Source organism: Rhodopseudomonas parapalustris, assembly GCF_053772255.1.
The window spans coordinates 56,774-114,444 of record NZ_JAMKBZ010000007.1 but is presented as its reverse complement, the minus strand read 5'-3'; the positions used below and the strand labels follow the sequence as shown (position 1 = coordinate 114,444).

Below are 57,671 nucleotides of genomic sequence, written 5' to 3'. Positions count from 1 at the left end.
AAGGGATGGACGACGCGCATCCTCGCTGCTGTGACGCTGACGGCGATCTACTGCTTCAGCCTCGTCGGCACCTCGGCCCTGTTCCTCACTGCCAGCACCAGCAAGGCTGAAGCCCAGCGCGGCCGCGGTCGCGGCCGTGGGCGCGGCTATTACGGCCGCGGACGTGGCCGTGGCTACTATCGTGGGCGTGGGCGCGGCTACTATCGCGGCTATGGTGGTTGCGTGTTCAACCCGGTGTATGGCCGGGTGATCTGCTACTGAGATCGTTACCGTCGGGCGGCTGCGCCTGACATCATTTGCGAAAGGTGCATCGGGCGACCGGTGCACCTTTTTTATTTTAGGGGCCTCTCATCTGGCGTGTTTCATTCACGGCTGAGGCCCAATGCTCGAAGCTCTTGGGCGTCGAGGCTCTGGATCGACCTGCTACCGGAGGCTGGAGCGAGCCACCTTCGGCGGGTTCATATTTCGGTGTTCCATCGCGATCGGGCGGCCGCCGTGTTTGCTCCGGTCATCGATCCGCTGCAAGATGACGCCAACTCGTATCGGAGGTCACGACCCTATGGCTCCAACCAAGTTGGCTCCCACGAAGTTCGGCGTCGGCCAAAGTGTGCTGCGCAAGGAGGACGATCCCCTGATTCGCGGCAAGGGCCGCTACACCGACGACTACGCGCCGCAATCATCGGTGCATGCCCTGGTGCTGCGGTCCCCGCATGCGCATGCCACTTTCGAGTTGGACGCGACCGCGGCGCGCGCGTTGCCCGGCGTGCTGTTGATCCTCACCGCGGACGATGTGGCCGATCTCGGCGGACTGCCATGCTTGTTCAATCTGCCGGACAAGCCGTTCAAGGCGCCGGACTATCCGATCCTGGCGCGCCACGAGGTGCGCCATGTCGGCGATGCGGTGGCGTTCGTGGTCGCCGATACGGTGGCTCATGCACGCGACGCGCTGGAGGCGATCGAGGTGGAGTGGACGCCCTTGCCGGCGGCTGTCGGGGCAGCCACTGCGGTGAAGCCCGGAGCGCCGCAGGTGTGGCCGGACCATGCCGGCAATGTGCTGTTCGACGCCGGGATCGGGGACAAGAAAGCGACCGAGGCCGCGTTCGCCAAGGCGCATGCCATCGCCGAGATCAGCATCGTCAACCCGCGCATCGTCACCAACTACATGGAAACGCGCGCGGCGGTCTGCGAATACGACGCCAAGCGCGATCACTTGACGCTGACGATCGGCAGCCAGGGTAGCCATCGGCTGCGCGACATCCTGTGCCAGACCGTGCTGAAGATCCCGGTCGAAAAGATGCGTGTGATCTGTCCCGATGTGGGCGGCGGATTCGGCACCAAGCTGTTTCCGTATCGCGAATACGCGCTGCTCGCGGTCGCCGCCAAGAAGTTGCGCAAGACGGTGAAGTGGACCGCCGACCGCGGCGATCACTTCGTCGGCGACTCGCAGGGCCGCGACAACGTCACCACCGCGCGGATGGCGCTGGCCGAGGACGGCAGGTTTCTCGGCATGGACGTCGATCTGATCGCCGGTCTCGGTGGCTATCTGTCGACGTTCGGGCCGTATGTCCCCTATGGCGGCGTCGGCATGCTGCCGGGCCTGTACGACATCCAGGCGTTCCACTGCCGCATCCGAACCGTGTTCACGCACACCGTGCCGGTCGATGCCTATCGTGGCGCCGGACGTCCCGAAGCGGCCTATGTGGTCGAGCGCCTGGTCGATGCCTGCGCGCGGAAATTGTCGATGTCGCCGGATGCGATCCGGCGCAAGAACTTCATCCCGCCGCGCAAGCTGCCCTACACGACTGCGACCGGCAAAGTGTACGACTCCGGCGACTTCGCCGCACATCTGAAGCGCGCGATGGAGATCGGCGACTGGAAGGACTTCAGCAAGCGCGCCAAGGCCGCCAAGAAGGACGGGCTGGTGCGCGGCATTGGGCTCGCGTCCTATGTCGAGGTCTGCGGCACCATGGGCGAGGAAACCGCCAAGGTGGTGCTGGATCCGGATGGCGACATCACGGTGCTGATCGGCTCGCAATCGAGCGGGCAGGGACATCAGACCGCTTACGCGCAGATTGTCGCCGAGCAGTTCGGCGTGCCGCAGGAGCGGGTGCGGGTGGTGCAGGGCGACACCGACCGGATCGCGACCGGGCTCGGCACAGGCGGCTCGGCCTCCATCCCGTCCGGCGGCGTCAGCGTGCAGCGCGCCACCCATCGGCTCGGCGAGCAGCTCCGCGACATCGCCGCCGATGCGCTGGAGACCAGCGCCGCCGACCTCGAGATCAGCGACGGCACCATCCGCATCGCCGGCACCGACCGCTCGATCTCGTTCGCCGATCTGGCCAAACGGTCCGGCGTCGATCCGGCCAAGCTCAATGCCAGTGCCACCTTCTCCAGCGCCGACGGCACCTTCCCCAACGGCACGCATCTGGTCGAGATCGAACTCGATCCGGCAACCGGCAAGATCAGGATCGTCAACTACGTCATCGTTGACGATTTCGGCGTGACTCTGAACCCGCTGCTGCTCGCCGGCCAGGTCCACGGCGGCACCATTCAGGGCATCGGCCAGGCGCTGATGGAGCAGGCGGTCTACAACGCCGAGGACGGCCAGCTCGTCACCGGCTCGTTCATGGACTACGCGTTGCCGCGCGCGGCCGATGGCGCGCCGATCACGTTCGAGACTCACAACGTGCCGTGCGCCACCAATCCGATGGGCGTCAAAGGCGCAGGCGAGGCGGGGGCGATCGGGTCGTGTCCTGCGGTGATGAACGCCATCATCGATGCGCTGTGGCGGGAATACCGGATCGACCACATCGATATGCCGGCGACTCCGGAGCGGGTGTGGATGGCGATCCGCGAACACGAACGCCGGCAACGGCTGTGAGCCGGTCGCCCTTCGGGGCGAGGTGACGAAACGAGGCGACACGAGGCGGCGTCAAGCCGCCCGGGGAAGGCGCCGCGGAACCGGCGGCGCATGACCGAGTTCAAACACCCAGCGGAGGACGTCTCAATGTTGCGAACTGTGATCGTGGCCGGAGCCTTGGTGCTGACGGCGAGCGCCGTGATGGCGCAGCAGGACCTGGTCGATAAGACCCAGAAGGTCATGAAGGACAACGGGCGGAACATGATGGTGCTCGGCGCCATGGCCAAGGGCGAGAAGCCCTACGATCAGGCCGCGGTCGATGCGGCGCTGAAGCAGTTCGACGAAACCGCCAAGGATCTGCCCAAGCTGTTTCCGGACAGCGCCAAGGGGCTGAAACCGTTCGACGGCAAGTACAGCGCTTCGCCGAAGATCTGGACCGAGCGCACCAAGTTCGACGCCGAGATCGCCGACTTCGCCAAGGCGGTCGATGGCGCCAAGGGCAAGATCAAGGACGTCGACACGCTGAAGGCGGCGGTGCAGCCGATCGGCAAGGCATGCGGGAGCTGCCACGAGAACTTCCGCCAGAAGGAGGGCTAGCGCGCCGGTCGGCAGCGGAGATCGCCGTGGCCAGGACAATCGGAGCCGCGATTCTGATCGCGGCAATCATCGGCATTGCGGCGCTCTGGCTGCTGACCATGCCCGCCACGGTGTCGGCCGACCGGCTGCCATCGCGCACCGCCGATCTGGAGAACGGCCGCACCGTATTTATCGCGGGCGGCTGCGCCGAATGCCATGCTACGCCGAAGCAGGACGACCGCACCCGGCTCGGCGGCGGTCTGGGGCTGAAGTCGGAGTTCGGCACGTTCCATGTGCCGAACATCTCGCCCGATCCGAACGACGGCATCGGCAAATGGACCGAAGCCGAGTTCGTCAGTGCGGTGATGCGCGGCACTGCGCCGGGCGGCGTGCATCTCTACCCGGCGTTTCCATATCCGTCCTACGCGCATGCGCGCCTCGACGACGTCCGCGACCTGTTCGCCTACATCAAGACGCTGCCGGCGGTGGCCGGACGGGTGCAGCCGAACGAGCTGTCGTTTCCGTTCAACATCCGCCGTGCGGTCGGGCTGTGGAAGCTGCTGTTCTTCGACGACAAGCCTTTCACGCCCGACCCGACTCAATCGGCGCAGTGGAATCGCGGCGCGTATCTGGTGAACAGCTTCGGCCACTGTGCCGAGTGCCACAGCCCGCGCAACATGCTCGGCGGCATCGTCGCGTCGCAGCGCTTCGCCGGCGGGCCCGATCCGGAAGGCAAGGGCTGGGTGCCGAACATCACTCAGAAGGGACTCGGCGACTGGAGCGCCGTCGACATTGCCTATTTCCTCGAGACCGGCATGACGCCCGAAGGCGACAGCGCCGGCGGCTCGATGGCGCAGGTGATCCGCAACACCTCGCAGCTCGGCAAGGACGACCGGGAGGCGATCGCCGCCTACATCAAGTCGCTGCCGCCGGTGCAGGGGCCGGCCCGACCGCCGCGCAAGGCCAAGGCCGGGTGATCGGCGATCACTTCGGGCCGAACGCCTTGAAGGTGATGATGGTGTGAGTGTCCTTGATGCCGGGGACCACCTGGACCTTCTCGGCGACGAAATGGCCGATATCGGTCGAACGATCGACGTAGAATTTCACCAGCAGGTCGTAATCGCCGGCGGTGGAATAGATCTCCGACGCGATCTCGGCTTCGGCGATCGCGTTGGCGACGGCATAGGACTGGCCGAGCTGGCATTTGATCTGAACGAAAAACGGCACCATCGCGGGTCTCTCCGGCAGCTTGATTTGCGCCATCAAGCCTAAAACACCCTGTCGGCGCAAGCTCTTGCCGCTGCGGCGCGGGCGCGCTACGACCGCCAAGGGCTGCCGGTCCGCACTCTTTTCAATCGAGCACGTTGATGGCCATTCCGATCGCACTCACCATCGCCGGCTCCGACTCCGGGGGCGGCGCCGGTATTCAGGCCGATCTCAAATCGTTTTCCGCCAACCGCGTCTATGGCGCCTCGGTGATCACGGCGCTGACCGCGCAGAACACCCGCGGCGTGACCGCGATCCACGACGTGCCGGCCGACTTCGTCACAGCCCAGATCGATGCGGTGTTCAGCGATCTCGCCGTCGCCGCCACCAAGATCGGAATGGTGGCGCAGCGCGGGGTGATCACCGCGATTGCCGAGGGGCTGGACCGGTGGCACGCCGCCAATGTCGTGCTCGACCCGGTGATGGTCGCGACCTCCGGCGACCGGCTGATCGCCGACGACTGCGTCGAGGCGTTGCGCACGGCGCTGATCCCGCGTGCCCGGATCATCACGCCGAACCTGCCGGAGGCTGCCGCGCTGCTCGACGAGCCGGTCGCCGCCGAGCCTGCCGCGATCGAACGCCAGGGCCGCCGCCTGCTCGCGCTGGGCTGCGAAGCTGTGTTGATCAAAGGCGGCCACGGGACCGGGCCGACCAGCACCGATTACCTGTTTGTTGGAACCGAAGTGCAGGCGCTCGCGGCGCCGCGGATCATGACCGACAACACCCACGGCACCGGTTGCTCGCTGTCCTCCGCGATCGCTGCTAATCTCGCGAAAGGCCAGTCGTTGCAGGACTCTGTGGCGGCGGCCAAACAATGGGTGAGCGCCGCGATCGCCGCAGCGGATCGTCTGTCGGTCGGGCACGGCCACGGCCCGATCCATCATTTCCACGGCTTCGACTAAGGCACAAACTGGGGCGCTCCGCGCTGTCGTCCAGTCGTCGTACTCGGCTGATAATCCGAATTCGTAAGTAATTTACGATTCGTGGAACCGATGACACCCGACCTCGACAAGTCTCTGATTGAAACCGCCTACGCCCGCTGGGCCCCGATCTACGACGCGGTGTGCGGGCCGGTGATGGTGAAGGGACGGCGCGCGGCGGCGGCTGAAGCGCGCGCGCAGGGCGGTAAAATTCTCGAAGTCGGCGTTGGTACCGGATTGTCGTTCGACGATTACGACGCCTCGACCGAAATAACCGGTATCGATCTGTGCGGGCCGATGCTGGAGAAGGCGCGCGCCAAGATGGCGTCGGGCCGCTATCCGTGGGTCAAGGACGTGCGCCAGATGGATGCGCACGCGATGGAATTCGACGATGCGACGTTCGACTGCGTCGTGGCGCAGTTCGTCATCACGCTGGTCGCCAATCCCGAACAGGTGCTGTCGGAGTGTCACCGCGTGGTGAAGCCCGGCGGGCGCATCATCCTGGTCAATCATTTGTACTCCGAAGTCGGCGTGGCGGCTGCGGTCGAACGCTGGGCGGCGCAAAAGACCCGCGCACTCGGCCTGCGTCCGGAATTTCCGTTCGCGCGGCTGCAGGCCTGGGCGCAGGGCACCTCCGACGCAATTCTGGTCGAGCGGCGCAAGCTGAAGCCGTTCGGCATCTACACGCTGGTGTGTTTCGAGCGGACCGGCACGCCGATGGCGGCGTGAGTCCTGCCTCGAAACGTCGCCGCCCGCGGGCGGCCTTGAATGGGACAAGACCGATGAGCGACGACGGTCCGGAACGACGCTTTCGCACCCTGTTCATTTCAGACGTCCATCTCGGCGCACGAGGATCGCAGGCCAACCTGCTGCTCGATTTCCTCCGCGTCCACGATGCCGACACTATCTATCTGGTCGGCGACATCGTCGACGGCTGGGCGCTGAAGTCGAGCTGGTACTGGCCGCAATCGCACAACGACTTCGTGCAGAAGATGTTGCGCAAGGTCCGCAAGGGCGCGCGGGTCATCTACGTGCCGGGCAATCACGACGAGTTCCTGCGCTCGTACTACGGCACGCATTTCGGCGGCATCGAGGTGGTCGAGAACGCGATCCACACCGGCGCCGACGGTCGCCGTTATCTTGTTATCCACGGCGATATTTTCGATCTGGTGGTACAGAACGCCAGGTGGCTCGCCCATGTCGGCGACAGGGCCTATGACTTGGCGATCCGGCTCAACCGTATCGTCAACGCGTTCCGCCGCTGGTTCGGTGTGCCGTATTGGTCGCTGTCGCAATGGGCCAAGCACAAGGTCAAGAACGCGGTGAACTACATCGGCGCGTTCGAGGAGACGCTGGCGCAGGAAGCCCGCCGCCACGGCACCGACGGTGTGATCTGCGGTCACATCCACACCGCCGCGATCCGTGACTTCCACGGCATCAACTACATGAACTGCGGCGACTGGGTCGAGAGCTGCACCGTGCTCGCCGAGCACGAGGACGGCCGGTTCGAGATCATCACCTGGACCGATCTGCTCAAGCGCAATCTGCCGGTGCCGACGGTCGCGGCGCGGGCCGCCTGATGCGCATCCTGATCGCGACCGACGCTTGGCACCCGCAGGTCAACGGCGTGGTGCGGACGCTGACGATGATGGCCGAAGCGGCGAAGTCGCTCGGCGTCGAAATCGTGTTCCTCACGCCCGAGACGTTTCCGACGGTGGCGCTGCCGAGCTATCCGGATCTGCGGATTGCGATCCCCAATCCTATTCGGGTCGCGCATCTGATCAACGTCGCGCATGCCGATTGCGTCCATATCGCCACCGAAGGGCCGATCGGGCTCGCGGCGCGGCTCTACTGCCGCAAGCGCGGTCTGCGCTTCACCACCAGCTTTCACACCCGGTTTCCCGAATACGTCTCGGCGCGCGCGCCGATCCCCGAGTCCTGGGTGTGGGCGCTGCTGCGCCGGTTTCACGGCGCCAGCCACGCCGTGATGGCGGCGACCACGGCGCTGGCGGACGAGCTGCGCGGTCGCGGCTTCCGTAACGTCGTGCTGTGGCCGCGCGGCGTCGACGGCCACCTGTTCCATCCGCGCGAGGGCGCCGATCTCGGCCTGCCGCGGCCGGTGTTCCTGTCGGTCGGCCGGGTCGCGGTCGAGAAGAACCTCGAAGCGTTCCTGTCGCTCGATCTGCCCGGCACCAAGGTCGTGGTCGGCGACGGCCCGGCGCGCGCGGCGCTGGAACGTGATTTCCCCGACGCGGTGTTTCTCGGCGCCAAGCAGGGCGAGGCGCTGGCGGAAGTCTACGCCGCCGCCGACGTGTTCGTGTTTCCGAGCAAGACCGACACCTACGGGCTGGTGCTGCTCGAGGCGCTGGCGAGCGGCGTGCCTGTCGCAGCCTATCCGGTCACCGGGCCGCGCGATGTGATCGGCGACGAGCCGGTCGGCGTGCTGAGTGAGGATCTGCGCGCGGCCTGCCTCGGCGCGCTGGAAATCTCGCGCGACGCATGTCTGGCATTTGCAGCCGATCACACCTGGGAAGCCTCGGCGCACGCCTTCATCGACAACGTCCGCCGCGCGGCCATGCTGGAATCGACCCGGCTCGGTCCGCATGGCGCCAAGCCGCATCGGTTGGTCGCCTAGCACGGATGTATCATCGCACCTTGTCCGCGCGCGCTGCAGCGCGTTAGATGCGTGCGTCATGACCAGTTTCCCCGACCTTCCCGTCTCGATCGCCGATATCGACGCGGCAGCCGCAGTGCTCGCCCCGGTCGCAGTGCGGACCCCGCTGTTGAGTTCGCCCGCGCTCGACGCCGCGACCGGCGGCCGCGTGTTCCTCAAGCCCGAGGTCCTGCAGCGCACCGGCTCGTTCAAGTTTCGCGGCGCCTACAACAAGCTGGCGTCGCTCTCGCCGGAGCTCCGGCGGGCCGGCGTGGTCGGGTTCAGCTCCGGCAATCACGCCCAAGGCGTCGCCGCGGCGGCGCAACTGCTCGGCGTCCGCGCCACCATCGTGATGCCGTCGGATGCGCCGGCCTCCAAACGCGAACGCACTGCCGGTTATGGCGCCGAGGTGGTGCTGTACGATCGTGACCGCGAGGATCGTGAGGCGATCGCGCGCGACATCGCGAACCGCAGTGGCGCGACGCTGGTGCGGCCGTTCGACGATCCGATGGTGATCGCCGGGCAGGGCACCGTCGGCCGCGAGATCGCCGAAGACCTTGCCGCGCTCGGTCTCGCGCCGGATCTGGTGATGGCGCCGGCCTCAGGTGGCGGGCTGGTCGCCGGCACAGCGCTGGCTCTTAAGGCACGTTTCCCGCAGGCGGCGGTGATGTCGGCCGAGCCGGAAGGTTTCGACGATCACGCCCGCTCGCTGGTGGCAGGGCACCGCGAATCCAATCCGGCCGGTGGGCGTACTATTTGCGATGCGCTGATGATGACGATCCCGGGCGAAGTCACCTTCGCGATCAACCGGGTGCTGCTCGCAGGCGGCGTCGCGGCGTCCGATGCCGAGGTCGGCCGGGCGGTCGGCTTCGCCTTCCGGGAGCTGAAGCTGGTGGTGGAGCCGGGTGGCGCGGTGGCGCTGGCGGCACTGCTGGCCGGCAAGCTGGACGTTCGCGGCAAGACCGTCGCGATCGTACTGTCGGGCGGCAACGTCGATGCCGATTTGTTCGCTCGGCTGATCGCCTGATCGTCTCAGGCGTGCGGGCTCAGCCGCTCGTTACGATTCGCTGATTACGAAAAGAACGCGATCTTTTCGGACTGGCTCATCCGCCGGAACGGCACCAGCGCGTCGCTGCGCATCGGCGATGGCGTCGCCACCGCACCGCTGGCGATGGCGGCGGCGCCGAGCGAGGCCGGCGCGGCTGCGATCGCCTGGTCCGCCGCAGCGCTCGCAGCGGTGATTGGAGCAGCGGTCATCGAGGCAGCGGTCGGTGCCGTCACGGCCGCCACCGGGGCGGCCTCGCCGACCGGGCCGAAGTCCGGTTCGGCGCTGGCTAAGGTCTCGTGTTCGGGCTCGTCCCGTTCAGGCTCGGCGGGTGCTTCCAGCGCGTCGGCCGCAAATGCGTCGGTTGCAAATTCGTCGGCTGCAAAGCCCGGGGCTTGGTCGGCCGGGATCGGCTCCGGCGCGGCCGCGATCTCCTCGTTCAACGCCTGCTGCAGCGCTGCGATATCGGACTCGATCTCCTCGGCCGTGCTGGCCGCGGCCGCCGCGTAGGCGTCGTCCTCGGGCCGATACGGCGCCGAGACGTCGGGGGCCGACATCTCGTGGGCGACCAGGTCGAGCACCGCATCGTCGTTGGCGCCCTCGGCATCCAGCGCCACCACCTCGTCGAGCAGATCCGTGGCGTCGTTCGGCTGCGCGATCAGTCCGATGCCGGCCGATGTCCCGCCAGTCGCAGCAGGCAGCTCGGCGGTGTCGTCCGCGGCTTGCTCCGCCGTCTCGACGAATTCGACTTCATCCGCCTCGACGCCTGCGACCATCGTCAACGCAGCATCAGCCGGAGGCTGTGGTGCGGCGAGGGAGGCCGGCTGCGGAGCTTCGGCGTGTTGCTGAGCTGCAGGCTGCGGTGCCGGCGCGGCGGCCTGCGCGAGCGAGGCCGTAGGAGCGGAGCTGTGCTGCGCGGGGGCGGCCGGTGACACCATGTCCGCGGTCGCGGGAGACGCGGCTTCGGCTGCCGCCGGGGCAGCCACAGCGTCTGACGCCACGCCTGAGATCGCGGCGATGTGCTGCAGCATCTGATCAAATGCAGCTTCGATCGCGCCGCGGTCGATCGTCGCCACCAGCCGGTGGCCGCCTTCGATCGCCGCGACCTGCTGGTCGAGCAGATCGCAGATTCGCGCGTCGGCGCCGCATTCGCGTAACGTCGAGGCCACCTCGCTGACAGCGTGGGCGCCGCGATGTGCCGCCGCCAGGGTTGCGGTGTCGTCCAGTGCTGCGATCGCCTTGGCGACCCGGGCGCGCGCTTCGCCGACCATCGCGCGGAGCGCGATCAGCGATTCGCCGGCCGCTTCGGCCTGCGCCTGCTTCTGAGCGGCGAGCGTCTGTTCGATCCGCGCCACCGCGTCGAGCACCATGGTGGTGTCGGCGTTGCGGTTGCGCTTGGCATATTCGTTGAGAAACCAGCGCCCGCGCGAAGTCTCCATGAAGGCTTCGCGGATCGCGTCGTAGTCCGCATCACTCGGCATTGCCGCTCGGGCGGAGATCGGCGAAAGGGCGAATGCTTCGTCGGCCATCATGGACTCGTTGCACAAATCACTGCGCGTCACGATAACGATCACCACGATCCGCGTCGAATCGCAATTGAATTGATGTCTTTCGAATCACAAATCCCCACCCCATCACCAGTTTCGACGCGATTCGCGCTTCGGCTCGCGGTGTTCTACGCGACCACCTTCACCGTCACCGGCATCTATCTGCCGTTCTTCACGGTGTGGCTGAAGGCCGTTGGAATCGAGGCTTCTTGGATCGGGCTGATCGTCGCCGCGCCGGCGGTGACGCGTTTCACGCTGCTGCCTTTCATCACGGCCACTGCCGAGCGACGCAACGCGATCCGCGCCGCAATGATCACGACCGCACTGATCACCGCGCTCGGATTCACCCTCCTCGGGATCTTACGTGGGCCGCTGCTGATCTTCGTGGTGTTCGTGCTCACCGCCTGCTTCTGGACGCCGATCGTGCCGCTGACCGACGGCTACGCGCTGAAGGCTGTGGCGCGCTACGGGTTGAACTACGGGCCGCTGCGGCTGTGGGGCTCTGCCGCCTTCATCGCCGCAGCGCTGATCAGCGGCGCGCTCGCCGATGTGGTCGCGCCGGAGCATCTGATCTGGTTGATCGTCGCCGCCGCATGGCTGGGCGCGGTCGCCAGCTTCGGCCTGCGGCCGCTCGATGCGCCGGCGAAAGCTGTGGCGCCGCAGCGCGGCGCGGCGCTGCTGCGCAATCCGACCTTCCTGGCAATCATCATCGCCGCGGCGCTGATCCAGGGCAGCCACGCTGCCTACTACACGTTCGCGTCGATCGTCTGGCAGGGCGCCGGCCTCAGCGGCACGACGATCGCGATCCTGTGGGTGCTCGGCGTCGTCGCCGAAATCGTGGTGTTCGCGCTGTCGCCGCGGTTCACCTGGTCGCCGATGTGGCTGATGTTGGGTGGAGCACTGAGCGCGGTGCTGCGTTGGCTGGTCACCGCGCAGGATCCGTCATTGCCGCTGCTCACTGCGGTGCAGTTACTTCACGGCCTCACCTTCGGCCTGACCCAGGTCGGCACCATGGGGCTGCTGGTCCGCCACGTGCCCGGTCCTGTGATTGCCCGCGGGCAGGGGTACTACACCGCCGCGACCGGCCTGGTGATGAGCAGTGCGTCGGTCGCCTCCGGCGCGGTGTTCGCCCGCTATGGCATGGCGGTGTACGACATGATGGCGATGATGGGATTTGCCGGAGCGGTGGTGCTGGTGCTGATGCGGCAGCGGCTGCTCGCGCCGGCGGGCGCGGGTCAGCCCCACAGCGCCGGTTCGGGCGGATAGACCGTGCTGCCGTCGTAGCGCAGGCCGTCGTCGCGGTCGCGCGCCAGCAGCAGCGGGCCGTCGAGATCGACGAACCGCGCGAACGGGGTCAGCAGCATCGCCGGCGCCATCGCCAGCGAGGTCGCGACCATGCAGCCGACCATGATCTGCAGGCCGAGTGCCTGCGCGGCTTCGGCCATCGCCAGCGCCTCGGTGAGCCCGCCGGTCTTGTCCAGCTTGATGTTGACCGCGTCGTAGCGGCCGCGCAGCGCGGCCAGCGACGCGCGGTCGTGCACGCTCTCGTCGGCGCACACCGCAATCGGTCGCGTGATCGCGCTCAGCGCTTCGTCGCGGCCGGCGGGCAGCGGCTGCTCGACCAGAGTCACGCCAGCGTCGGCGCAGGCGTTGAGATTTTGCGCGAGATTGTCCGGCGTCCAGGCCTCGTTGGCGTCGACGATCAGTTCCGCGTTCGGCGCGGCGCGGCGCACGGCGGCGATCCGCTCTGCGTCGCCGTCGCCACCGAGCTTGATCTTGAGCAGCGGCCGGGACGCCGCCTTGGCGGTGGCCTCGGCCATCGCCTCGGGTGTGCCGAGCGAGATGGTGTAGGCGGTGGTAGCGGAGCGCGGCGGCGGGCTGCCGAGCAGCTCCCAGGCGCGCCGGCCGCTGGCTTTGGCCTGAAGATCGATCAGCGCGCAGTCGAGCGCATTGCGGGCGGCGCCGGGCGGCATCGCGGCCTGCAGCTTCGTTCGGCCGAGCCCGGCGGCGAGCGGCGTGCGCATCGCCTCCAGCGCGGCAAGCGCCCCATCCGGGGTCTCGCCATAGCGGGCATAGGGGACGCATTCGCCGCGGCCGACATGGTCGCCGGACCGCAACTCGGCCACCACCACGATCGCCTCGGTCTTGGCGCCACGGCTGATGGTGAAAGCGCCGGCGATCGGCCAGCGCTCGATGCGGGCGGTCAGATCCGAGGTGATCGGGGAAAACATTTGCAGGCCTTGTCAGCTCAATCCGAGGGTTGCTCGGAGCTGATAAGTATGGCTGGTAAAGCGCTTGTCCCGCAAGGCGACGGTCGAAACCGGATTGGCTCAAAATGACACAGCAGATGGCGTTGGAGGGCGACCCGTCGCTCGAACGGATCGCGCGTGGCGAAGGGCTGGCGCTGTGCGCGTCGGGATCGTGGACGGCCCGGTTCGCGCCGGCGCTGGAGCGGCTGGTCGCCGAGGCCGAGCAGATCGCCGACAGCAAGCCGAACGTGTCCATCGATGTCTCCGGCATCGCGCGGCTCGATACTTTCGGCGCCTGGCTGATCGAGCGGCTGCGGCGCAATCTCGGCCGGGACGGGGCTGAGGCGCTGATCTCCGGTCTGTCGACCAACTACGCCAGTCTGGTCGACGAGGTTCGCCAGGTCGGCGCGGCGGAACCGCCGCCGAAATCGGGATTGTCGCTGCGTGGGCCGATCGAAAAGCTCGGCCGCACCGTCTACACCTTCGCCGACGACATCGTTGCGCTGATCAGCATGATGGGCGCAGTGCTGGCCGGGCTCGGCCGGATCGTGATCAGGCCGACCTCGTTCCGGCTGACCTCGACGGTGCACCACCTCGAACAGGTGTGCTGGCGCGCCGTGCCGATCATCGTGCTGATCACCTTCCTGATCGGCTGCATCGTCGCCCAGCAGGGCATCTTCCATTTCCGCAAGTTCGGCGCCGATGTGTTCGTGGTCGACATGCTCGGCGTCCTGGTGCTGCGCGAGCTCGGCGTACTGCTGGTCTCGATCATGGTCGCCGGCCGGTCGGGGAGCGCTTATACGGCCGAGCTCGGTTCGATGAAGATGCGCGAGGAGATCGACGCGCTGCGAACCATGGGGTTCGACCCGATCGACGTGCTGATCGTGCCGCGGCTGATCGCGCTGGTGCTGGCGGTGCCGATCCTCACCTTCCTTGGCGCGATGGCGGCGCTGTATGGCGGAGGCCTGGTCGCCTGGGTATATGGCGGCGTCGATCCCGAGGCGTTCCTGCTGCGGCTGCGCGACGCGATCTCCATCGACCACTTCACGGTCGGCATGATCAAGGCACCGGTGATGGCGGTGGTGATCGGCATCGTCGCCTGCGTCGAGGGGCTGGCGGTGCAGGGCAGCGCCGAGTCGCTGGGCAGCCACACCACCGCCTCGGTGGTGAAGAGCATCTTCTTCGTGATCGTGATGGACGGCGTATTCGCGATCTTCTTTGCTGGAATTGGGATCTGACGATGACGGAAGCGGCCGATCCGATCATCCGGGTGCGCGACGTCACCGTGCAGTTTGGCGCCACACGGGTGCTGAACGGGCTCGACCTCGACGTGCGGCGCGGCGAGATCCTCGGCTTCGTCGGGCCGTCCGGTGCCGGCAAGTCGGTGCTGACGCGCACCATCATTGGGCTGGTGCCAAAGGTCAGCGGCAGCATCGAAGTGTTCGGCATCGACCTCGACGAGGCCGGCAAGGCCGAGCGCCGCGGCGTCGAGCGGCGCTGGGGCATCCTGTTCCAGCAGGGCGCGCTGTTCTCGTCGCTGACGGTGCGTCAGAACATCCAGTTCCCGGTGCGGGAATATCTCAAGCTGTCGCAGCGGCTGCTCGACGAGATCACCATTGCCAAGCTGGTGATGGTCGGCCTGAAGCCGGAAGTGATCGACCGCTATCCGTCGGAACTGTCCGGCGGCATGATCAAGCGCGTGGCGCTGGCGCGCGCGCTGGCGCTCGATCCCGAACTGGTGTTCCTCGACGAGCCGACCTCAGGCCTCGACCCGATCGGCGCCGGCGATTTCGACGAGCTGGTGCGGACACTGCAGCGCACTTTGGGCCTGACGGTTTTCATGGTAACCCACGACCTCGACAGCCTGCACACCGCCTGCGATCGCATCGCGGTGCTGGGGGATGGCAAGGTGATCGCGGCCGGAACCATCGCCGACATGCAGGCCTCGCAGCATCCGTGGCTGCGTTCTTATTTCCACGGTAAGCGCGCCCGCGCAGTGGTCGGTTCGCCATGAGCGGTGCGTGCCTGAAAATTTCGATCGTCGCACCGTTGGTGCGTCGTTTTGCTTCCGCAATCTGCGCTCAAAGCCTGCCGCGTGGCGCGGCGTGGTGCGGGCCGGCGCAGCCGCGGACTGGTGTGGAGTAAAGGCCAAATGGAAACGCGTGCGAATTACTTCCTGATCGGCACGTTCACCCTCGCGGTGATCGCCGCGGCGTTCGGATTCGTGCTGTGGTTTCAGAGCCTGCACACCGCCAAGGCGCGCAGCCCGTTGAGGGTGGTGTTCGAGGGCGCGGCATCGGGCCTGCGGAACGGCGGCAGCGTGAACTTCAACGGCGTCCGGGTCGGCGAAGTCGTGTCGGTCAAGCTCGACAATCCGCGCCGCGTGGTGGCGCTGGCGATGGTCGAAAACACCGCGCCGATCCGCAAGGACACTCAGGTCGGCCTGGAATTCCAGGGCCTGACCGGTGTCGCCGCGATCTCGCTGAAGGGCGGCTCGGAAACCGCGCCGCCGGTGCCGCTCGACGACGACGGCACCCCGGTGCTGACCGCCGATCCCGAACTGCTGCAGGACATTTCCGAATCCATCAAGGCAACGCTGCGCAACGTCAACCGCCTAGTCGCCGACAATCAGGAGTCGGTGAAGACCTCACTGGAGAACCTGCAGACCTTCACCTCGGGCCTGGCGCGCAGCTCCGACAAGATCGACAGCATCGTGTCCCGTGTCGACAGCGTAATCGCCAAGACCGACAGCGTGATGCAGGGCATCGACGCCCTGGCCGGCGGCAAGGATGGCGGCGAGCTGTTCCAGGCGGTGAAGTCGTTCCGCGAACTCGCCGACAATCTCGACAAGCGTTCCGGCATGCTGATCCTCGACGGCCGCCGGACGCTCGCCGACATCAGCCGGGCAGTGAACAATTTCGACCGTAACCCGACTCGGGTGCTGTTCGGCCCGAGCAACACCGCCCAGCAGGCTCCCCCGGACGCCCGCGCCGAACAACCGCGCCCGCCGCGCCGACGGGCGCAGTAACGAGCCCAGAGCAGAGGCGGCCGTCATCCGCCAAGGAGCGTCGTCTTATCGAGACGCTCGCGTAGCGAGCCTCGAACGATTGCGCCGAGCTCGCGGAGGCCGCGGCCGCCGCTGCGTTCGCGACGCGATGCCCGTCGAAACTTGCCCGGCTTCGCGAGTGTTGTTTGAATCGTTGTAATGGGTCGACAGACGATGGAAATCGCGATGTCGGACGTTTAAGACAGGCGCCTCCTGGAAAATCGCTACGATCGCGAGAGGGGCGCATGAACAACGACGGTTCTGAACGCAGCCCTACCGCGCAGATTTTGTACGACCATGCCCGCGCGGACTGGCGGTCGCTTTCTGTTGTCGTGGTCGTCATCCTGGTCTCCAGCGCAGCCAGCGTCGCCGCGCCGTATCTGTTTTCCCGCGCGATCGACCAACTTCCGAAGGGCGGTGCGTCCGGCGAACTACTCTATGCGCTGTTTTCTTATGCGGCGCTGGTCGGGATCGCATCCGTATTGAGCCGGGTGGTTCAGTATCTCTCGGCCATCACCAACGAGAATCTGGGATACTTCGTCTCTACCGAGCTGTTCGCGCGAATTCTGAGGAAGCGCGCCGAGTTCTTCATCGAGCACAATCCAGCCGAGATCCAGAATGCGGTCGGTCAGGGACGAGGCGCTCTGACGACCATCGCGAACATCGCTCTGATCGTCTGGCTCCCGAGCGTGACGCAGGTCGGACTGACACTGTTCACGCTCGGCTATCTGCTCGACCTGCAGATCGTCCTCGCGGTTGCGGCCTACGGCGCGATCGTCGTTCTCGTCACCCTCGGGTCGACGCGACGCTCGCAGCAGCTTCTGGACGCTGCGATGGCCGCCAGCCAAGACAATGCCAGGTTTGCGGGTAATGCGATGAACGCGATGGAGACCTTGCGCCAACTCGGCGGCTCGACATGGATGAGTCGGCGTTTCGCCGATCGGGCCGGCGCGGTCAGGGACGGATGGCGAGCCTACATGCTCAGGCGGGCAGGAACCTCGGCTCTGCTCGGCCTCGGTCTCGCGGCCCAGTTCGCGATCAACTTCGCTTTGCTGTTGCCGAGATATCAGGCGGGACTCGTCAGTATCGGCGACATCGTGCTGTTCAACGCTCTGTTGCTGCAGCTCAACACGCCATTCGAAATGATTGCGCAGACGATGGACAGCTTCGCCCGCTCACGCGCGCAACTGCTGCCGCTGACACGCTTGTGGAACGCCCCGGAAGAGCACGATGATCCATCGTCGATCCCCTTCAGTATGTCCGACGGAACGATCATATTCGAAGAGGTTGGCTACGATTACGGTAATGGCCGAGGCGTATCAGGGATCGGATTCTCTGCCGGCCGTGGCGCCATCACGTTCATCGTCGGCGAGACCGGCGCGGGAAAATCGACCGTCTTCAAGCTTGCTCTGAAGTCGATTGAGCCGCAGCAAGGTCGGATCACAGTGGATGGCACCGACATTCGGCAGATCGCGCGCGCCGATTGGTTCAAGATGATCGCCGTCGTTCCGCAGGAGGTGATCCTGCTCAACGAGAGTCTGGCGGACAACATCCTGCTCGGCCGAGAACGGGACGAAGCGCGGTTGCGCGATGTGGCCAACAAGGCTGCGATCCTCGACCTGATCGAATCGCTGCCGGAAGGTTTTGATACGGCGGTGGGGGAACGCGGTCTCAAACTATCCGGTGGGGAACGCCAGAGGATTGCGATCGCGCGCGCGCTGTACGGTGCCCCGGCGGTGTTGTTTCTCGACGAGGTCAGCTCCGCCCTCGATGAGGAGACCGAGTGCGACATCATGGATCATATCCGTGCAATTGCCGGCGACGTCACGGTGCTGGCGATTACTCATCGTCGATCGTTCCTGACGCCGATGGACAACGTCATTGACCTCGGCGCGAGCCGGGAGGCCAGTGAGGAGCAGACGGCCGATCGCCGCTGAACGTCATTGCCGCCTCGTCCGCAAGGAGCAGGTAGGGCGCGATCCGATCCCGATTGCTGGCAGGCGAACTCGTCGGATGGTCAGGTCGCAGCACCTGCGGTTCGTCGAGCGTCCGGTCTCGCGGAGCGCTTTCTCGGGGACGTCGTCTTGGCGGCCGGTGCGCCGGTCGGCTTCAGGCGAATCCGCATCGAGTGTCCGTTCTGCTGCTCCAGCTCGAACGCGTTGGTCTTTCGCACCAGGTCGCTCAGCTTGCGGAATCCGAAGGTTCTGGGATCGAAGTCGGAGGCCAGATTGGACAGGCGCTTGCCGACTTCACCGAGCGACACCCAGCCGTCTTCGCTTTCCATCTGCTTGATCACCCGCTCGATGATCGGCGTGGCCGCGGCCGGAGGCTGAAGCGGTTTTGCGCTCGACGTCGTGCCCTTGCTGTCGGTCGCTCCCGCGACCAGGTTTTCGGTGTAGACGAAGCGCCGGCACGCCTGCCGGAAACTCTCCGGGGTCTTCTGTTCGCCGAAGCCGAACACATCGACGCCTTGCTCGCGAATCCGGGAGGCGAGGCGGGTGAAGTCGCTGTCGGACGACACCAGGCAGAAGCCTTCGAACCGGCCGCTGTGAAGCAGGTCCATCGCGTCGATCACCAGCGTGATGTCGGACGCGTTCTTCCCGGTGGTGTAGGCGAACTGCTGCTGCGGGATGATGGCGTGTTTCGCCAGAATATCGGCCCAGCCTTTCGAGCGCGGGGTGGAGAAGTCGCCGTAGATCCGGCGAACACTGGCTTCGCCGATCTTCGCGATTTCCTCGAACAGCCCATCCGCAATCTTTGCGGACGCGTTGTCCGCATCGATCAGAACGGCAAGGCGAGGCGAGCGGGGTTCGGAAGGCATGGTGCGTCCTCGGGTCTGATGCGGATCGGAAACTGGAAAGCGTCTCGTCGTGAGATAGCGATGCAGCCCAGCATCCACAACGCCAAACGAAAAGCGGGAGCCACCGGCCCCCGCTTCGGATCGATTACTTGATCGCGCTGCCCGGACCGGGCAGGGCGCTATCTTACCCCAGCCGTCCGGCCGCGTGCGCCAGCAGCGTGTAGACCAAGCCGGTTTCGGACGAGAGGTGGCTGCGCAGCGCCTGCGGGGCGTTGTCGTCGCGGGCCACCTCGTCGAGCAGACGCTCGAACTCGGCGATGTAGCGGTCGACGGTCTGCTTGAAGCTGCGCTCGCTGCGATATTTGCGGGCGACTTCGTCGAACGCCTTCTGGCCGGCGGGGGTGTACAGCCGCTTGGTGAAGGACTTCGCCTCGCCGCGCTGATAGCGCTCCCACATTTCCAGCGCGAGGTTGCGGTCCATCAGCCGGCCGATGTCGAGCGACAGCGATTCCAGCGGATTGCCGCTCATCGCGGTCTGGGCCTGCGCGCGGCCGCGGGGCGGCTCGCGCTCGGTGCTGGTGTCGGCGCGGTTCAGCAGCTCCGACAGCCAACCGTCACGGCCCTGGTCGGCGTTGCTGGGTGCGACCGGCGGCGCTTCGGTGCGGCGCGGTCCGGCCGGCAGGCCGAGGTCCGGCGGCGGCAGCGTGGCTGCGCTGGAGTCGCGGCCGCGCGGCGCGGGACGGGCGACGACCGCTGCTTCGGTCCGGCCCGTGCTGGCGGTAGCGAGCATCGGTTCCGCCTCACGGGTGGTGACGGCGGCGGCGCGGGTCGGCGTCACCACGTCCATGCCGCGGCCGTGGCGGGCGACGATACGGTTGAGCTCGGCCAGCGCCTCGATCTGGTCGACGATCACCTTGCGCATCTGCGAGGTGCTCTCGGCGGCTTCCTGCGGGATTTCGAGCACGCCGCGGCGCAGCTCTTCGCGGGTCGCTTCGAGCTCGTGGTGCATCTCCGAGGCCATCTGCTTGATGCCCTGGACGATCGAGGTGAAGCGATCGGCCGATTGCTTGAACAGCGCGTCGGCTTCCTGGGTGCCCTGCTGATACACTTGGTGCATCGCCTCGACGGTGAGGCGGCGCTCCTGTTCGGCGGCGCTGCGCACCGCTTCGAACTGCTGCGTGATGCTGGCGGAGCCGGCACCCGCGGTTTCGGCGACGATCCGGGCGACGTCGCGGGCGCGCTCTTCGGCGGCGGCGAGCGATTCATCGAGCAGGTTGGTGAACCGGCCGAGCCGCTGATCGAGATCGGCAGTGCGCAGATCGATGGTGGTCACCAGCGATTCCAGCGCCTCCTTGCGATCGTTGACCGAGCCCGACGCCGCACGGTTGCTGTGCTCGAGCAGATCGGCTGCATCGGCCAGTGCGCGGCCATGGGCTTCGAACTGCGCCGACAGCGCGCCGAGATCTTCCAGCGCCTTGGCGGTCTTGCTGTGGAAGCCGGTGAGCTGGTCTTCCAGCGTCCGCGTCGCGGTGCCGCTGCGGGCATTGACCTCGTTCATGGTGGTGACGAAGTCGGCGACCCGGGTCACCAGCGCGCGCTCCAGCGAGTTGAGGTTCTCGTGGGCGCCGGTCAGCACCTCCTGCAGCAGGATGTTGCCTTCGCGCAGACGCTCGAACAGCGCCACCGTGTCGGTGCGCAGGATCTTGCTGGTCTCCTGCATCTCGGTGACGGCGGTGATCGAGACCTGACGCGACTGTTCGATCGCCGACCGCGACGCTAGGTCGAGGTCCTTGAGCGACTTGTTGATCGCGTTGGTGGCCAGATCGCCGGCGCCGGTGATCGAGCGGGCGACCTCGGTGCCGTTGGTCAGGATCGAGTTCGAGAAGGTCTTGCCGCGGGATTCGATGGCGTTCAGCGCATCGGAGGTGACGCGGTCGATCTCGACGGTGAGCTGGCTGGTCTTGCCGGTGAGGGCTTCGACCAGCACGCCGCGCTTGCCGTCGATGATCTGCGCCAGCCGCTCGGCCTGCTGCTGCACGTAGCCGACGATCTCCTCGCTCTTGGCAGTGATCGTCGAACCGAAGCTGCCGCTGGCTGCGAACACCGAACGTTCGACATCGGCCGAGGTCGATTTGATCTTGGCGCTGACCTCGTTCGACATCGCCACCAGGGTCGATTGCGCCGCCGAGGCGCTGACCTGGATGTGGTCGGTGGTGTTGCTCGTCACCGTCGACAGCGTGTGCTCGATCTCGGCGGAGATCGCCTTGATCTGGCCGGCGGCGTCCACCGAGCTTGCGGTCAGAGTCGACTGCACCTGACGGGCGCTGTCGAGAATGGTCGAGGCAGTGGCGGCGCCGACGCTGGTCAGCGTCCGCTCGACGTCGATCGCCAGCGATTTGACGTGGTTGGCGGCTTCGTCGGACGCGGTGGTGAGCGTGGTCTGCGCCTCGCGGGCACCGGCCAGGATCGAGTCCGCGGTGCTGCGACCGGCGGCGACGAGGGTGCGTTCGACGTCGGCGGCGATCGAGCGAACCTGGTCGGCGGATTCGGTCGAGGTCGACACCAAGGTGTTTTGCACTTCGCGCGCAGTTGCGAGCAGGGCACCGGCTGTTGCGCTGCCGGCAGTGGTCAAGCTGCGCTCGATGTCGCTGGCCAGCGACTTGACCTGGTTGGCAGTGTCGGTCGAGGTCGCCACCAGGGTGGTCTGCGCCTCACGCGCACCGGCCACCATGGTCTCGATGGTGCTAGCGCCGGCCGCCGACAGGCGGCGTTCGACGTCGGCCGTGAGCGTCGCGACTTGGCTGGAGGCTTCCGACGAGGCGGTGACCAGGGTGGAATGGGCCTCCCGGGCGCCGGCGACGATCGCGTTGACAGTCGAGCTGCCGGCTTCGGTCAGTGTGCGCTCCACCTCGGCGCTGAGCGCCTTGACCTTTTCCGACGACTCTTGCGAGGCCGAGACCAGGGTCGACTGCGCCGCACGGGCGCCGCCGAGAACCGCTTCGGCAGTGGCGTTGCCGGCTGCGTACAGCGTGCGCTCGATGTCGGTGGACAGCGAACGGATCTGACCGGTGACTTCGGACGACGCCGACACCAGCGTGGCGTGCGCTTCGCGAGCGCTCGCCAGCACCGAGGCCGAGGTGGTGTCGCCGGCGCCGGTCAGGGTACGTTCGATGTCGGATACCAGCGATCGCACATGATTGGCGACGTCGGTGGAGGTGGTGGTCAGAGCGGTCTGCGCCTCGCGGGCGCTGCCGAGCACCGAAGCTGCGGTGCTGCCGCCGGTATCGGTCAGCGTGCGCTCGATCTCCGAGGCCAGCGACTTCACCTGGGCGGCGATTTCGGTCGAGGTGGTGGCGAGCGTGCTCTGCGCTTCGCGGGCGCTGCCGAGCAGCGAAGCCGCGGCGCTGCCGCCGACCTCGGTAAGGGTGCGCTCGATATCGGACGCCAGCGACTTCACCTGGTTGGTGACGTCGGTGGAGGTCGAGACCAGCGTGGTCTGTGCCTCACGGGCGCCGGCCAGCACGGTCGCGGCGGTCGCAGTGCCGGCGGCCGACAGCGTGCGCTCGATGTCTTCCGACACCGAACGGAACTGCATCGCAGCCTCGCTGGAGATCATCGTCAGCTTGACCTGGGCTTCGGTCGCGCTCGACACCACCGTGGTAGCAGCCGTGGTGCCGACCGAGGTGAGGGCGCGTTCGATCTCGGCCGAGGTCACCTGCAACTGAGCGGCGACATCGCTCGACACCGACAGCATCGATTCCCGCGCCGTCTGAGTGTTGCTGCGGATCGTCTCGGTGGTGCCGACCACGAGGCTGGTCAGGGTGCGTTCGGCGTCGGCGACGTTGGTCTTGATGCCGAGCGACAGCTCTTCGGCGCGCGCCATCAGCATCTCGCTGGCTTCGCGGCCGCTGGTTTCGAACCGGCCCGCCACCGCTTCGATGCGCGAGCCGAGCAGGTCCTCGAATTGCGTCACCCGGACGTCGACGTCGTTGATCACCGCGGTGACGCGGTTCTCTAGGCCGTCGTGGATTTCCTGGAAGCGGGCGCTGACGGTGGCGCTGAGATTGGCGGTGCGGCCGTCGATCGTTTCCGTGACCGCGCCGATGCGGCGGTCGATCGCGTCGATCGCCTGCGCGGTGCCGTCGGTGAGCGAGTGGGTGAGGTGGGTCAGCCGCGAGTCGATCGCTTCGATCGCCTGCACCGCACCGGTCGACAGCGTCGTGGTGAGGGTGGTGATGCGGTCGTCGATCACTTCGGCGGCGTTCGCCGCGCCGGTCGACAGCGTGGTGGTCAGCGTCGCGATCCGGCCGTCGATGACGTCCGCTGCGCTCGAGGTACCGGTCGACAGAGTGGTGCTGAGCTGCATGATCCGCGAGTCGATCGCTTCCACCGCAGTGGCGGCGCCGGTCGACAGCGCCGAGGCGAGCTTCTCGATCCGGCCGTCGATATTGCCGGTGACCGCGTCGGTGCGGGTGTCGAGGATGCGTTCGAGCGAGTTGAGATGGTTGCCGACGGTGTCGTCCAGCGCCTTGAGGCGGGTGTCGATCGCGCCGTCGATGCTGCCGACGCGGGTGTCGAACAGGCTCTCGAACTGGTGCAGACGATCGTCCAGCCGCGCGGTGATCTCGCCGGAGCTGGTGGTCACCCGCTGATCGAAGCTGTCGACGTAGCTCTTCAGGGTCTCGTTGATGTCCAGGGTGCGCTGACCCATCCGCTCGACGATCTCGCCGCCGAACGTCTTTACGGTGCGGTCGAATTCGGAGATGTGGCGGGTGATCAGCGCGCCGAGCGTACCGCTGTCGCGCGCGAACTTCTCGGCGAGCTCGGTGCCTTGCTGCTTCACGAGGTCGTCGAACGCGCTCATCTGGATGCTGAGCGTGTCGTGGGCGGTCTCGGTCTGGCTGACCACCTTGGCGACTAGGGTGTTGACGGTGACGTCGAGCGCTTCGCTCGCCTTGTCGCCGCTGGTCAGGATCTGATCGGCAAGGCGATGGCCGGCGTCGTCGATCTTGTTGACCAGATCGCCGCTGCGCAGCTCGAGTTCGAGCAGCAGCGAGTCGCCGGAGTTCTTCAGCGAGTCCTGCACCTGCTCGGTACGCTCCGAAATGCCGTCGATGATGGTCGAGGAGCGCTGCTCGAAATCGGTGGTGATGCGGTCGAGCCGCTCGTTCATCATGTCGTGGACGCGATCGGCCAGTTCGACGAACTCGGCGTGGACGTGACCGGTCTTGAAATTGAGGCTGGTGGTCAGCCGTTCGCTGGCGTCGAGCACCGCGCGGGTGGTCTCGGAGCTGGCTTCTTCGAGGCGGTCGAGCAGTTCGCCGCCGCGCTCGCCGAGCGCCAGAATCATGTTGTCGCCGGCGTGGCTGAGCGCGCTGGTGATGTGGGCGCCGCGCTCTTCCAGTGCGCTGGTGATGCTCTTGGCGACCTCGTCGACGCGGCTGGCGATCGCATCCGAGATCAGCGCGATGTCGTGACGCAGATCGATCTGCACGCCGGAAATCGCGCTACGCACCTGCTCGGCCTGACCGACCAGATTGTCGCGCTGATGCGCGATGTCCTGCAACAGGGCGCGGATGCGGACTTCGTTGTCCGAATAGGCGCGTTCCAGCGCCGACACTTCATTGGCGACCAGCGCTTCGAGTTCGCTGGCGCGGGCAATCGCACGCTCGACGCCGTCGCCCATCGCGGCGACCTCGCGTCGGATCGCCTGCCCGACCGTCACCACCGAATCGCTGGCGGCGATCTCGGGTTCGGAGAAACGGATTGCGACCTGCGCCATCGACTGCGCGATCATCCGCAGTTCCTGACCGCGCCAGGCCAAACTGGCGAGGAAATAGAACAGCATCACCGGCGCGAAGAACAAGGCGGTGAGGCCCGCCAGCGCCAGGGTGCCGCCGCTGCCCTGGCCGATCAGCGCCTGCAGCGAGGGGAGGAAGGCGACGGTGAGGGCGATGCCGCCGACGATCCAGACCGCGGCGAAGATGGTGGCGAGGGTGTAGACGTTACGCGTGGTGCGGCCCTTCTGCAGCGACTGCAGCAGTTGGCCGATGGTCTCGCGGTCGTCGTTGGCGGGGCGCGAGGCGAAGCTGCGATCGGCGACCGGCTCGAAGCTCGGCGCAGGCGGCGCGATCCGAGGCTCGGCCGTCAGATCGGGCAGGCTGGGCTCGGTGTCCGAAATTGACGCACTTTCCTTCGGCCCTTCGGCCTGATCGTCGCCGGCCGGCGGCGCGTCGGGGATGTTCAGGGCTTCCTGAATCGCCGACAGCGCGACTTCGGTCGGATCTTTGATCTTCTTAGGATTGTTCGCCATCTTGATTTACGCCCTTGTTACGCATCCGGGGACGTCGGTTCAGTGGAGACCGCAGACAGGCCCCTCGGTGCTCCCCCAGCACGGCGAAGTTGAACCCCATTCCCACCGCGCTTTTGTCCGCCACTTCCTGAAACATCCTATTGGCTGGATCGCGCGAATGAAATGGTTCGGATTAAGACTTTCTTAATCATCGTTAACGGCATCCCCCGCTAAGCCCTTCGGCGAGCGGAAAAATCCTACGCGGCCGAGCGGTAACGGTGGCATTTTAGCGACATTGGCGCGGCAACTCTGCGACGATGTCCCAAAACGGTGCACCGCCACCGGCAAGAATGCGTTAACTAGACTCATGGTTCGCTCCTCGGCCTGGATTGCTCCGATGTGGAAAACCGCAATTCTGTGCCGAGGTGAACGTGCCGCTACAGGTCGAACGGATCGAATGGATGCCATCGCCGCCGCTGGTTCCGGACTTCGAGCCGATCGATGATGCGCATCTGTATAAGATGACGCTGGGCGATCCCGCGCTCGAGCGTGAGGTGCTGCTGCTGTTCACCGCACAGGCAGCGAGCCTGATGGCGCTGCTCGCCTCCTGGCCGCCCGATGCTGCTGCGCTCGCGCATACGTTGAAAGGGTCGGCGCGTGCGATCGGCGCGTTCGCGGTGGCGGACGCCGCTGCTGCCGTCGAAGATGCGCTGCGCCGCAATGACGACGCCGCCGAGCCGCTGATGGTGCTCGAAGCTGCGGTCGAGCACGTCCGCACCGTGATCGACGCGCGCGCCAAGCCGACCGGTTCCGGCTTTTGACCGGCGCGACGGCTGGCGGAACGCCGGCCGAGACGCTATAGGACTGGCGCGTCAGCCCATAATTCATAAAACGAGCAAAGCGTCCGACGAGCAATCATGGCCAAGATTCACTTCGTTGATCACACCGGTGAAACACGTACTGTCGACGTCGAAGAAGGCGCGACAGTGATGGAAGCGGCGATCCGCAACGCCATCCCCGGCGTCGAGGCAGAATGCGGCGGCGCCTGCGCCTGCGCGACCTGCCACGTCTATGTCGACGAAGCTTGGCGCGAGAAGGTCGGTGCCCCGTCGCCGATGGAAGAAGACATGCTCGACTTCGGCTACGATGTGCGTCCGAACTCGCGGCTGTCGTGCCAGATCAAGGTCTCGAGCGAGCTCGACGGGCTGGTCGTGACCACGCCCGAACGTCAGGCCTGAACAGAGCAGATCTCACCCACCGGGCGGCTGTTGCACAGGCTGTTGTGCGACGCCGCGTGAGCCGCGGTCGCAATCTCCGATTGATCCTGACCGCGCGCGTCGCGGCCGGACGATTCGAACTATCATCCGGCCAAGACGCCTCGATCAATCGTGCTCGACGCCGCGGTGCCACCACGGCGCCAGATTGGCGATGATCTGCTCGGTCAGCGGCGCCGGCTTGCGGCTGGTTTCGTCGACCAACACGGTGACGGCGCGCGCCGAGGCGACGCAGACGCCCTCCGAGAAAACCACCTGATCGAAATGCGTCGAAGTGCGCCCCAGTTTGACCAGGCCGAGCCCGAGCTCGATCTTGCCCGGCCAGTGCAGTTCGCTGCGGAAGTGAATGTCGAGCCGTACCATGACCCAGGATAGTCCGGGCGGGATCAGTCCGTTGTTCGGGTCCTTCATCAGCGTGACCCGGCCGGTCTCGAAATAACTGGCGTAAACCGCGTTGTTGACGTGGTTATTTGGATCGAGATCGGCGAAGCGGACGTTGTCCGTCAGACGGAACGGGAAGTCTGCGAGCTGCGGGAGCGCGTGGTCACGGGATCGTGCGGTCAAGGGCCATTCTCCGGGCTTTTTAGAACCATTGAACGCAAATCTTGCGCTAGAACAAGATACCAATGGCCTTTTATGGCTTTTCTCCCCCGCCTGCCTTGGTTAGACAGGCCGCGACCGGACGGTCCGCGTCCGAACATCTTCAACCCATAAAGAAGCAAAGATGACCGAAACGATCAAAACCGACGTGCTGATTGTTGGCGCCGGTCCGTGCGGACTATTCGCCGTGTTCGAACTGGGTCTGTTGGACGTCAAAGCGCATCTCGTCGACATTCTCGACAAGGTCGGCGGCCAGTGCGCCGAGCTCTATCCGGAGAAGCCGATCTACGACATTCCCGGTGTGCCGATGATCACCGGCCATGGCCTCACCGAAGCGCTGATGGAGCAGATCAAGCCGTTCAATCCGACCTTCCATCTCAGCGAGATGGTCGAGAACGTCGAGAAGATCGGCGATCCGGGCTTCCGCGTCACCACCAATGCCGGCACCGTGTTCGAATGCACCGTTCTGGTCGTGGCGGCCGGCGGCGGCTCGTTCCTGCCGAAGCGTCCGCCGGTGCCCGGCGTCGAAGCCTACGAGGGCAAGTCCGTGCACTACGCGGTGCGCAAGATGGAAGACTTCCGCGGCAAGGATATCCTGATCGTCGGCGGCGGCGACTCTGCGCTCGACTGGACGCTGAACCTCAACCCGATCGCCAAGAGCATGACGCTGGTGCATCGCCGCGACGACTTCCGCGGCGCGCCGCATTCGGTCGAGCAGATGCGCCAGCTGGTCGCCAGCGGCAAGCTCGATCTCAAGATCGGCCAGATCACCGAGCTGCAGGGCGACAACGGCCAGCTTACCGGCGCCACGGTGAAGCTGAACGACAATTCGACCGCGCAGATCAAGTGCGATGCGATGCTGCCGTTCTTCGGCCTGACCATGAAGCTCGGCCCGGTCGCCAATTGGGGCCTGGATCTGGAGAACAACCTGATCCCAGTCGATACCGGCACGTTCGAAACCAACGTCCCCGGCATCTTCGCGATCGGCGACATCAACACCTATCCCGGCAAGTTGAAGCTGATCCTCTCGGGCTTCCACGAAGGGGCGCTGATGGCGCAGAAGGCCGTCAAGTACGTCTACCCGGACAAGCGCGTCGTGTTCCAGTACACGACGTCGTCGACCAATCTGCAGAAGAAACTCGGCGTGAACTAATCGCGCAGGCCGCGTATCACAATGGAGTCAGGGAAGGCGCGCTGCGAGGTGCGCCTTCTTTTTTTGCACGCGCGGTTATTTGTCGCCTTTGGCAGTGGTGGCCCGCTGATCATCGAGGACGTCGGCGAGCGTTTTCTCGAACGAGATCGTCGGTTGCCAGTCAAGTACGGATCGCGCCCGGCTGGCGTCGCCAACGATGACGTCCGAGGCGTCGGTTCGGCCACGACTCGGATCGTTTTGCACGTCGATCTGAACGCGTGCCATCGACAATAGCTGCTGCAGCATATCGCCGATCCGGCGCGGCAGGCCGGACGCGACGTTAAGGATCAATCCGGCTTCGAGCTCGTTGCTGCGCGCGATGACTTCCGCATAGGCGGCTGCGACGTCGCGCACATCGAGAAAATCGCGCTGACCGTCGAGGTTGCCGACTTGCATCTGCGGCGGCGTGAGACCGGCTTCGATCCGGGCGATCTGCCGCGCGAACGCCGGCACCACGAACGCGTCGGTCTGGCCGGGCCCGGTGTGATTGAACGGCCGCATCCTGACGCAGCGCAATCCTTTGGCGATCAACACCCCGAGTGCGAGGTCGGCGGCCGCTTTCGAAGCACCGTATTCGTCGGTCGGCGCCAGCACAGTGTCTTCTGTGGTCGGGCGTATCGGCGGACGATTCTTCCCATAGGCGAGACCCGAGCCGACGTGCACGAGCACGCAGTCGGGCGCGGTCTGCAGGATCGCGCGTCCGATGTTGCGGGGGCCGTCGAGATGCACCCGCCAACTCGCCGACGGATCGGCGTTGGCCGCTGACGGTGCGGCCAGCGCCGCAAGATTGACGACATGGGTCGGCTGAAGTTCGGCGATGGTGCCGGTGACTGCAGCGGCGTCGGTGACGTCGAGAGCGACCACTTCACCGAGAACCGGGTCGCTCCCAGTGTGGAGTGCGGTCGGGACGATCTCGACCTGGTCGCCGAATCTACTGCGGATCGCCGCGGCGAGGTGGAGCCCGACGAAGCCGATCGCTCCGGTCACCAGAAGCCGCAAGGGCGCACGCTGCGTCGGCATCAACTTCGTTCGCTCCGCTCCAGCCGGACGAGATCGGCCCTGACCATTTCCTCGACCATCTGTTCGAGCGGGGTCTCGAACGTCCAGCCGAGCTTGTGTTTGGCCTTGGAGGCGTCGCCGTGCAGATAGTCGACTTCGGCGGGGCGCAGATAGCGGGGATCGACCACCACATGGTCGTTCATATCGAGCCCAACGCAGCCGAACGCCATCTCGCAGAACTCTCGTACCGAGGCCACGCGGCCGGTTGCGATCACGTAGTCGTCAGGCACGTCCTGCTGCAGCATCAGCCACATCGCCCGGGTGTAGTCGCGGGCATGGCCCCAATCGCGCTTCGCGTCGAGATTGCCGAGCGACAACGTCGTCTGCAGGCCGAGTTTGATCCGCGCGACGCCGTCGGTGATCTTGCGGGTGACGAACTCGATGCCGCGCAGCGGCGACTCGTGATTGAACAGGATGCCGCAGGAGGCGTGCATGCCGAAGCTCTCACGATAGTTGATCGTCATCCAATGCGCATAGAGCTTCGCAGCGGCGTAAGGCGAGCGCGGATAGAACGGTGTGGTCTCGGTTTGCACCGGTTGCTGGATCAGGCCGTACATCTCCGAGGACGAAGCCTGATAGAACCGTGCGCCGGGGCAGGCGGTCCGCACCGCTTCCAATACGTTCACGGCGCCAAGACCGGTGACGGTCCCGGTCAGCAGCGGCTGCTGCCAGGATGATTTGACGAAGGACTGCGCCGCGAGATTATAGACCTCGTTCGGCTGCAGGTCCGTCAGCAGTCGGATCAGGCTGGACAGGTCGGTCAGATTGCCGTCGTGCAGCGTCACTTGGCCGGCGATGCCGAGCCATTTCAACCGGCTGGTCATGCCGTCCGCGGACGCACTGCGGCGGAGCAGGCCGTGAACCGCATAACCTTGCTCGATCAGGTGCTGGGCCAGATAGGCTCCGTCCTGTCCGGTGATACCGGTGATGAAAGCCATTTTGCTCATGGTCGGTAGATTATTCCTGTTGTTCGATGATCACCTGTAAAAGGGGGATCTCGAATGTCACCTGTTTAGCGGTTTCGAAGCTGCCACGCCGCCTTAATCGCTTTGAGCGGCCCTGATCTGAGCAGCAGAAGCGCTGCGGACCACCTGGCGGTCCGGGATGGCAGCTTGTTGACGCGCAGCAGATTCAGCACTGCGGCCTGGGCGAATTTTCGCTCGCCGGCGGTGAGGGTTCGGAGCTGCGAGGTGATGGCGTCGAGGTCGATCGCCGAGGGCGGGGTTGTGGCCGCAGCGGTCGGGTCGGCCAGTTCGAGCATCCGGAACAGTCGCGAGCTGTCGCGTTCGAACGGTCCGGGAGCGGGATCGTGCCAGTCCGGTGGCGCCATCAGCGCGGCGGATGGGTCCGGCATGCCAGCCCGCCTTGCGGAGGCGGCGAGCTTGGCGAGGCGGGCTGAGTAAATCTGCCGTAGCTGTCGCGTGCGGGTGACACTGCCGCCGTGCTCGCGATAGCGGATCAACAATTCCGGCAGAATGGCGACCTCGCCGATATCGGCGAGCCGCAGCCAGAAATCGTAGTCTTCGCCAGCCTCGAATGCGGCGTGATAGCCGCCGACCCGGCGTGCTGCCTCGGCGCGGAACATCACGGTCGGATGAATGAACGGGCTCTTCTTCATCAGCGTGGAGCGCAGCGCTTGCGGGCTCGGGCGCATGTCGCGGCCCTTCGGCCGCCCGTTCTCGTCGATGATCGTGGCCCAGCCGCCGAGCAGCACCACGTCGGGGTGGCGCTGCATGTAATCGACTTGCTGCGCCAACCGGTCGGGCAGGGCGATGTCGTCGGCATCGAGCCGGGCGATCAGCGCGGCGCGGGCCGCCGCCAATCCTCGGTTGAGGCCGACGACGAGGCCGTCTCGCGGCTGCCGCAATATGATGATGCGCGGATCGGTCGCCGCGACCTGCGCCAGGATCGCCGGCGTTGCGTCGGTGGAGCCGTCGTCGATGACCAGGAGCTCGAAGCCGGCAAATGTCTGGTCCCGAACGCTGCGGATCGCCTCGGCGACCCAGCGTTCTCCGTCACGGACCGGCATGATCACCGAGACTTTGGGCTGCTCCGCCGGCACGCCATTCCTCATTGTGCTCCGCCCAAGCGAGGGCGGCGGAGGAACTTAGACTGCGGGAGAGGAGGCAATGCAAGCGGCGGCATTGACGCTGTAAAGCCGAAACCGCTAGACCCGCCGGTCAGCGGCCGTCAGGCCGGACACCGAAGATGGACAGCACCTTGGACCAGCCCGCCGACCGAAACGATCAGCCTTGGCTGTGGATGGACGTCTCGACCAGCGCCCGGGCGCGCACCGGCCAGATGAACGGCACGCTCCGGGTCGAACAGAGCTACATCCGTGCCCTGTCGGCCGAAATGGCGCCGGCGCTGCGGTTCTGCCGCTACGACCCATTGCGAAGCGACTACGTCGTGGTCGCGTCTCCTCCCGATCTGAGCGGCAAGCCGGTGGCCGGTAAGCCGAAATCCAAACCGCGCGGTGGGATCGCCGCCGTGCTGAAGCCGATCGGCAAGTCTGTCGAGCGCGGCGTCAAGACCGCGGTTCGCGGTGCGACCGCATCGCTGCTGCGCAAGACCAGCCAGACCGAGCCGCTGCCGAAGCTCGGCGGAGGCGCTCTCGGCGAAGTGCTGTTTCTCGCTGGCGAGAACTGGTCGCGGGTCGATTTCGCGACCGTCGCCCGGATGCGCCGCGAGCGCGGCACTAAGGTCGCCGCGCTGTGCCAGGACTTCATCCCGGCGGTCGCGCCGCAGTTCTTCGCCGGCGGCGATTTCGTCGCCAAGTTCGACGCCTATGCGCAGTTCCTGATCAAGGAAACAGACCTCGTCGTGTCGATTTCGGAGGCGACCAAGCGCGATATTCTCGGCTATGCCCAGCGCCACGGCGGGATGCGCGGCGACGTCGAGATCGTTCATCTTGGCGCCGATATTCCGGCGCCGCAGACGGCGCGGCGACCCGAGGCGTTGACCGATGCGCAGGCCGCGCGGTTCGTGATCAGCGTGTCGACCATTCAGTCGCGCAAGAATTTCGATCTGTTGTACCATCTCTGGCACCGGCTCACCGAGCAGAACACGCCGAACCTGCCGACGCTGGTGATCGTCGGCCAGCCAGGATTCGGGAGTGCCGACCTGCTGTGGCAGATCGCGAACGATCCGGTCACCGCGCATTCGATCGTCCATCTACCGCGTGCCGGTGACGACGAGTTGGCATGGTTGTATCAGCACTGCCTGTTCACGCTATATCCTTCGTTCTACGAGGGCTGGGGCCTGCCAGTCTCCGAAAGCCTCGCCTTCGGCAAGTATTGTCTCGCCTCGGACGCCTCGTCACTCCCGGAGGCGGGCGCCGGCCTCGCACGCCACCTCGACCCCTTCGATTTCGCCGCCTGGCGTCAAGCCGTCCTTGACCTGATTGCGGCGCCCGAGCAACTTGCCCGCCACGAAGCCGCGATCCGCGCCGGCTATCGCCCTGTCACCTGGACGCAATCGGCGACGCGGCTCGCCGGCGTGCTGCGCGGTCTGGCCGCGACGGGGTCCTCTGCACACCCCAGATAGAGGTTTCATGGTGTCTGTTACCGCCCATTCGTCGCCGCCGAATTCGGTGTTCGACCGGAGCCGAGCGTGGCTGTTGACCGTCAAAGCGCCGGAGCGGCTGTTCGTGCTGGTGATGTGCCTGATGTATGTGATGCACAACATCTGGCTGTCGCGGACCATCCTGTGGTTTCTTGTGCTGCCGACGCTGCTGATCACCGCGCTGCCGCTGCGTAACCTCGCGCCGATCGTCAAATCCGGCGTCTTCCTCGCATCGGCCGCTTTCCTGGCCGTGATCATCATCACGTCGCTGCTCGGCGACGGTGTGCCGGGCGCGCTGCTCTGGCGAAACGTCCGCTATGTCGCAGCGGTTCTGGCGTTCGTCACCATCGTGGCCCATCTCGCCAGCCGCGACGGCGACTTTCTTCGCTTGTTGTTTCTATGGCTCGCGCCGGTCGCCGCACTCGCTGCAATCCGCGATGTCGGCTCGTTCAGCCACTGGTCGGTGTCGGAGATGCTGACGGTGCGGTTGCAGGGCACCAAGGGACTGAGCTTGTACTACAACTCCAACGTCGTCGGCCTGATGTATGCGATGCCGTGTGTCGGAGCGGTGGCGATGATGGCGACGCGCCGACTGCGCTCCTGGCAGTTCATGTTGCTGTTTGTGTCTGCGTTGGTGCTTCTGGCTGCGGTGCTGCTCTCGGGCAGCCGGGGATCTTTGATGGCGGCGCTTGCCGGAATCGGTGTTGCGGTGCTGCTCGCGGCCAATTGGCGGATCGCCGCGGCGGTTGCGGCGCTCGTTGCGATCGCGGCGGTCGCGACGTTGCTGACGCCGCTTGCGGGTGAATTGGTTCAGCGGAAGGATAGTCTCCGGTTCGAGCTGTGGCCGGTGTATCTGCACATGGTGACGCTGAAGCCGTGGTTCGGCTATGGCCTTGCCTTCGACCCCCGGGTCACCCTGCCGAACGGCATCGAGGTGATGAACGGTCACAACATTTTCATGTGTGCGGCCGTTCGCGGCGGCGTGATTGCGGCACTGGCGCTCGCGGGTGTGGCGCTCACCGCGTTGGCGAGCGGCTGGCGCGCGTTCCGCCGAACCGGGGACGTGACGGCGCTGGCGCTGCTCGCGGCCGCTCTGGCAGCGAGCTCCGTCGATTATGAGATTATCCCGAGCGACCTCAGCTATCTCTATATTCTGCTCTGGCTGCCGGTTGCGATCTGCCTCGGCGCCGCGCTGACATCCGCCCAGCGAGTTCCCGCCACGCGCCCTGCTACACCGCCGGCGGACATCGCCACGTCATAAAATCGATCCCGATCCGCCGCGCTCTGCTCACTGGATTGCCGGATCGATCCGCCATATTGTCGTCTCATCGCGATGTTTCAGGTGTTGCCATGATCACACATCGACCGACTACACATCGACCGATCCGATTAGTCGCGCGGGCCGCTGTCGCGGCTTTCGCGCTGTTGCTATCCGCGGCCGCCCCGTCGGTTGCCGCGGAACCGACCGCCGCAGGCCTTTGGCAACGCACCGACAACGGCAAGCCCGGCGGCAAGCCGGTGGTCTGGGTGCTGATGCTCGATCGCGGCAACAACATGTATGAGGGGATCGTCGCCAAGAGCTTTCCGCAGGCAGGGCAACCCAACCTGACGATCTGCGACGAATGTGAGGACGACCGCAAGAACCAGCCGATCCTGGGCATTTCGCTGATCCGCGACATGAAGCGGAAGGGCCGTGTCTATGAGAACGGCAACATTCTCGATCCGCGAAACGGCGACGTTTGGAAGGCGATGCTGACGGTCAGCCCCGATGGCCAAACCCTGACGCTGCGCGGCTATCTGATGACGCCCGCGCTCGGCCAGGACGAGGATTGGTTCAGGCTGCCCGACAGCGCGATCTCTCAACTCGATCCGGAGATCGTCGCCAAGTTTATGCCAGAGCAGGCAGCCATGCAGGCGGCGCAGGCCGGAAAGCCGGTCGCTGCCCCCGGGACCGCCGGCAAGGCCAAGGCTCCCCCGGCGCCGGCACACAAGGGCGGCGCGATGGCGCCGGCTCGGTGAGGTGAGACTGCCCGATCTGCGGCGGCCGTGTATGAAGATGGCCGCTGCGTTCAGAAGTCCACCGTCATCGACAGCCACAACGTGCGTGGCATGCCGAGGATGAGGTAGCCGGACGGGTTGGCGGTCCAGTAGCGTTTGTCGGCGATGTTGGTCACGCTGGCCCGGAACGTGGTCGGCCGGCCGCCGAGCTTGGTGAAATAGCGGGCGCCGATGTCGAACGTGGTCCAGCTCGGCACATCCTGCAGATTGTCGGCCGTGACATAGGCCTTGCTGGTGTAGACAGCGCGCGCGGTGGCGGTGAGGCCGGACACGAACGGCGTGTCCCATTCGACGCCGAGATTGCCCTGCAGGTCGGGTGCCGCGATGGCGTGGTTGCCGTCGTTGAGATGTCCCGCGGTCTGGGTGAGCCTGGCGTCCAGCCAGGTCATGCCGCCGAGAATTCGGACGCCGGTCGCGATCTCGCCGAACGCCGTCAGTTCGATGCCGCGGTTGCGCTGCTCGCCGTCGAGCCCGAAGAGCTTGGTGACCGGATCGAGCACGCCGTTCGGCTGGCTGATCTGGAACGCCGCCAGGGTGGCGCCGAACCGGCCGAAATCGAGCTTGGTGCCGACCTCGTATTGCTTGCTCTTGAACGGCGCGAACACCTGATTGGGGTTGGCGGCACCGGACGGCGGGGTCGGGCCGGGCGACAGCCCCTCAATGTAGCTGGCATACAGCGACAGATACTGCAGCGGCCGCACCACCAGAGCCACCGACGGCGAGGTCGCGCTCTGATCGTATGCCGAGTTGGTGACGCCGGTGATCGGAGCGTAGTTGTCCGACACCACCTGCTGATGGCGCGCGCCGAGCGTCAGTTGAACCGCGCCGTTCAGGACCGACAGCGTGTCGGCGACGCCGACGCTGCGCAGCTCGAGCTTGTTGGCTTTGCTCTCCGGGAAGTACGCCAAGGGCGTGCCTGGCCCGGGCAGTACGGTCGGGGCATAGATGTTGGTGAGGTAATTGCCGTAGCGGGTCTGTCCGAGCCAACTGGTCTGTACCAACGCGGAACCGCTGACCACGACTTCATGGTCGATCGGCCCGGTGGTGAAGCGCGACCTCACGCCGGCTTCGCCGGAAACGGCGTCGGACTTGCCGGTCTGGAACGTCGAGGTCGACTGCGCATCTCCGGCCGAGTTGAGGATCGTCGGGCCCGGCGACTCGCGCTTGTCGAAGCCGAACAAATTGCCGCCGATCGCGCCGAACACCGTGACGTCGGACGTCAGATCGTACTCCGCGCGGGTCAGGCCGGTGACGCTCCGCGCGCGCGAGTAGTCGAACGGTTGGGACAGGTTGATCCGCGGATCGGGTGCCGCCGGCACGGCAATGCCAGGCACCGGGCCGTAGCCGCGCGTGCCGGACTTGAGCCAATCATCCTGATAGATCAGATCGGCGGACCATCTGAACCGTTCGCCGCGATAGTCGACGGCGAGCGAGCCGGCGCCGTCGCGGATCGACTGCCCGTCGATCGTCGGCCATCCGCCTTCGAACGCACCGTTGGCGCGGACGCCCCACTGTTTCTGGTCGCCGTAGCGACGCGAGACGTCGAGGCTGTTGGTGAAGCGGGCATCCGACATATAGCCGGCCGTGTAGCGGGTCAGCGGATCGTCTTCGGCTCGCTTGGTCACGACATTGACGTTGCCGCCGATGGAACCGCGCGGCGACATCCCGTACAGGAAGCTGGCTGGACCTTTCAGCAGCTCGATGCGCGCGATCGGCGCCGGGTTGATGCGATAGTTCGGCACCAGACCGTACAGCCCGTTCAATGCGAAATCGCTGTTGTCGACGCGGAAGCCGCGAATCGTCAGTGCGTCGTATCGATTGCCGGCGCCGATCGAAGCGCGAACCGATGGATCGCTGTTGGTCAGCACTTCGGCGACGCTGGTGGCCTGCTGATCGCGAATGGTCTGGTCGGTGTAGCTGGTCAGGCTGAACGGCGTCGCCATGTAGTCTTTGTTACCGAGCAGGCCGAGATGGGCGCCGCGCGCGACCTGGCCGCCGGCGTAGCTGGGCGGAACGGCCGAGCGCCGGGCGCCGAGCGACGGCACCGGGGCTACGGCGACATCGCCGCGCGTCGCGCGCCCGCGTGGCGCGGCCGGCCGCGCCGTCGCGGCAGGCTTGCGCTGCGTTCGGGCGACTGCGCGCCGCCGCGGTGCATCGACAACGACCGACGGCAGCGCCTGAGCGTCGGGCGATACGCGACTGGCGGAGACGGCCGGGCGCGATATTGCTGGATCTGTCGGACCTGCTTGTTGAGCCTGCGCGACATGAACGGTTAGCAGCATCGATATGCAAGCCAGCGGGAGTGCCGCCGCCCGCGGCGCGTTCAGTTCGTTCAACATGCCGTCCCCAGGGTGTTTCTTCGTGCTTGATTGCGGTGGGATCGATCAGAAGCGATCCCACCGGCCGCGCACGCTAAGGACGACGGTATTCAGTTCCTAATAGAGCCGTTCCAGCTGAGACGGCTTCTTGGATTGAGCGTCAGGGTTGTGCCGGGCGATGAGAGACAGGCAGACGAGAGCGACGACAGCCGCGCGGGCAGCGACGCGATGTCGTCGCCCAAGATTGTGCGGGTGGTCAGTTCCCGCTCGGCACGGGCGCTTGCGGTGGCGGCAGCGGCAGGCTCTCGACGTCGGGGCCGCCGGGCTGCAGCGACAATACGGATTCGGCTGCCGGCAACGCGGCGTCGGCCATGGCGGCGTGACCTTCGGCAGTGGGATGGATCGCACCGCCGTACACCGCCGACACCACACCCCAGGTGGCGTCGTGGATATCGGCCGGCTGGATCGCGGCGGCGAGGCCCTGCGGGTAGGTCATCGCCGCGAAGTAGCTGTCGTTGGCGTCACGGATCCAGCGCGCGCGCGGCAGATAGGCGCGGTAGTTGCTCGCGCCGGCGCCGCAGGTCATCGGCGAGCTGCCGGCGGTGACGATGTCAGGATTGAAGCTGTTGCCGCTTTGCGAGAAGCAGGCGCGATCGAATTCCGGGTCGGTTGCGGCACGGGCGCAGAAGCCGTGCTCGGCGAACACCCGCTGATGAGAATCGACGAAGGTCATGCGGTCGGACGACGGGTCGCGGCACAGCACCCCGTTGGAGCATTGCGCCAGATCCTTCAGCCGCGGCAGGAATTCGTTGTCGACGAACGAACTCACCGCGCCGAGCCGGGTCGGGTCGGCATTGAACGAGGGGTGGATGTCGAACCCGGCCGGACCGCCGGGGCAGGGCGTCCCGCGGTTCGTCAGCGCCGGATTGGCATAGGCGACGTAGACCACCCGCGACAGATCCGCGACCATCGGCTTCAGCGCCTCGCGTAGCCGGGCGAAATCCCGCGGCAGCGTACGGGCCAGCGCAGTCCGCGATTCGTCGACCGAGCCGATCACCCCGGAGCGCCGGAACAGCGCTCGCTCGGTTGGGGAGTCGACGATGACGTCGGCGACCAGACCGGAGAAATTGATGTCGTTGGCGCCGATCGACAGCAGCACCAGGTCGAGATTGCGGTTCGGCTGGCGGCGATGCGCAGCAGTGAGCGCGGCGCGCAATTCGCCGAGCTGACCGTCGACACTGCTCGGGCAGGTCGTCCCGGATTTGGTGCGGATGCACTCCCGCGCTCGCTGCGAGCCGAGCAGGCCGTCGGTGATGGTCGCGCCGGTGCAGGCCAGCGGCAGGTAGGTGACGGCGATGTGCGGATGGCGGACTGCGAGCGCCAGCGCGGTGCGGGTCTGGTAGCTGTATAGCGAGCGGTGACACGCGGCGTTGAACCAGGTCGCCGAATAGCGTTGCCAATTCGTCAGCGTGTCGGGTGCTTCGCAGGCGCGCCCGCCTTTGAATCCGGCTCGGCTCGGTCGGTAGAACTGGCCGGTGCCGCTGCCGAGATAGGATTTGAAGCAGAACCCCTCGTCCGACAGTGCAATCGCGCGGTCGGGGTTGCCTTCGCCCGAGCCGATCGAGTCGCCGAGGCCGGCGATGAAGAAATCGCGCACCTGGATCGGTGTGGTGACACGCAGCGGCGCGTCGGCGCCGCTGGTGACATCGACGGTGGCGATCGTCGGCTTGCCATAGCGGGCGCGGAAATTGATCGGCTCGGCGCAGTCCTGGGTGGCGTTGCGCGGCCCGTCGCCGTCGTCGAACGTCCAGGCGCAGATCGCGCCGACCGGGATCGCGCCGGTCAGCCGCACCGTCACCGGATGCTCGGTCGGCGTCAGGTAGCTCTCCTTGATGCCGTCGCGGGTGCAGGGCTCATTGACCCGGCCGGCGAGGTCGATGCACAGCCGATTGACGACGTTGCGGGCCCAGCCGCGGCCCTCGCTTTGCCGTCCGAGAGTCTCCTCCGAAGCCAGCACGGTCAGACCGTTCAACGCGTCGACCTGTTCCCGAAAATCGCGTTCCTCCCGGAACAGCCGGAAGCGATTGCGCACCTCCCAACTGATCTGCATCGAGCCGTCGGTGACCGGCACCGCCGCAACCGGCGGGGCGACTGCCGGCGGCGCCGCGGGAGCTTGCGCTGTCACCGGTGGTGTCGCTGTGGGTGGCGCTGCTGCGGGCGGCGCAGCGGCGGGGGCGGCCTGTTCGGGACTGCTCGAGCCTCCGAACAGCGAAAACTGAGCGAACGCGGGGAGCGACCAGGCGCCTGCCGCGCCGGTCAGCAGCAACAACAACGCCAAAGATCGGGAACGGGACATGTCACCACGCGGCCAACAAGGATTGCGGCCATTGACGCTGCGGTTGAGGCTAAAATATGGGGCCGACCGCGGCGAGGAAGGAATCTCTTGATCAGAGTTTGGGGGAGCGGTGCAGAGATTGTCCGACCTGTGTCCTGACCGGCGCTGCGGCCGGCGCGGTGGTGGCCGGGTGGCCATCGCAGCCGTTGCGGCGCTCCCGCCACGGCTTGATTACGCTCAGCCAGATCTCGCGGATGCCCATGATCGAGATCGCCACCCCGAACGGCAGCAGGAAATACAGCACGCGATAGATAAGCAGCGTGGCGATCACGTCCTCGCGGGCGAACATCGGCAGCGCCACCAGCATCGCGGCGTCGAACACGCCGAGACTGCCCGGCGCATGGCTGGCGAAGCCGAGCAGCGTGGCGAGGATGAACACCACCGCCAGGGAAACGTAGTCGATATAAGGCTCCGACGGCATCAGCAGGTACATCGCCAGCGCGCAGAAGCCGAGATCGACCACACCGATCAGCACCTGCACCAGCGTCAGCTTGGCCGACGGCAGCACCACCTTCCAGCCGTTCTGGCCGAGCTCGCGCCGCTTCTTTCCGGTCGCCAGCCAGACGAAATAGGCGGCGATGCCGGCCAGGCAAGCGACGCCGATCAGCCGGTTGATCTCGTCGGGCAGCAGGTCCATCGCGCTCGCCGCCGCCGGATGCCAGATCATGCCGATGCCGAGCACGAACAGGTTGCCGAGCCAGAATGTCAGGCCTGAGATGAAGCAGATCTTGGCGACGTCGATCGCCGACAGGCCGTAGTCGGAATAGATTCGGAACCGGATCGCGCCGCCAGTGAACACAGTGGCGCCGAGGTTGTGGCCGATCACGTAGGAGGTGAAGGCCGACATCGCGGCGATGCGGTACGGGACGTGCAACTTGCCGATCGTGCGCAGTGCGAAGAAATCGTAGAACGTCAGGGTGCAGAACGCACCGACCACGCACAGCGCCGCCAGCCCGATCTGGGCCGGGCTCTTGTCGGTCAGCGCGGTCAGAATCACGGTGTGATCGACCCCTTTCAGGGTGCGGACCAGCGACGAAATCGCGAAGCCGATAATCAGGATGCTGGCGACGATACCGACACGTTTCCAGCCGATATACGTCTTGAAGCCACGCCCCAGCGCGCTCAGCAGTCGATGCATTCGTCCTCCCGGCGGGGCGGCAACGCGACGAACGCCGCCTGCAGCACGACCCTGCTACCGGCGTTCGACTTACTCATCCACGCAATTCCTTAGGGCATAAAGGGCCCGTCGTGCAATCCGCCGTACTGTCGCGTGCGGATCGCGCATCCATGGGACGGTCGGCGGTCAGCGCCTTTGACGTGGCACAAACCAGCCGTCCGGCGGCTGCATGGCCGCACCCTGTCGGGGGCACCCGTGCTCGCCGAGCCCGGATATAGGGCGCGCAGGCGCCTGACGCCATCGCGACGTCATCACTCATGGAACCGCGGAACGGCGATCGCCGCCGCTGGTTAACGCCCCGACTGCCGTGGAAGAGCGCCGGGCGGATCGCTGTCCGACCTCCCTCCGGCCAACCAAAAGAGGAACCGCGATGGGACTTTTCACCAAAGACATCAAGACGATGGACGATCTGTTCGTGCACCAATTGCAGGATATCTACTACGCCGAAAAGCAGCTCCTGAAGGCGATCCCGAAGATGGCCGACAAGGCCACGGATCCGATGCTGAAGCAGGGGTTCCTGAGCCATCTGGACGAAACCAAGGGCCATGTGAGGCGGCTCGAGCAGGTGTTCGAAATGCACGGCGTTCGGCCGAAGGCGGTCGATTGTCCGGCGATCGACGGCATCATCGAGGAGGCCGACGAGACCGCCGGTGAGGTCGACGACAAGAAGGTGCTCGACGCCGCATTGATCAATGCAGCTCAGGCGGTCGAGCACTACGAAATCGTTCGCTACGGCAGCCTGGTCTCATGGGCGAAGCTGCTCGGCCGCAACGATTGCGCGGCGGTGCTGCAGAAGACGCTCGACGAAGAGAAGGCCACCGACAAGAAGCTCAACACGCTCGCCGAGAGCCAGATCAATCTTCGCGCGGCCGGTTGAGCCGGTTGCGACGAGCGTGTGACGAAATGCTGAGGCCAAAGGCCGCGCGGATAACTGCGCGGCCTTTGGTGTTTTCAACAGCGGGCTGACTCGCGCGAGCGATCAGACTTTGCGCAAAGCGAAATAAGCGCCGCAGAACGCCATCGCGGCGCCCAGCAATAGAGTCGCCAGCCCTGCGATCACACCTGCTGCGGTCGGGACGGCGGAGGGCGCAGAGGCGGCTTGGCCGGCGGCAGCGAGTACCAGGACCAGCACGACGATCAGGAACTGCCGTAGCCGCGGCGGAATTTGTCCGGCCACCGCATGGTTCATCAGCCGCGCGGTGAAGTAACCGCCGGCGAACCCGGCGGTCGCGACCAGCCACCACGCCAGCGCCGCGCTCGCCGGCATGAAGCTGCCGGAATCGTTGCGCCACAGCCCGCCGAGATCGAGCCCGATGCGCTGGCCGAGCATATGCAGCGCCAGCGCCAGCAGCAGGCCTGACATCAGGGCGCCGCCCAGGATCAGGTGGCGGGGGTAAGGAACGGCTTTGGATTCGGGCATAGCGGGGGTCCGTGCGAAGCTCGGATTGTAGGAAACCGCGTTCCGGCCCACAAGTTGCCGGGGGCGGGCCGCGATGCGCGGGCGGAACGCCGCATTGCGCCGCCGCTCCGGCTCCGGCAATGACGGCGGACGGCAGGGAGGCTTTGACGGTGACGTCACGATCCGATCAAGACGAGCAAGGCGATGCCGGGGCGGCTTATGCCTACAAGGCCTCGTTGATCGGTGCGGCGCAGCAGTTCGAGCTCGGCGAGGATGGGTTAATCTGGCGGATCGGGCCGAAGGCCGGGTTGTGGCCTTATGCGACCATCGCCAAAGTGCGGCTGAGCTACCGGCCCGTGTCGATGCAATCGCGGCGCTACCGAGCCGACATCGAAGACGTTTCCGGCGGGCGGCTGCGGATCCTGTCGACCACTTGGCAGACCGTTGCACTGATGGCGCCGCAAGATCAGGCGTACCGGGAGTTCATGCTCGGCCTGCACCGCCGGATGCGCGATGCAGGCAGCCGTGCCGACCTGATCGGCGGTCTGCCGCCCGCGGTTCACACCGCTGCTCTGGTGCTGATCGCCCTGGTCGCCGCAGCGCTGACCGGGCTGCTCGCCCGCGCGGTGGCAGTCGGGTCGTGGTCGGGGGCGCTGTTTCTGGCCGGCTTCGCGCTGCTGTTCGGCTGGCAGATCGGCGGCTTCATCCGCCGCAACCGCCCGCGTCGTTACACTTTCGACGACGTGCCGCGGGATCTGCTGCCGTAAAGCGGTTCTGTATCGCTCGGCGTTGGGCTATGTGCCCTCCCTCACCACCAGTACCGAACAGGGTGCGTAGCGCACGACGTGGCCGGCATTGGAGCCGAGGAAGTAGCTGCGCATCGCCGGCCGGTGCGAACTCATTACGATCAGGTCGGCGCTGATCGCCGCGACCTCTTCGAGGATCTCGTGATAGATGCCGCCCTGGCGCACGCTGGTCGACAGACGCTGCGGCGGGATGCCGGAATTGCGTGCGATCTCCGCCAATGCCGCTTCGACCGCCTCCCGTTGCTGGTCGTCGAAATCCGCAGGGACGTACTCGGCCAGCATCACTGGCGTGATCGCCAGAACGTGCAGAAGGCGCACTTTGCCGTCGTAACTGTCGGCTAATTTCGCCGCAGTCGCGATCGCAGGCTGCGCCAGTGCGGTCTCGACCAGATCAATCGGCACGAGGATGGACTTGAACATCGCCGGTACCTCTTGGTCACCGGAGGGGCGGCGTCATCGTCCTCCGTCAGCTCGCCTCGCGCAACACCTTTGGGCTGACGAAATGCTGCAGCTTGCCGGTTCCGAACGAGGCATCGGCCCAGTCGGCGATCGGGAAATCGATCACCGCCACCGCGGAGGTCGGCATGCTGCCGGAGATCTGTCGCCGCTGCGCCTCGTTGCAGGTGCAGGTCAGCGCCAGCGCCAATTCGTGCAGGCCTGGATTGTGCCCGATCAGCATCAGCCGGTTGATGCCGGCCGAGACTTCGTGGATCGCTTGCAGCAGTTGAGAGGCGCTCGCGCTGTACAGCTCCGGCAGGTACTCGACCTGCGGCGCGGTGCTCGCCGGAAACAGCTCGGACAACACGTCCCAGGTCTGCCTGGTGCGAGTGGCGGTCGAGATCAGCACTTGGTCCGGGACCAGATGTTCGGCGGCGAGCCACGCGGCGATCTCCGCGGCGTCGCTGCGGCCCCTGTCTTCCAGGCGGCGATCGTGATCCTTGCCGCTCGGCGCGTCCCTCTCGGTTTTGGCGTGTCGCAGCAGAATCAGACGGCGCATGAGTTGTTTCCAGCGGGCGGAGCTTGCGGATTAATCGAGACCGGCGGCGAGGACAAGGTGACAACCGCCTGCGCTGTCCGTATTGAACGCGTATCTCGCAAAATCGTAACCCCTGCTTGCGGATGCGCTCTTTAGGAAACGGCATGGATTCGCTCCCGACAAGTGCGACCAATGGACCGGGTTTCACCGCCGAAACGGACACGGAACCGCACGCGCGCCTAAAGTTCGACCTCGATGTCGATCTGTGCGTGATCGGGGCCGGGCTGGCCGGTCTGTCGGTGGCGTTGGAAGCCGCGCAAGCCGGTCTCAGCGTCGCAGTTCTGGAGAGCGGTCGGATCGGTTGGGGTGCGTCAGGGCACAATCTCGGCACGGTGATGCCGGGCTACGGTGTGCCGATCCCCGACCTGATCGAACGCGTCGGGCTCGATCATGCCAGCGCGCTGTGGGGGCTGACGCGCGAGGGCATGGAGATCGTTCGCGCCCGCGCCTCTGACGAGGCGGTGGCTGACGTCGGGCTGTCGGACGGCGCGCTGGAAGTCTCCAACATCGATATCGGAGACCGGCTGGTGGCGCGGCTGCAGACACTCGGCGTCGATTTCGGCTCCGAAGTCGAAGGCTGGGCCACCGACAAGGTTCGCGACGTGCTGCGGACCGACCGCTATTTCCATGGCATCTATTATCCGACCGCCTTCCAGATCGATGGCCGCGGTTATTTGCGCGGGCTGGAGCGGCTGGCGCGGCGGGCAGGCGCCCGGGTCTTCGAGGAGACGCCCGCCGTCGAGATCGACTTTTCCGGCATACGCAAGCGGATCTTCACGCCCACCGCCCGTCTGCGGGCCTCCGACATCGTTCTGGCCGGCAGCGTGCATTTGGGGACGCCGTCGCGGCGTGTTGCTGAGACCTTGCTGCCGGTGTGGCGCGCCGCGGCGCTGACGGCGCCGCTCGGTGACCGGCTGCCCGAGGCGATCGGCTTCACCGGTTCGATCGCCGATACCGACGGCGTCGACCACTACCGTATCGTCGGCGGCGACCGGCTGCTGTGGGCGAGCGGCGAGACCACCTTCGAAGTCGCACCCGCGCGTCTGGAAGGGATCGTCCGGCGCCGGATTCGCAACGTGTTTCCCCAGCTCGGCGAGGTCGCGATCGACCGCAGCTTCAGCGCCGCGGTCGGCGTCACCGTGCACGGCATGCCGCAGATCGGCGAGTTGCGGCCCGGCCTGTGGGTTGCCAGTGGATTCGGCCGAAACGGACTTGCCACCACGGCGATCGCCGCCCGGCTGATCGCCCGCGGCCTGACCCATGCTGATGAGCGCTGGAAGCTGTTTGCGCCGTTCGATCTGGTGTGGGCCGGCGGGAGGATTGGCCGCATCGTCGGGCAGGGTGTGTACTTGGCAGCGCGCGAGGGAGCGCTCGCCGCTGGCGCGCTGGCACGATATCGGGAGCGCGCCAGTGCACGCACCCGGATCAAGACCGAACAGGCAGAGATCAAGCGGGAGGCGCGCCGCGCGCGCGTCGAACTTCTGCGCGCCGCGGAGCGGTCCAATGCTGCAATGCGCCGTCCCGTTCCGCCGCCCCCCGAATAGCCGGCCGTCTCGCGCTCGCGACAATGTGAGCGGACGGAACTGCCGCCGGTGTAACCTAAAGTGCGGTCGCTGCGTAACTGACGGGAGTGCCGCCGGGGCGCCCGCGCCCGTTACGCAGGGAACACCACAATGATCGATCGCCGCATGCTGCTCGCTTCCGCCGCCCTCGCTGCCGTGTTCGGCTTCCGCTGGTTGCGGCCGGATGCCGCCCGTGCGGCCGAGAAGTTCGAGATCGAGAAGACGCCGGAGGAATGGCGCAAGCAGCTCACGCCGATGCAGTATCACATCCTGCGCGAAGAAGGCACGGAGCGGCCGTTCTCCAGCCCGCTGCTCAAGGAGCATCGCAAGGGCACATTCGCCTGCGCCGGCTGCGATCTGCCGTTGTTCTCGTCGGAGACCAAGTTCGACAGCGGCACCGGCTGGCCGAGCTTCTGGCAACCGCTGCCGAACGCGGTCGGCGAGCGTACCGACAGCACGCTCGGCATGACTCGCACCGAAGTGCACTGCCGCCGCTGCGGCGGCCATCTTGGTCATGTGTTCGATGACGGGCCCAAGCCGACCGGGTTGCGCTACTGCATGGACGGCTATGCGCTCAACTTCCACCCTGCGACGCCGAACCCGAGCTGACGCCGACGAGAGCGGGCGTCACGATGTGACGAACGCTCAAAAGGGTTGCTTCCGCGTCTCAAATTCTGCGGCACTCGTTGGCAAGTCCGCTGCCTCGGTTGACAACAATGCGCGGCACCCGCATATCGCCCGCACATTAATGTTCAGAAACGTGGCGGCCGGCCCTGATGCAACCTGTAGTGTCGCAGCCAGGGGGCTCCCGTAGCCTGCTGGCCATTCTCGCCGCGGCGATCATCCTTCCCGTTCTGCTCGCGGCGATCGTATTTCCGACACCGCTGTATGACACCCGCGAGCTGGTCGCCTGGGGGCGTCACTTCCCGCTGATCACGCCGGTGCATCCGCCGATGATGGTGTGGGCCGGTGGCGTCGTCGATCGCCTGTTCGGGCCGTCCGGCACCGCAATCGTCGCCGCCAATCAGGTGCTGATGGTGATCGGATTCGCGTATCTCTACGCGATCCTGCGACTGCTGGTGGAACGGACGATGGCGATCTACCTCGTCGTGCTCGCCGGCACCTCGTTCTACGCCGTGTTCGCGCCGCTATCCTGGGCGCTCAACGCCGACATCCTGCAGCTCACCTCGTGGCCGGCGGTGGTCTATCACTTCCTGCGCGCCCGGCAGCACAACCGCTGGCTGGACTGGATACTGCTCGGGGTATGGGCCGCGGTCGCGGCGCTGACCAAATACAACGCGGCGGTGTTGTTTCTGGCGATGACGATCGGCGTCGTCGCGCTGCCGTCGTTTCGCCGCTGCCTCGCGCGTCCTGGGCTGTATGTGGCGATGCTGGTCGCCACCGTGCTGGTGCTGCCGCACGTCATCGCCGCGCTGAAATTCGGCAGCACCATCGCCTATGGCGAGCGCCACTTCACCGGCTTCGGTTCGATCGGCGACACCGCACGGCGCATCTGGCTGCTCGTCGCCGGCTATCTGCCGATGCTGCTGCCGGGCGCGGTGATCGTCGCGGTGTCGAGCGTCCGCCGGATGATCCTGGTGCGCGTGCCGCGGTTCGCGGACGGCAGCGACGAGTTGAAGTTCCTGGTGATCGTCAACATCGCCATGATGCTGACCCTGCTCGGCATGATCGTGGTGCTGGGCTTGGAATACATCGCCCGCTACGGCGCGCCATTCTCGCTGCTCGCGGTGCCGGCGCTGGCGCCGCTGCTGCGCTGGAACGAGACGCGGCGTGAGACCTGCGAGCGGCAGACCGGCTGGACGCTGGCGGGGCTGTACGGCGTGCTCACAGCCGCGGTGATGATCGCCTATCTCGGCCCCGCTTCGCACAGCGGGCTGCAGGAACCGACCGCCGATGCGGCGCGTCTGATCATGAACGATTGGCGTAGCCAGTACGCTTGCGGTCCGGGCTATTTCCTCGGCGACCGTCAGACCGTGTACGGGATCGGCATTGCGGCTGGGCCGGAGGGCGACTCGATCACCGTTCACTTCATTCCGGCGACCCGCTGGTTCGATCCGCGCAAGCTGGAAGACAAGGGCGCAGTGCTCGTCTACACGCTGCCGCAGGTGCCGGCGCATTTCCACGCAGCCTATCCGGACATGGCAATGTCGGACGAAAAGCGCATCGACGTGCCGGTGCTCCGCACTCACAACGGCAAGACCAAAGAGTATTTCTACCGCTTCGTCGCGCCCAAAGCCTGCAGCAAGTAGCAGTCGGGATTCAGCTCGGAAGAATCGGTCGGTGGCTCAGCCAGCCAGCGACCGCCATTTTTCGGCGGCGTCGATCGCGGCGGGGCGGAGGCCGTCAGCGGGCAGGCCGCGATGCAGGGCCTTGGCGTATTCGCAGATTGCCATGAAGGTCGAGGACCGAGCCTCGTCGATTTCACAGGAATGCACGTTGCCGGCGCCGTGGATGTAGCTGATCAGTCGCTTCAGTGACGACACAGCCGAATCCGGTTCGGCGGTTTCGGTCTGATGCAGGCAGGACAACACCTGCTGGGCGATCTCGATCTCGGTCATGGTACGCTCTTGGGCTACGCTCGCGGACAGACATGCTCGGGCCGGAATGAGGGCCTCGATGCCACGCTTGAATGTCCTGAAAAATGATCTGCCTCAATGCGAAACCGCAGGCTCGGCGAGCTTGCGATCACATTGGCGCGAACGCTGCATCTGCCCTGCATTTGCCGGTTCCGCAAGACGGAACAGAGTCAGGCCCGTTCCGTCATCGCCTTGCGCAGGGCTTTCGACAGATCTTCGACCGAATACGGCTTGTGCAGCAGGTCGAAGCCGTGGTCCTCGTCGGCCAGCATATGAGCGTAGCCGGAATTCAGCACGACCGGCAGCTCCGGCAATCGCTTTTTGATTTCGCGGCCCAGCGTCACGCCGTCCATTCCCGGCATCGCCACATCGCTGAGCACCAGGTCGAAGCGTTTGGCATCGTCACCGAGTAACGCCAGCGCCTGCTCGCCGGAGGATGCCAGCACGGTCTGGTAGCCGAGGTCGTGCAGCAACTGGGTCGAGAACTCGCCGACCTCGGCATTGTCCTCGACCACCAGGATGCAGCCACGTTGCCGGGCGTCGATCGCATTGGCGGCGTTGCCGTTGCGGCGCTGGATCGGCTTGTCGCTGAGCGGCAACCGCAGCGTGATCGTGGTGCCGCGGCCAATCGCGCTGTCGACATCGATACTGCCGCCGGACTGCTGGACGAAGCCATAGACTTGCGACAGCCCGAGGCCGGTGCCGCGCCCGATGTCCTTGGTTGTGAAAAACGGCTCGAAGATCCGTTCGATCTGATCGCGCGGAATGCCGCAGCCGGTATCGGCGATCGATACTTCGACGAAGCCGAGGTGACCTCCTGCGGCTTCCTGCGGCGTCGTGGCGGAGCGTGTCACCGAGACGGTGAGGGTGCCGTGACCGTCCATCGCGTCGCGGGAATTGGCCACAAGATTGACCAGTGCCGCGTCGAACTGATTGGTGTCGGCTTCGACCGGTAGCGGCCGCTCGGCGATGTCGAGACGGAATACCGCGCGCGAGCCGAGGGCGGTCTTCAGCATGTCGGAGACGTGCTCGATATGCGCTGCGGCGTCGAACACTTCGCGGTTCTGGGCGTGGCGGCGCGCAAAGGTGAGGAGCTGGCCGGTCAGCTTGGCGGCACGATCGGCAGTGTCGGAGATCGCGTCGACGTAGCGCCGGATCCGCTCGGGGGGCAGCTCGCGGCGGCGGAGCAGATCTGCGGAGGAGCGGATTACTGTGAGCATGTTGTTGAAGTCGTGCGCGACGCCGCCGGTGAGCTGGCCGATCGCCTCCATCTTCTGCGCCTGCCGGAATGCCTCCTCGGCTTTGCGCCGCTCGGTGATGTCGACCGCTTCGGGGACAATCGCGATCACCTTGCCTTCCGGGTCCTGAACCGGGCGCATTTGCAGATCGAACCAGCGCCACCCGCTCGCCGGCAGGTTAATGTGGAGCTCGCGGCGCACGGTTTCGCCGGCCGCTACTGCGGCGATATCGCCGCGGATCATGTCCGGCAGTCCTGGCGTCCTGCCGATCCACGGCGTGTCCCAGAGCGGCTTACCGACGACCTGGTCGAGCTCGGCGCCGACGCCCGCCAGCGCGGTGCGATTGGCGTCGAGCACTACGCCGTCGACGTCGAGCAGTGCCTGATAGGTATAGCTTGCCGCGAAGATGGTGCGCAGTCGCGCTTCCTTCTTCTGCAGCTCGGCGGTGCGCTCCGCGACCTGCTCCTCGAGCCGCTCGTTGATGTCGCGCAGCGCCGCTTCGACCTTCTTCTTCTCGGTGATGTCGCGGAAATACACCGAGATGCTGTTGCCGTTGGTCGGCGCCACCCGCAGCTCGAACCAGCGCTTGCTCGGCGGATGATAGCTTTCGAATTCGCCCGCGACCCGCTCGGTCATCGCGCGGCAATAGGCCCGCTCGATCTCGGTGCCGAGCATCATCGGGTAGACGTCCCAATACACCTTGCCGATCAGATCGTCGGCAGTTCTCTGAATCAGCCGTTCGGCGGCAGCGTTGACGTAAGTGAAGCGGTACGCCTCGTCGAGCGCGATGAAGCCGTCGCTGATCGAGGCCAGAATGCCCTCGGCGTGCTCGCGGGCCTCCTGCGCCTCCTGCCGCAGCGTGTGTTCGTTGCGCAGCGCCGATCGCCGGATCGCCGCGGTGTCGAGATTGGCGCGGACGCGAGTCAGCAGTTCGCGGGCGCTGAACGGTTTGCTGAGATAATCGTCGGCGCCGGCCTCCAATCCTTCCAGCCGGGCTTCTTCGCCGGCGCGGGCGGACAGGAAGATGACCGGCAGATCGGCAAGCGCAGAGTCGCCGCGGAGCGCTTTCAGCAGGCCGAAGCCATCGAGCCGCGGCATCATCACGTCGCTGAGCACCAGATCCGGCCGACGCTTCTTTACCGCTTCGAGCGCAGCGGCGCCGTCGCCGACCGCTTCGACATCGTAGGCGTCGCCGAGGAGTCGGGCGACGTAGTCGCGCATGTCCTGGTTGTCGTCGGCCAGCAGGATGTATGGACGACCGCTCGGAGGTGCGGTGACGGAGCCGAGATCCTGCGCGCCTGAAGCCGGGGGGCGATCGCCCTCGCCGCCATCGTCGAGCCATCCGATCGCCTCGTCGAGATAGGCCTGGGCTCGGACATTGGTCGAAACCTGCAGCGCCGCATGCCCTGGCCGTTCGGTGGGGAGGTGAGCGGAACCAAACGGTAGCGTGATGCGGAAGGTCGAGCCGCGACCGACCTCGCTCGCGACACTGATCGACCCGCTGTGCAGCTTGATCAACTCCTGCACCAGCGCCAACCCGATGCCGCTGCCTTCGATGGAACGGCCGCGCGCGCCTTCGACCCGCCGGAACCGCTCGAACAGATGCGGGATTTCGCTGTCCGGAATGCCGGTACCGGTGTCGCTGACTTCGATCACCGCGTGCGTTCCGTCTGGATCGGGACCGACGCGGACTGTGATCTCGCCGTCGAAGGTGAATTTGAACGCATTCGACAGCAGGTTGAGGACGATCTTCTCCCACATGTCGCGGTCGACATAGACCGGCTGCGGCAACGGCGGCGCATCGATCACTAAGCGCAGGCCGGCGCGGTCGAGCGCGGAGCGGAAATTCGACGCCAGTTCGGCCGTGAACGACGATAGTTCCACCGGGGTGAAATGGGCGGTAACGCGGCCGGCTTCGATCCGGGCGAAATCGAGCAGGGTGTTGACCAGCTTCAGAAGCCGCAGGCCGTTGCGGTGAGCGATCCCGAGCAGCGACCGTTGCTCGTCCGGTATGCCGTCGCGGCCGAGTGCTTCTTCCAGCGGGCTCAGCATCAGCGTCAGCGGCGTGCGGAATTCGTGGCTGACATTGGAGAAAAACGCAGTCTTGGCGCGATCGATCTCGGCCAGCGCCTCGGCGCGCCGGCGCTCCTCCTGATAGGCGTCGGCGTTGGTGATAGCCGCCGCGATCTGGCCGGCGACCAGGGCGAGGAAGTCCTGATAGGCGGTGTCGTACAGTCGGAACGGGTTGAGCCCGGCGACCAGGAAGCCGGAGCGGCCGGTATCGCCGCTTGCCGGGATCGGCAGCACCACCGCCCGGGTCGGTGGCTGGCGCCAGCCACCGGTCGGAAACGCGACGCCGAAACGGCCGTCGAGATCCTGCACCAGAACCGGTGCATTGAGGCGGCAGGCTTCGGCGACCGGCCACGGATCGTCGCCGCCGGCGAGCGGCAATGACTGCCTTACTGCCGGGTGAGGACCATCGAACCCCGGCGAAGCGGAGAGCTCGGCGCGGCCGCCGCTCGGGTCGACCAGATAGATCAGCGCGAATGGCAGGTCGCGGGAATCATTGGCGAGCGCGGCCGCGCTGCGTTCGCAAGCCTGGCCGACGCTGCGGGATTCCGCGGCGCTGGCGGCGAGGTCGCGCAGCAGCGACAATTGCCGTTCGGTGATGACACGCTGGGTATCGTCGGTGTTGGCGCAGAAGATGCCTCCCGGCGAGCCGTCGTCGGTCGGGATCGGGCTGTAGGAGAAGGTGTAGTAGGTCTCCTCGGGAAAGCCGTTACGCTCCATGATCAGGAGCTGGGCTTCGACGTAAGTGCCCTCGTTGCCGCTGGTGGCCTTGGCGAGCAGCGGGGCGATGTCTTCCCAGATCTCCGACCAGACTTCCGAGATCGGGCGGCCGAGTGCCCACGGGTGCTTGCCGCCGATGATCGACTTGTAGGGGTCGTTGTACAGATAGGTGAGCTCTTCGCCCCAGCCGATCCAGATCGGCTGCTGCGAGGTGAGCATGATGCGGACGGCGGTCTTCAGCGCCTGCGGCCAGCTCTCCGGCGGTCCAATCGGGGTCGATGCCCAATCGTGCGCGCGCATCAGCGATGCGAGCTCGCCGCGCCCGAGAAAGAGGCTGTCTATTCCGGCTTCGCCGCGGCCCGGTCGCCCACCCGGCATGTCTTCAGCAGCCAAGTGATCCCCCGATCAACCCCTTGCTGTCCGATCGCAAACGCGCCGGCCCAGATTTGGTTCCGTGGCATCGGAATAGGGGCCCATTTCGCTCGCCAATCCCGGCAATTGTTGCCCGACCCGGCAAATCCGCCCCGGCCAGACGGTCTCGATCTGGTAGTCAAGTTATTGAAATAAAGTGCTTTTTACTGTTGGCACGAGGCTTGCGGGAGATCGTGTGGAATCTCGCAGTCAACAGCCGACGCAGACGGTCGCAACGGGAGAAGTCAGTAATGGGTATTTTCGGCGCTCTCACCACTTCGGTTGCGGGCCTCCGCGCCAACTCCTATGCGCTGGAGAACATCTCCGGAAACATCGCCAACTCGCAGACCACCGCCTTCAAGCGGATCGACACCTCGTTCCTCGACCTGATCCCGCAGACCGGCAACAACGCCCAGCTCGCCGGTTCGGTGAATGCAGAATCGCGCTCGACCAACACGCTGACCGGTTCGGTCCAATCGGCTGCGGTGGGAACCTATATGGCGATCAACGGCGACGGCTTCTTCGTCGTGCAGAAGCCAGCCTCCTTCACCGATAACAGCCCGATCTTCGCCGGCGTCAACAACTTCACCCGCCGCGGCGACTTCTCGCTCGACAAGAACGGCTATCTGGTGAACGGCGCCGGCTACTATCTGCAGGGCGTGCCGATCGATCCGACCACCGGGAACCCGTCCGGCAGCGTGCCGCAGATCTTGAAATTTCAGAACGACTTCCTGCCTTCGCAGCAGACCACCAAGATCGACTATCGCGCCAACCTTGCCAACTATCCACTGACCACCAAGGCCAACAAGTCGGTGCTCGGCTCGGAACTGCTGCGTCCTGCCGATTTTGTGTCGAATCCGCTGCCGTTGGGGACCCCCGCGGCTCCTTACACCAACACCAGCATCCTCGGCTCGGCGCGGACCAACTTCCAGACCCCGGCGGTGCCGATCACCGGTGCCACGCTGCTGAAATCCGCTACCGGCACCGACTCGCTGCAGGCCGGCTTCACCGGCAGCGACACCCTCACGGTGAAGACGACCGCCGGCGGCGTCACCACCAACAAGACGGTCGCGTTCTACGATTCCAGCGCTGGCGGCAGTGCCGGCTCGGCTCCCAACACCGCTTATGTGGACCTCAACGGCGGCAGCATTTCGACCTTGCTGACCGCGATCGACGGTCTGACCGGCAACGCTGCGCCGAACCTCTCGAGCGTCGCCAGCGGCGTCGTTACTATCAACAGCGGTCTTGCCAACGACATCCAATTGTCGTCGTCGAGTTCGGCGGCGTGGAACGCGCTCGGCTTCACCGGAACGATGACGGCGCTGCGCGGCGGCGGTGGCACCGCGGGCACCGGCGTGGTGATCGGTTCGGACAATCAAGCCTTCCTCGACGAGTCGGTGGCGGGCGGCGCGCTTACCGCCTACGACGGCAGCGGCGCCCCGGTGAGCTTACAGTTCCGCTGGGCCAAGGTGGCGTCGTCGACGGTTGGTGGCACCGACACCTGGAACCTGTTCTACCAGACCAATCCCAACGCGACGGGATCGAACGTCAGCTGGGTCAACGTCGGTACCAATTTTACCTTCAGTCCGAATGGTCAGATGCAGCCGGTGGTTGGGCAGGTCACCCTGCCGGGCGTTACGGTGAGCGGTGTCAGCCTCGGCAACCTGACGATGTCGTTCGGCTCCGGCGGCCTGACTCAGTTTTCCGACAGCAACGGAAACGTTCAGGTCAACCAGTTACAGCAGGACGGCTACGCCGCCGGCCAGCTCGTCAGCGTTTCGGTCAGCAACGAGGGGCGCGTCGTCGGCGCCTATTCCAACGGACGCAACATCGATTTGGCGCAAGTCTCCGTCGCCACCTTCAACGGCGCCAACTTCCTCAAGCGGATCGACGGCGGCGCATTCGAAACCACCAACGAGTCCGGCCAGCCGCTGTACGGCAAGGGTGGCAGAATTTCCGGAGCCTCGCTGGAGTCGTCGAACACCGACATCGCCGACGAGTTCACCAAGCTGATCGTCACCCAGCAGGCCTACTCGGCCAACACCAAGGTCATCACTACCGCAAATACCATGGTGCAGGATCTGCTCAACGTGATGCGTTGAGCAGCCGCGCGGCGTCGTTCTCGAACCCGGGTAGCCAGTCATGAGTCTCGGAGACGCACTATCGATCGCAATGGCCGGCCTGCGGGTGAACCAGTCCGCGATCTCGCTGGTATCGTCCAACGTCGCCAACGCCGAGACGCCCGGCTACGTCCGCAAGACTCTCAACCAGGGTGTCACGGTGTCCGGCCAGACCGGCACGGGCGTCCAGGTCAACGGCATCAACCGTCAGCTCGACGACTACATCTTGGCGCAGCTTCGCACCGAGACGTCGGGCGCGGCCTATGCGTCGCTGCGCTCCAGCTATCTCAACCAGCTTCAAGGGCTGTACGGTGACCCGAATGCCACCGGCACACTGGAGGATGCGTTCAACGGCCTGACCACCGCGTTGCAGGCGCTGTCGACCAGCCCTGACAGCACCTCGGCGCGGATCGGCGTGCTCAACGCCGCGCAGACAATCGCCAGCAGTCTGAATGCGATGTCGAACGGCATCCAGACGTTGCGCGCCGGGTGCGAGACCGGGCTCAACGACTCGGTGAGCTCCGCCAACAACCTGCTGAAGCAGATCGCCTCGATCAATAATCAGATCCGCACCAACCCGCAGGGCGGCACGTCGACCGACGCGGCGACGGCGGCGCTGCTGGATCAGCGCGATCAGGCGATCAACCAGCTCTCGCAATTGATGGACATCCGCGTCGTCACCAACGGCGCCAACCAGGTTACGGTTTTCACCGGCTCCGGCGTGCAGCTCGCCGGTATGGAAGCGGCGACGCTGTCGTTCAACGCGCAGGGCACCGTCAACCCGTCGACGACCTGGTCGTCGAACAGCCTCACCAGCCAACTCGGCTCGATTACGGTAAGCTACGACAGCGGCTCGTCGATCGATATCACGTCGTCGCTGAAGTCCGGCCAGATGGCCGCCTATGTCGAGCTGCGGGACAAAACGCTGGTGACCGCGCAGACCCAGCTCGATCAGTTCGCCGCCACCTTGTCGAGTTCGTTGTCGGACAAGACGACGGCCGGCACCGCGGTGACCTCGGGCGCCTCGTCCGGCTTTGCGCTCGATCTGTCGGGCATGCAGAACGGCAATACGATCAACATCGCCTACACCGACACCGCCACCGGGCAGCAGCACACCGTCACCGTCGTCCGGGTCGACGATCCCAAATTGCTGCCGTTGCCGCAGACTGCGACCAATGACCCCAAAGACTACGTCGTCGGCGTCGACTTCTCCGGCGTCTCGGGTTCAGTGATCTCGCAACTCAATTCCGCTCTCTCCACCCGAAATTTGCAATTCTCCGGCACCTATCCGGGGGCCGTCAACGTGCTCGACAATGCCGGCTTCTCGACGGTGAATTCGGCCTCGGTGACGACGACAGTGACGGCGTTGGCCGGCGGCAGCGTCGAAGTGCCGTTGTTCAACGACAACGGCGCGGCTTACTCGGGCGCCCGCAGCACCTCCGGCAACCAAATGACCGGCTACGCGCAGCGGATCTCGGTGAACGCAGATCTCATCAAGGATAATTCCCGGCTGGTGGTCTACTCGACGTCCCCGACCACGGCCGCCGGCGACACGGCACGCCCGGACTTCATGATCAAGCAGATGATGAAGAGCCAGTATTACTACTCGGCCTCCACCGGCATCGGATCCGACTCCGCGCCGTTCAAAGGATCGCTGGAGAGCTTCCTGCAGCAGTTCATCGGCCAGCAGGGTTCCAACGCCGCGGCGGCCAAGCAGTTGTCGGATGGGCAGAACGTCGTCCTGAACACGTTGCAGCAGAAGCTGTCGACGTCGTCCGGTGTCAATATGGACGAGGAAATGGCGCATCTGCTGTCGTTGCAGAACGCCTACGCGGCGAACGCGCGAGTGATGTCGACCATCAACCAGATGTATCAGACCCTGATGCAGGCGATTTGAGGCGAGCCATGGCGATCGACGGCGTAAGCGGGCGTACTTCCTACATCGGTTCCACCATCCTCAATCTTCGCAGCCAGCTCGAGACGCTGAGCCAGCAGCTCGCGACCGGCCGGGTGTCGCAGACTTATGCGGGCGACGGCACCGGCCGCAGCCTGGCGATCGGCTTGCGCGCGCAGATGGCGAACATCGCCAGCTACAGCGACACGATGACCAACATCACCACCCGCATCAGCACGGCGAATCTGTCGCTGCAGCGGTTAGCCGACATCAGCAGCGAGGTGAAGGGCGCCGCGGTCAGCGCCGGTTCGACGCTCGACAACACCGGGCAGACGCCAGGACAGCGGACCGCGGGGCTCGACTTCTTCGATTCCGTCGACGTGCTGAACGCCAAGGTCGGAGATCGCTATCTGTTCGCTGGCCGCGCCTCGGACACCGCGCCCGTCGTGGCGGCCGACGTCATCATGAACGGCGACGGTGCGGCGGTGGCGGGCCTCAAGCAGGTGATCAGCGAGCGCCACGACGCAGACGTCGGCACCACCGGCATGGGGCGGACCATTGTGTCGGCGGGCGCGACCGCGACTGCCGTTCAGATCGGCGAGGATTACGCCGCCAATCCCTACGCGGCGCCGCCGACCACGGCGTCGCCGTTCGGAATGAAGCTGAATGCGGTGTCGACCACGATCAGCGGCGCGGTGGTGACGCAGCCGACCGAGACGCCGCCGACCACCCCGCCGGCCGCCCCCAACCCGAAGGCGATGTCGGTCGACCTCAACGGCGCCATCCCGAATGACGGCGACGAGGTGAAATTCACCTTCGACATGCCGGATGGAACACAGGAAACCATCACGCTGAAGGCGTCGTCGAAGACGCCGCTGCCGGACGACAGCTTCGCGATCGATCAGGGAAACCCGACTGCCGTGCCGC

At 65.9% G+C, this 57,671-nt stretch carries 45 protein-coding genes (2 of these 45 running past the window's edge); 28 read left to right on the top strand and 17 right to left on the bottom strand.

Annotated features, from left to right (window positions below; genetic code table 11):
* The 4 genes from M9H71_RS08815 to M9H71_RS08800 form a co-directional block, all read left to right on the top strand.
* On the top strand, window positions 1–261 hold the 3' portion of the coding sequence (locus tag M9H71_RS08815) for a hypothetical protein (RefSeq protein ID WP_110788682.1). 27 nt of this gene lie to the left of the window's left edge; 261 of the gene's 288 nt are visible here — the last part of the coding sequence; its start codon lies beyond the left edge, outside the window; the stop codon is at window positions 259–261.
* A 298-nt stretch (window positions 262–559) separates the two neighbouring features.
* Complete coding sequence (locus tag M9H71_RS08810; RefSeq protein WP_455404665.1) at window positions 560–2,881, top strand: xanthine dehydrogenase family protein molybdopterin-binding subunit; 2,322 nt, start codon at window positions 560–562, stop codon at window positions 2,879–2,881.
* Between the two features lie 126 nt (window positions 2,882–3,007).
* Window positions 3,008–3,457: a c-type cytochrome gene (locus M9H71_RS08805; RefSeq protein WP_455404664.1), complete on the top strand. Its 450-nt coding sequence runs from the start codon at window positions 3,008–3,010 to the stop codon at window positions 3,455–3,457.
* Window positions 3,458–3,483: 26 nt separating this feature from the next.
* Window positions 3,484–4,413 (top strand): c-type cytochrome, encoded by a 930-nt coding sequence (locus M9H71_RS08800; protein WP_455404663.1) that lies wholly within the window; start codon window positions 3,484–3,486, stop codon window positions 4,411–4,413.
* A 7-nt stretch (window positions 4,414–4,420) separates the two neighbouring features.
* On the opposite strand, the gene M9H71_RS08795 is transcribed toward M9H71_RS08800, so the two are convergent.
* Entirely contained in the window at window positions 4,421–4,666 is a 246-nt protein-coding gene (locus M9H71_RS08795) for an Lrp/AsnC ligand binding domain-containing protein (protein WP_110788678.1), read from the bottom strand.
* A gap of 137 nt (window positions 4,667–4,803) precedes the next feature.
* Here M9H71_RS08795 and thiD point away from each other — a divergent pair, with 137 nt between their 5' ends.
* The 5 genes from thiD (at window position 4,804) to M9H71_RS08770 (ending at window position 9,302) form a co-directional block, all read left to right on the top strand.
* Window positions 4,804–5,604, top strand: coding sequence for a bifunctional hydroxymethylpyrimidine kinase/phosphomethylpyrimidine kinase (gene thiD, locus M9H71_RS08790; protein WP_455404662.1), 801 nt, complete (start codon window positions 4,804–4,806; stop codon window positions 5,602–5,604).
* Between the two features lie 90 nt (window positions 5,605–5,694).
* Window positions 5,695–6,351, top strand: a complete 657-nt coding sequence (locus M9H71_RS08785; protein WP_455404661.1) for a class I SAM-dependent methyltransferase — start codon at window positions 5,695–5,697, stop codon at window positions 6,349–6,351.
* Window positions 6,352–6,404: 53 nt separating this feature from the next.
* Window positions 6,405–7,202, top strand: coding sequence for a UDP-2,3-diacylglucosamine diphosphatase (locus M9H71_RS08780; protein ID WP_455404660.1), 798 nt, complete (start codon window positions 6,405–6,407; stop codon window positions 7,200–7,202).
* The gene (locus M9H71_RS08775; RefSeq protein WP_455404659.1) at window positions 7,202–8,257 is read left to right on the top strand and encodes a glycosyltransferase family 4 protein; all 1,056 of its coding nucleotides are present in this window, start codon (window positions 7,202–7,204) and stop codon (window positions 8,255–8,257) included. Before M9H71_RS08780 ends, M9H71_RS08775 begins: the two co-directional genes overlap by 1 nt.
* A gap of 58 nt (window positions 8,258–8,315) precedes the next feature.
* Complete coding sequence (locus M9H71_RS08770; protein WP_455404658.1) at window positions 8,316–9,302, top strand: threonine ammonia-lyase; 987 nt, start codon at window positions 8,316–8,318, stop codon at window positions 9,300–9,302.
* A 44-nt stretch (window positions 9,303–9,346) separates the two neighbouring features.
* On the opposite strand, the gene M9H71_RS08765 is transcribed toward M9H71_RS08770, so the two are convergent.
* A complete protein-coding gene (locus M9H71_RS08765; protein ID WP_455404657.1) occupies window positions 9,347–10,849 on the bottom strand; it encodes a hypothetical protein in 1,503 nt (500 codons plus the stop codon).
* Between the two features lie 75 nt (window positions 10,850–10,924).
* On the opposite strand from M9H71_RS08765, the gene M9H71_RS08760 reads away from it, so the two are divergent.
* Entirely contained in the window at window positions 10,925–12,133 is a 1,209-nt protein-coding gene (locus M9H71_RS08760) for an MFS transporter (protein WP_455404656.1), read from the top strand.
* On the opposite strand, the gene dgcA is transcribed toward M9H71_RS08760, so the two are convergent.
* Window positions 12,103–13,098 carry an N-acetyl-D-Glu racemase DgcA gene (dgcA, locus tag M9H71_RS08755; RefSeq protein ID WP_455404655.1) on the bottom strand — a complete coding sequence of 332 codons (996 nt, stop codon included), beginning with the start codon at window positions 13,096–13,098 and terminating at the stop codon, window positions 12,103–12,105. The two genes, M9H71_RS08760 and dgcA, sit on opposite strands and share 31 nt — an antisense overlap.
* Window positions 13,099–13,202: 104 nt before the next feature.
* Here dgcA and M9H71_RS08750 point away from each other — a divergent pair, with 104 nt between their 5' ends.
* The 4 genes from M9H71_RS08750 to M9H71_RS08735 all read left to right on the top strand — a co-directional run bounded on the left by M9H71_RS08750 (window position 13,203) and on the right by M9H71_RS08735 (window position 18,099).
* Entirely contained in the window at window positions 13,203–14,354 is a 1,152-nt protein-coding gene (locus M9H71_RS08750; RefSeq protein WP_455404654.1) for an ABC transporter permease, read from the top strand.
* 2 nt (window positions 14,355–14,356) lie between these two features.
* A complete protein-coding gene (locus M9H71_RS08745) occupies window positions 14,357–15,130 on the top strand; it encodes an ABC transporter ATP-binding protein (RefSeq protein ID WP_455404653.1) in 774 nt (257 codons plus the stop codon).
* Between the two features lie 138 nt (window positions 15,131–15,268).
* Window positions 15,269–16,144 (top strand): MlaD family protein, encoded by an 876-nt coding sequence (locus M9H71_RS08740; RefSeq protein ID WP_455404652.1) that lies wholly within the window; start codon window positions 15,269–15,271, stop codon window positions 16,142–16,144.
* A gap of 263 nt (window positions 16,145–16,407) precedes the next feature.
* Window positions 16,408–18,099, top strand: coding sequence for an ABC transporter ATP-binding protein (locus M9H71_RS08735; protein ID WP_455404651.1), 1,692 nt, complete (start codon window positions 16,408–16,410; stop codon window positions 18,097–18,099).
* Between the two features lie 80 nt (window positions 18,100–18,179).
* Here the strand turns inward: M9H71_RS08735 and M9H71_RS08730 are convergent, their stop codons facing one another.
* Together M9H71_RS08730 and M9H71_RS08725 are read right to left on the bottom strand one after the other, a co-directional pair.
* Entirely contained in the window at window positions 18,180–18,983 is an 804-nt protein-coding gene (locus M9H71_RS08730; protein ID WP_455404650.1) for an NYN domain-containing protein, read from the bottom strand.
* A 163-nt stretch (window positions 18,984–19,146) separates the two neighbouring features.
* Window positions 19,147–25,275 (bottom strand): apolipoprotein A-IV repeat region-like domain-containing protein, encoded by a 6,129-nt coding sequence (locus M9H71_RS08725; RefSeq protein WP_455404649.1) that lies wholly within the window; start codon window positions 25,273–25,275, stop codon window positions 19,147–19,149.
* Between the two features lie 440 nt (window positions 25,276–25,715).
* On the opposite strand from M9H71_RS08725, the gene M9H71_RS08720 reads away from it, so the two are divergent.
* Together M9H71_RS08720 and M9H71_RS08715 are read left to right on the top strand one after the other, a co-directional pair.
* Window positions 25,716–26,075 carry an Hpt domain-containing protein gene (locus M9H71_RS08720; RefSeq protein ID WP_455404648.1) on the top strand — a complete coding sequence of 120 codons (360 nt, stop codon included), beginning with the start codon at window positions 25,716–25,718 and terminating at the stop codon, window positions 26,073–26,075.
* A gap of 96 nt (window positions 26,076–26,171) precedes the next feature.
* Window positions 26,172–26,492: a 2Fe-2S iron-sulfur cluster-binding protein gene (locus M9H71_RS08715; RefSeq protein ID WP_110788664.1), complete on the top strand. Its 321-nt coding sequence runs from the start codon at window positions 26,172–26,174 to the stop codon at window positions 26,490–26,492.
* Between the two features lie 144 nt (window positions 26,493–26,636).
* Here the strand turns inward: M9H71_RS08715 and M9H71_RS08710 are convergent, their stop codons facing one another.
* A complete protein-coding gene (locus M9H71_RS08710; RefSeq protein WP_455404647.1) occupies window positions 26,637–27,092 on the bottom strand; it encodes an acyl-CoA thioesterase in 456 nt (151 codons plus the stop codon).
* A 160-nt stretch (window positions 27,093–27,252) separates the two neighbouring features.
* Between M9H71_RS08710 and M9H71_RS08705 the strand changes: the two genes are divergently transcribed.
* Entirely contained in the window at window positions 27,253–28,281 is a 1,029-nt protein-coding gene (locus M9H71_RS08705; protein ID WP_164601555.1) for an NAD(P)/FAD-dependent oxidoreductase, read from the top strand.
* A gap of 75 nt (window positions 28,282–28,356) precedes the next feature.
* On the opposite strand, the gene M9H71_RS08700 is transcribed toward M9H71_RS08705, so the two are convergent.
* The 3 genes from M9H71_RS08700 to M9H71_RS08690 all read right to left on the bottom strand — a co-directional run bounded on the left by M9H71_RS08700 (window position 28,357) and on the right by M9H71_RS08690 (window position 31,453).
* Window positions 28,357–29,340 (bottom strand): NAD-dependent epimerase/dehydratase family protein, encoded by a 984-nt coding sequence (locus M9H71_RS08700; RefSeq protein WP_455404646.1) that lies wholly within the window; start codon window positions 29,338–29,340, stop codon window positions 28,357–28,359.
* Window positions 29,340–30,326: a GDP-mannose 4,6-dehydratase gene (gene gmd, locus M9H71_RS08695; RefSeq protein ID WP_455404645.1), complete on the bottom strand. Its 987-nt coding sequence runs from the start codon at window positions 30,324–30,326 to the stop codon at window positions 29,340–29,342. Before gmd ends, M9H71_RS08700 begins: the two co-directional genes overlap by 1 nt.
* Before the next feature lie 65 nt (window positions 30,327–30,391).
* A complete protein-coding gene (locus M9H71_RS08690; RefSeq protein WP_455404644.1) occupies window positions 30,392–31,453 on the bottom strand; it encodes a glycosyltransferase family 2 protein in 1,062 nt (353 codons plus the stop codon).
* Between the two features lie 134 nt (window positions 31,454–31,587).
* On the opposite strand from M9H71_RS08690, the gene M9H71_RS08685 reads away from it, so the two are divergent.
* The 3 genes from M9H71_RS08685 (at window position 31,588) to M9H71_RS08675 (ending at window position 34,962) form a co-directional block, all read left to right on the top strand.
* Window positions 31,588–32,925 carry a glycosyltransferase family 4 protein gene (locus M9H71_RS08685; protein WP_455404643.1) on the top strand — a complete coding sequence of 446 codons (1,338 nt, stop codon included), beginning with the start codon at window positions 31,588–31,590 and terminating at the stop codon, window positions 32,923–32,925.
* A gap of 7 nt (window positions 32,926–32,932) precedes the next feature.
* Window positions 32,933–34,204, top strand: a complete 1,272-nt coding sequence (locus M9H71_RS08680; RefSeq protein WP_455404642.1) for an O-antigen ligase family protein — start codon at window positions 32,933–32,935, stop codon at window positions 34,202–34,204.
* An 89-nt stretch (window positions 34,205–34,293) separates the two neighbouring features.
* Window positions 34,294–34,962, top strand: a complete 669-nt coding sequence (locus M9H71_RS08675; protein ID WP_455404641.1) for a DUF2147 domain-containing protein — start codon at window positions 34,294–34,296, stop codon at window positions 34,960–34,962.
* A 50-nt stretch (window positions 34,963–35,012) separates the two neighbouring features.
* On the opposite strand, the gene M9H71_RS08670 is transcribed toward M9H71_RS08675, so the two are convergent.
* From M9H71_RS08670 to M9H71_RS08660, 3 genes are all read right to left on the bottom strand, one after another.
* On the bottom strand, window positions 35,013–37,046 hold the full coding sequence (locus tag M9H71_RS08670; RefSeq protein WP_455404640.1) for a TonB-dependent receptor: 2,034 nt from the start codon (window positions 37,044–37,046) through the stop codon (window positions 35,013–35,015).
* 529 nt (window positions 37,047–37,575) lie between these two features.
* A complete protein-coding gene (locus tag M9H71_RS08665; protein WP_455404639.1) occupies window positions 37,576–39,675 on the bottom strand; it encodes a hypothetical protein in 2,100 nt (699 codons plus the stop codon).
* A gap of 91 nt (window positions 39,676–39,766) precedes the next feature.
* Entirely contained in the window at window positions 39,767–40,852 is a 1,086-nt protein-coding gene (locus M9H71_RS08660) for a UPF0104 family protein (protein WP_455404638.1), read from the bottom strand.
* 409 nt (window positions 40,853–41,261) lie between these two features.
* Between M9H71_RS08660 and M9H71_RS08655 the strand changes: the two genes are divergently transcribed.
* The gene (locus tag M9H71_RS08655) at window positions 41,262–41,768 is read left to right on the top strand and encodes a YciE/YciF ferroxidase family protein (RefSeq protein ID WP_455404637.1); all 507 of its coding nucleotides are present in this window, start codon (window positions 41,262–41,264) and stop codon (window positions 41,766–41,768) included.
* 102 nt (window positions 41,769–41,870) lie between these two features.
* On the opposite strand, the gene M9H71_RS08650 is transcribed toward M9H71_RS08655, so the two are convergent.
* On the bottom strand, window positions 41,871–42,311 hold the full coding sequence (locus M9H71_RS08650; RefSeq protein WP_455404636.1) for a hypothetical protein: 441 nt from the start codon (window positions 42,309–42,311) through the stop codon (window positions 41,871–41,873).
* A gap of 119 nt (window positions 42,312–42,430) precedes the next feature.
* On the opposite strand from M9H71_RS08650, the gene M9H71_RS08645 reads away from it, so the two are divergent.
* The gene (locus M9H71_RS08645; RefSeq protein WP_455404635.1) at window positions 42,431–43,057 is read left to right on the top strand and encodes a hypothetical protein; all 627 of its coding nucleotides are present in this window, start codon (window positions 42,431–42,433) and stop codon (window positions 43,055–43,057) included.
* 27 nt (window positions 43,058–43,084) lie between these two features.
* On the opposite strand, the gene M9H71_RS08640 is transcribed toward M9H71_RS08645, so the two are convergent.
* Together M9H71_RS08640 and M9H71_RS08635 are read right to left on the bottom strand one after the other, a co-directional pair.
* The gene (locus M9H71_RS08640) at window positions 43,085–43,516 is read right to left on the bottom strand and encodes a universal stress protein (RefSeq protein WP_455404634.1); all 432 of its coding nucleotides are present in this window, start codon (window positions 43,514–43,516) and stop codon (window positions 43,085–43,087) included.
* Window positions 43,517–43,562: 46 nt separating this feature from the next.
* The gene (locus M9H71_RS08635; protein ID WP_455404633.1) at window positions 43,563–44,093 is read right to left on the bottom strand and encodes a SixA phosphatase family protein; all 531 of its coding nucleotides are present in this window, start codon (window positions 44,091–44,093) and stop codon (window positions 43,563–43,565) included.
* A gap of 143 nt (window positions 44,094–44,236) precedes the next feature.
* Here M9H71_RS08635 and M9H71_RS08630 point away from each other — a divergent pair, with 143 nt between their 5' ends.
* The 3 genes from M9H71_RS08630 to M9H71_RS08620 all read left to right on the top strand — a co-directional run bounded on the left by M9H71_RS08630 (window position 44,237) and on the right by M9H71_RS08620 (window position 47,964).
* Entirely contained in the window at window positions 44,237–45,676 is a 1,440-nt protein-coding gene (locus M9H71_RS08630) for an NAD(P)/FAD-dependent oxidoreductase (RefSeq protein WP_455404632.1), read from the top strand.
* A gap of 129 nt (window positions 45,677–45,805) precedes the next feature.
* Window positions 45,806–46,303: a peptide-methionine (R)-S-oxide reductase MsrB gene (msrB, locus tag M9H71_RS08625; protein WP_455404631.1), complete on the top strand. Its 498-nt coding sequence runs from the start codon at window positions 45,806–45,808 to the stop codon at window positions 46,301–46,303.
* A gap of 179 nt (window positions 46,304–46,482) precedes the next feature.
* Window positions 46,483–47,964: a glycosyltransferase family 39 protein gene (locus M9H71_RS08620; protein WP_455404630.1), complete on the top strand. Its 1,482-nt coding sequence runs from the start codon at window positions 46,483–46,485 to the stop codon at window positions 47,962–47,964.
* 36 nt (window positions 47,965–48,000) lie between these two features.
* Here the strand turns inward: M9H71_RS08620 and M9H71_RS08615 are convergent, their stop codons facing one another.
* Window positions 48,001–48,273, bottom strand: coding sequence for a hypothetical protein (locus M9H71_RS08615; RefSeq protein ID WP_455404629.1), 273 nt, complete (start codon window positions 48,271–48,273; stop codon window positions 48,001–48,003).
* Window positions 48,274–48,461: 188 nt separating this feature from the next.
* The gene (locus M9H71_RS08610; RefSeq protein WP_455404737.1) at window positions 48,462–52,697 is read right to left on the bottom strand and encodes an ATP-binding protein; all 4,236 of its coding nucleotides are present in this window, start codon (window positions 52,695–52,697) and stop codon (window positions 48,462–48,464) included.
* Window positions 52,698–52,981: 284 nt separating this feature from the next.
* Here M9H71_RS08610 and M9H71_RS08605 point away from each other — a divergent pair, with 284 nt between their 5' ends.
* The 3 genes in view from M9H71_RS08605 to M9H71_RS08595 are tightly spaced (at most 40 nt apart) and all read left to right on the top strand, a layout consistent with a single transcriptional unit that may run on beyond the window.
* On the top strand, window positions 52,982–54,832 hold the full coding sequence (locus M9H71_RS08605) for a flagellar hook-basal body complex protein (RefSeq protein WP_455404628.1): 1,851 nt from the start codon (window positions 52,982–52,984) through the stop codon (window positions 54,830–54,832).
* A gap of 40 nt (window positions 54,833–54,872) precedes the next feature.
* Complete coding sequence (gene flgK, locus M9H71_RS08600) at window positions 54,873–56,747, top strand: flagellar hook-associated protein FlgK (RefSeq protein ID WP_455404627.1); 1,875 nt, start codon at window positions 54,873–54,875, stop codon at window positions 56,745–56,747.
* An 8-nt stretch (window positions 56,748–56,755) separates the two neighbouring features.
* Window positions 56,756–57,671 carry the 5' portion of a flagellin gene (locus M9H71_RS08595; protein WP_455404626.1) on the top strand. 689 nt of this gene lie beyond the right edge of the window, so 916 of the gene's 1,605 nt are visible here — the first part of the coding sequence; the start codon lies at window positions 56,756–56,758; its stop codon lies beyond the right edge, outside the window.

What these genes read in the sequence shown, in the direction of transcription:
- flgK (WP_455404627.1), top strand. Translation starts at nt 54,873, where the DNA reads ATGAGTCTCGGAGACGCACTATCGATCGCAATGGCCGGCCTGCGGGTG.
- M9H71_RS08715 (WP_110788664.1), top strand. Translation starts at nt 26,172, where the DNA reads ATGGCCAAGATTCACTTCGTTGATCACACCGGTGAAACACGTACTGTC.
- M9H71_RS08730 (WP_455404650.1), bottom strand. Translation starts at nt 18,983, where the DNA reads ATGCCTTCCGAACCCCGCTCGCCTCGCCTTGCCGTTCTGATCGATGCG.
- M9H71_RS08610 (WP_455404737.1), bottom strand. Translation starts at nt 52,697, where the DNA reads ATGCCGGGTGGGCGACCGGGCCGCGGCGAAGCCGGAATAGACAGCCTC.
- M9H71_RS08750 (WP_455404654.1), top strand. Translation starts at nt 13,203, where the DNA reads ATGACACAGCAGATGGCGTTGGAGGGCGACCCGTCGCTCGAACGGATC.
- M9H71_RS08655 (WP_455404637.1), top strand. Translation starts at nt 41,262, where the DNA reads ATGGGACTTTTCACCAAAGACATCAAGACGATGGACGATCTGTTCGTG.
- M9H71_RS08630 (WP_455404632.1), top strand. Translation starts at nt 44,237, where the DNA reads ATGGATTCGCTCCCGACAAGTGCGACCAATGGACCGGGTTTCACCGCC.
- M9H71_RS08675 (WP_455404641.1), top strand. Translation starts at nt 34,294, where the DNA reads ATGATCACACATCGACCGACTACACATCGACCGATCCGATTAGTCGCG.
- M9H71_RS08785 (WP_455404661.1), top strand. Translation starts at nt 5,695, where the DNA reads ATGACACCCGACCTCGACAAGTCTCTGATTGAAACCGCCTACGCCCGC.
- M9H71_RS08635 (WP_455404633.1), bottom strand. Translation starts at nt 44,093, where the DNA reads ATGCGCCGTCTGATTCTGCTGCGACACGCCAAAACCGAGAGGGACGCG.
- M9H71_RS08735 (WP_455404651.1), top strand. Translation starts at nt 16,408, where the DNA reads ATGAACAACGACGGTTCTGAACGCAGCCCTACCGCGCAGATTTTGTAC.
- M9H71_RS08795 (WP_110788678.1), bottom strand. Translation starts at nt 4,666, where the DNA reads ATGGTGCCGTTTTTCGTTCAGATCAAATGCCAGCTCGGCCAGTCCTAT.
- M9H71_RS08685 (WP_455404643.1), top strand. Translation starts at nt 31,588, where the DNA reads ATGGACAGCACCTTGGACCAGCCCGCCGACCGAAACGATCAGCCTTGG.
- M9H71_RS08765 (WP_455404657.1), bottom strand. Translation starts at nt 10,849, where the DNA reads ATGGCCGACGAAGCATTCGCCCTTTCGCCGATCTCCGCCCGAGCGGCA.
- M9H71_RS08650 (WP_455404636.1), bottom strand. Translation starts at nt 42,311, where the DNA reads ATGCCCGAATCCAAAGCCGTTCCTTACCCCCGCCACCTGATCCTGGGC.
- M9H71_RS08810 (WP_455404665.1), top strand. Translation starts at nt 560, where the DNA reads ATGGCTCCAACCAAGTTGGCTCCCACGAAGTTCGGCGTCGGCCAAAGT.
- M9H71_RS08720 (WP_455404648.1), top strand. Translation starts at nt 25,716, where the DNA reads ATGCCATCGCCGCCGCTGGTTCCGGACTTCGAGCCGATCGATGATGCG.
- M9H71_RS08705 (WP_164601555.1), top strand. Translation starts at nt 27,253, where the DNA reads ATGACCGAAACGATCAAAACCGACGTGCTGATTGTTGGCGCCGGTCCG.
- M9H71_RS08690 (WP_455404644.1), bottom strand. Translation starts at nt 31,453, where the DNA reads ATGAGGAATGGCGTGCCGGCGGAGCAGCCCAAAGTCTCGGTGATCATG.
- M9H71_RS08725 (WP_455404649.1), bottom strand. Translation starts at nt 25,275, where the DNA reads ATGGCGAACAATCCTAAGAAGATCAAAGATCCGACCGAAGTCGCGCTG.
- M9H71_RS08805 (WP_455404664.1), top strand. Translation starts at nt 3,008, where the DNA reads ATGTTGCGAACTGTGATCGTGGCCGGAGCCTTGGTGCTGACGGCGAGC.
- M9H71_RS08745 (WP_455404653.1), top strand. Translation starts at nt 14,357, where the DNA reads ATGACGGAAGCGGCCGATCCGATCATCCGGGTGCGCGACGTCACCGTG.
- M9H71_RS08775 (WP_455404659.1), top strand. Translation starts at nt 7,202, where the DNA reads ATGCGCATCCTGATCGCGACCGACGCTTGGCACCCGCAGGTCAACGGC.
- dgcA (WP_455404655.1), bottom strand. Translation starts at nt 13,098, where the DNA reads ATGTTTTCCCCGATCACCTCGGATCTGACCGCCCGCATCGAGCGCTGG.
- gmd (WP_455404645.1), bottom strand. Translation starts at nt 30,326, where the DNA reads ATGAGCAAAATGGCTTTCATCACCGGTATCACCGGACAGGACGGAGCC.
- M9H71_RS08665 (WP_455404639.1), bottom strand. Translation starts at nt 39,675, where the DNA reads ATGTCCCGTTCCCGATCTTTGGCGTTGTTGTTGCTGCTGACCGGCGCG.
- M9H71_RS08770 (WP_455404658.1), top strand. Translation starts at nt 8,316, where the DNA reads ATGACCAGTTTCCCCGACCTTCCCGTCTCGATCGCCGATATCGACGCG.
- thiD (WP_455404662.1), top strand. Translation starts at nt 4,804, where the DNA reads ATGGCCATTCCGATCGCACTCACCATCGCCGGCTCCGACTCCGGGGGC.
- M9H71_RS08680 (WP_455404642.1), top strand. Translation starts at nt 32,933, where the DNA reads ATGGTGTCTGTTACCGCCCATTCGTCGCCGCCGAATTCGGTGTTCGAC.
- M9H71_RS08640 (WP_455404634.1), bottom strand. Translation starts at nt 43,516, where the DNA reads ATGTTCAAGTCCATCCTCGTGCCGATTGATCTGGTCGAGACCGCACTG.
- M9H71_RS08615 (WP_455404629.1), bottom strand. Translation starts at nt 48,273, where the DNA reads ATGACCGAGATCGAGATCGCCCAGCAGGTGTTGTCCTGCCTGCATCAG.
- M9H71_RS08740 (WP_455404652.1), top strand. Translation starts at nt 15,269, where the DNA reads ATGGAAACGCGTGCGAATTACTTCCTGATCGGCACGTTCACCCTCGCG.
- M9H71_RS08660 (WP_455404638.1), bottom strand. Translation starts at nt 40,852, where the DNA reads ATGCATCGACTGCTGAGCGCGCTGGGGCGTGGCTTCAAGACGTATATC.
- M9H71_RS08760 (WP_455404656.1), top strand. Translation starts at nt 10,925, where the DNA reads ATGTCTTTCGAATCACAAATCCCCACCCCATCACCAGTTTCGACGCGA.
- M9H71_RS08605 (WP_455404628.1), top strand. Translation starts at nt 52,982, where the DNA reads ATGGGTATTTTCGGCGCTCTCACCACTTCGGTTGCGGGCCTCCGCGCC.
- M9H71_RS08700 (WP_455404646.1), bottom strand. Translation starts at nt 29,340, where the DNA reads ATGCCGACGCAGCGTGCGCCCTTGCGGCTTCTGGTGACCGGAGCGATC.
- M9H71_RS08645 (WP_455404635.1), top strand. Translation starts at nt 42,431, where the DNA reads ATGACGGCGGACGGCAGGGAGGCTTTGACGGTGACGTCACGATCCGAT.
- msrB (WP_455404631.1), top strand. Translation starts at nt 45,806, where the DNA reads ATGATCGATCGCCGCATGCTGCTCGCTTCCGCCGCCCTCGCTGCCGTG.
- M9H71_RS08780 (WP_455404660.1), top strand. Translation starts at nt 6,405, where the DNA reads ATGAGCGACGACGGTCCGGAACGACGCTTTCGCACCCTGTTCATTTCA.